This is a genomic window from Janthinobacterium sp. GW456P, assembly GCF_002127655.1.
In the GTDB taxonomy this organism is placed as follows: domain Bacteria; phylum Pseudomonadota; class Gammaproteobacteria; order Burkholderiales; family Burkholderiaceae_D; genus Janthinobacterium.
Window position 1 is genome coordinate 1 of record NZ_NEHB01000018.1, and the last position, 55,402, is coordinate 55,402.

Annotated in this window: 54 protein-coding genes and 1 tRNA gene (1 of these 55 cut by a window edge); 37 read left to right on the top strand and 18 right to left on the bottom strand. The window is 61.9% G+C overall.

The window, feature by feature from the left end; all coding sequences use genetic code 11:
• The 4 genes from CBW66_RS17360 to CBW66_RS17370 all read left to right on the top strand — a co-directional run.
• On the top strand, positions 1 to 1,032 hold a 1,032-nt coding region (locus tag CBW66_RS17360), incomplete at its 5' end, for a 2-oxo acid dehydrogenase subunit E2 (protein ID WP_172402981.1).
• 10 nt (positions 1,033 to 1,042) lie between these two features.
• Positions 1,043 to 2,824, top strand: a complete 1,782-nt coding sequence (gene lpdA, locus CBW66_RS17365) for a dihydrolipoyl dehydrogenase (RefSeq protein ID WP_086140024.1) — start codon at positions 1,043 to 1,045, stop codon at positions 2,822 to 2,824.
• Positions 2,825 to 2,955: 131 nt separating this feature from the next.
• Entirely contained in the window at positions 2,956 to 3,105 is a 150-nt protein-coding gene (locus CBW66_RS29020; protein WP_170933017.1) for a hypothetical protein, read from the top strand.
• 399 nt (positions 3,106 to 3,504) lie between these two features.
• Positions 3,505 to 4,674 (top strand): hypothetical protein, encoded by a 1,170-nt coding sequence (locus CBW66_RS17370; protein ID WP_139841747.1) that lies wholly within the window; start codon positions 3,505 to 3,507, stop codon positions 4,672 to 4,674.
• A 23-nt stretch (positions 4,675 to 4,697) separates the two neighbouring features.
• Here CBW66_RS17370 and CBW66_RS17375 read toward each other — a convergent pair whose 3' ends face one another.
• A complete protein-coding gene (locus tag CBW66_RS17375; protein ID WP_086140022.1) occupies positions 4,698 to 5,414 on the bottom strand; it encodes a TetR/AcrR family transcriptional regulator in 717 nt (238 codons plus the stop codon).
• Between the two features lie 144 nt (positions 5,415 to 5,558).
• Here CBW66_RS17375 and CBW66_RS17380 point away from each other — a divergent pair, with 144 nt between their 5' ends.
• The 3 genes from CBW66_RS17380 to CBW66_RS17390 are packed head-to-tail and all read left to right on the top strand — an operon-like array spanning position 5,559 to position 9,829.
• Positions 5,559 to 6,758 carry an HlyD family secretion protein gene (locus CBW66_RS17380; RefSeq protein ID WP_086140021.1) on the top strand — a complete coding sequence of 400 codons (1,200 nt, stop codon included), beginning with the start codon at positions 5,559 to 5,561 and terminating at the stop codon, positions 6,756 to 6,758.
• Positions 6,759 to 6,764: 6 nt separating this feature from the next.
• The gene (locus CBW66_RS17385; RefSeq protein WP_086140020.1) at positions 6,765 to 8,363 is read left to right on the top strand and encodes a DHA2 family efflux MFS transporter permease subunit; all 1,599 of its coding nucleotides are present in this window, start codon (positions 6,765 to 6,767) and stop codon (positions 8,361 to 8,363) included.
• A gap of 41 nt (positions 8,364 to 8,404) precedes the next feature.
• Positions 8,405 to 9,829 (top strand): efflux transporter outer membrane subunit, encoded by a 1,425-nt coding sequence (locus CBW66_RS17390; protein ID WP_086140029.1) that lies wholly within the window; start codon positions 8,405 to 8,407, stop codon positions 9,827 to 9,829.
• 180 nt (positions 9,830 to 10,009) lie between these two features.
• Here the strand turns inward: CBW66_RS17390 and CBW66_RS17395 are convergent, their stop codons facing one another.
• Entirely contained in the window at positions 10,010 to 10,927 is a 918-nt protein-coding gene (locus CBW66_RS17395; protein WP_086140019.1) for a LysR family transcriptional regulator, read from the bottom strand.
• 112 nt (positions 10,928 to 11,039) lie between these two features.
• On the opposite strand from CBW66_RS17395, the gene CBW66_RS17400 reads away from it, so the two are divergent.
• The 5 genes from CBW66_RS17400 (at position 11,040) to CBW66_RS17420 (ending at position 16,589) form a co-directional block, all read left to right on the top strand.
• Positions 11,040 to 11,639, top strand: coding sequence for a short chain dehydrogenase (locus CBW66_RS17400; protein ID WP_086140018.1), 600 nt, complete (start codon positions 11,040 to 11,042; stop codon positions 11,637 to 11,639).
• 110 nt (positions 11,640 to 11,749) lie between these two features.
• The gene (locus tag CBW66_RS17405; protein WP_086140017.1) at positions 11,750 to 13,471 is read left to right on the top strand and encodes a hypothetical protein; all 1,722 of its coding nucleotides are present in this window, start codon (positions 11,750 to 11,752) and stop codon (positions 13,469 to 13,471) included.
• Between the two features lie 153 nt (positions 13,472 to 13,624).
• Positions 13,625 to 14,305 carry a hypothetical protein gene (locus CBW66_RS17410; protein WP_086140016.1) on the top strand — a complete coding sequence of 227 codons (681 nt, stop codon included), beginning with the start codon at positions 13,625 to 13,627 and terminating at the stop codon, positions 14,303 to 14,305.
• A gap of 105 nt (positions 14,306 to 14,410) precedes the next feature.
• The gene (locus CBW66_RS17415; protein WP_086140015.1) at positions 14,411 to 15,142 is read left to right on the top strand and encodes a BON domain-containing protein; all 732 of its coding nucleotides are present in this window, start codon (positions 14,411 to 14,413) and stop codon (positions 15,140 to 15,142) included.
• A 154-nt stretch (positions 15,143 to 15,296) separates the two neighbouring features.
• Positions 15,297 to 16,589, top strand: a complete 1,293-nt coding sequence (locus tag CBW66_RS17420) for an MFS transporter (RefSeq protein WP_086140014.1) — start codon at positions 15,297 to 15,299, stop codon at positions 16,587 to 16,589.
• Positions 16,590 to 16,650: 61 nt separating this feature from the next.
• Here the strand turns inward: CBW66_RS17420 and CBW66_RS17425 are convergent, their stop codons facing one another.
• Positions 16,651 to 18,804 (bottom strand): S9 family peptidase, encoded by a 2,154-nt coding sequence (locus CBW66_RS17425; RefSeq protein WP_086140013.1) that lies wholly within the window; start codon positions 18,802 to 18,804, stop codon positions 16,651 to 16,653.
• Positions 18,805 to 18,978: 174 nt separating this feature from the next.
• Here CBW66_RS17425 and CBW66_RS29250 point away from each other — a divergent pair, with 174 nt between their 5' ends.
• Positions 18,979 to 20,025: a lysozyme inhibitor LprI family protein gene (locus CBW66_RS29250; RefSeq protein WP_086140012.1), complete on the top strand. Its 1,047-nt coding sequence runs from the start codon at positions 18,979 to 18,981 to the stop codon at positions 20,023 to 20,025.
• A gap of 3 nt (positions 20,026 to 20,028) precedes the next feature.
• Entirely contained in the window at positions 20,029 to 20,532 is a 504-nt protein-coding gene (locus CBW66_RS17435; protein ID WP_086140011.1) for a hypothetical protein, read from the top strand.
• A 1-nt stretch (position 20,533) separates the two neighbouring features.
• Here the strand turns inward: CBW66_RS17435 and CBW66_RS17440 are convergent, their stop codons facing one another.
• From CBW66_RS17440 to CBW66_RS17460, 5 genes are all read right to left on the bottom strand, one after another.
• Entirely contained in the window at positions 20,534 to 20,932 is a 399-nt protein-coding gene (locus CBW66_RS17440) for a hypothetical protein (protein ID WP_086140010.1), read from the bottom strand.
• A 103-nt stretch (positions 20,933 to 21,035) separates the two neighbouring features.
• Positions 21,036 to 21,111 (bottom strand) — tRNA-Lys (locus CBW66_RS17445).
• A 68-nt stretch (positions 21,112 to 21,179) separates the two neighbouring features.
• Positions 21,180 to 22,937 carry a GspE/PulE family protein gene (locus CBW66_RS17450; protein WP_086140009.1) on the bottom strand — a complete coding sequence of 586 codons (1,758 nt, stop codon included), beginning with the start codon at positions 22,935 to 22,937 and terminating at the stop codon, positions 21,180 to 21,182.
• 47 nt (positions 22,938 to 22,984) lie between these two features.
• On the bottom strand, positions 22,985 to 23,773 hold the full coding sequence (locus CBW66_RS17455; RefSeq protein WP_086140008.1) for a spermidine synthase: 789 nt from the start codon (positions 23,771 to 23,773) through the stop codon (positions 22,985 to 22,987).
• 220 nt (positions 23,774 to 23,993) lie between these two features.
• Entirely contained in the window at positions 23,994 to 24,506 is a 513-nt protein-coding gene (locus tag CBW66_RS17460) for a glycine zipper 2TM domain-containing protein (protein WP_070224495.1), read from the bottom strand.
• Positions 24,507 to 24,907: 401 nt separating this feature from the next.
• Between CBW66_RS17460 and CBW66_RS17465 the strand changes: the two genes are divergently transcribed.
• The 5 genes from CBW66_RS17465 (at position 24,908) to CBW66_RS17485 (ending at position 30,238) form a co-directional block, all read left to right on the top strand.
• Positions 24,908 to 25,306: a barstar family protein gene (locus CBW66_RS17465; protein WP_034747450.1), complete on the top strand. Its 399-nt coding sequence runs from the start codon at positions 24,908 to 24,910 to the stop codon at positions 25,304 to 25,306.
• A 156-nt stretch (positions 25,307 to 25,462) separates the two neighbouring features.
• The gene (gene purN / locus CBW66_RS17470) at positions 25,463 to 26,071 is read left to right on the top strand and encodes a phosphoribosylglycinamide formyltransferase (protein WP_086140007.1); all 609 of its coding nucleotides are present in this window, start codon (positions 25,463 to 25,465) and stop codon (positions 26,069 to 26,071) included.
• 21 nt (positions 26,072 to 26,092) lie between these two features.
• Complete coding sequence (locus tag CBW66_RS17475; RefSeq protein WP_086140006.1) at positions 26,093 to 27,412, top strand: RsmB/NOP family class I SAM-dependent RNA methyltransferase; 1,320 nt, start codon at positions 26,093 to 26,095, stop codon at positions 27,410 to 27,412.
• 125 nt (positions 27,413 to 27,537) lie between these two features.
• Positions 27,538 to 28,896 (top strand): mechanosensitive ion channel family protein, encoded by a 1,359-nt coding sequence (locus tag CBW66_RS17480; RefSeq protein WP_086140005.1) that lies wholly within the window; start codon positions 27,538 to 27,540, stop codon positions 28,894 to 28,896.
• Positions 28,897 to 29,029: 133 nt separating this feature from the next.
• Positions 29,030 to 30,238, top strand: a complete 1,209-nt coding sequence (locus tag CBW66_RS17485; protein ID WP_086140004.1) for a fatty acid desaturase — start codon at positions 29,030 to 29,032, stop codon at positions 30,236 to 30,238.
• 148 nt (positions 30,239 to 30,386) lie between these two features.
• On the opposite strand, the gene rpmG is transcribed toward CBW66_RS17485, so the two are convergent.
• The 3 genes from rpmG to radC form a co-directional block, all read right to left on the bottom strand.
• A complete protein-coding gene (rpmG, locus tag CBW66_RS17490; RefSeq protein ID WP_010400929.1) occupies positions 30,387 to 30,554 on the bottom strand; it encodes a 50S ribosomal protein L33 in 168 nt (55 codons plus the stop codon).
• 22 nt (positions 30,555 to 30,576) lie between these two features.
• Positions 30,577 to 30,813, bottom strand: a complete 237-nt coding sequence (rpmB, locus tag CBW66_RS17495; RefSeq protein ID WP_010400928.1) for a 50S ribosomal protein L28 — start codon at positions 30,811 to 30,813, stop codon at positions 30,577 to 30,579.
• 247 nt (positions 30,814 to 31,060) lie between these two features.
• The gene (gene radC, locus CBW66_RS17500) at positions 31,061 to 31,735 is read right to left on the bottom strand and encodes a DNA repair protein RadC (protein WP_086140003.1); all 675 of its coding nucleotides are present in this window, start codon (positions 31,733 to 31,735) and stop codon (positions 31,061 to 31,063) included.
• 120 nt (positions 31,736 to 31,855) lie between these two features.
• On the opposite strand from radC, the gene CBW66_RS17505 reads away from it, so the two are divergent.
• The 6 genes from CBW66_RS17505 (at position 31,856) to CBW66_RS17535 (ending at position 37,252) form a co-directional block, all read left to right on the top strand.
• On the top strand, positions 31,856 to 32,311 hold the full coding sequence (locus tag CBW66_RS17505; protein ID WP_070224501.1) for a peptidylprolyl isomerase: 456 nt from the start codon (positions 31,856 to 31,858) through the stop codon (positions 32,309 to 32,311).
• A gap of 9 nt (positions 32,312 to 32,320) precedes the next feature.
• Complete coding sequence (ispH, locus tag CBW66_RS17510; protein ID WP_086140002.1) at positions 32,321 to 33,268, top strand: 4-hydroxy-3-methylbut-2-enyl diphosphate reductase; 948 nt, start codon at positions 32,321 to 32,323, stop codon at positions 33,266 to 33,268.
• A gap of 300 nt (positions 33,269 to 33,568) precedes the next feature.
• The gene (locus CBW66_RS17520) at positions 33,569 to 34,498 is read left to right on the top strand and encodes a branched-chain amino acid ABC transporter permease (RefSeq protein WP_086140000.1); all 930 of its coding nucleotides are present in this window, start codon (positions 33,569 to 33,571) and stop codon (positions 34,496 to 34,498) included.
• A 31-nt stretch (positions 34,499 to 34,529) separates the two neighbouring features.
• Positions 34,530 to 35,747, top strand: coding sequence for an ABC transporter ATP-binding protein (locus CBW66_RS17525; protein ID WP_086140028.1), 1,218 nt, complete (start codon positions 34,530 to 34,532; stop codon positions 35,745 to 35,747).
• A 12-nt stretch (positions 35,748 to 35,759) separates the two neighbouring features.
• The gene (locus CBW66_RS17530; RefSeq protein WP_086139999.1) at positions 35,760 to 36,533 is read left to right on the top strand and encodes an ABC transporter ATP-binding protein; all 774 of its coding nucleotides are present in this window, start codon (positions 35,760 to 35,762) and stop codon (positions 36,531 to 36,533) included.
• Positions 36,530 to 37,252, top strand: coding sequence for an ABC transporter ATP-binding protein (locus CBW66_RS17535; protein WP_086139998.1), 723 nt, complete (start codon positions 36,530 to 36,532; stop codon positions 37,250 to 37,252). Before CBW66_RS17530 ends, CBW66_RS17535 begins: the two co-directional genes overlap by 4 nt.
• Before the next feature lie 131 nt (positions 37,253 to 37,383).
• Here the strand turns inward: CBW66_RS17535 and CBW66_RS17540 are convergent, their stop codons facing one another.
• Positions 37,384 to 37,950 carry a phasin family protein gene (locus CBW66_RS17540; RefSeq protein WP_070224506.1) on the bottom strand — a complete coding sequence of 189 codons (567 nt, stop codon included), beginning with the start codon at positions 37,948 to 37,950 and terminating at the stop codon, positions 37,384 to 37,386.
• A gap of 352 nt (positions 37,951 to 38,302) precedes the next feature.
• Between CBW66_RS17540 and CBW66_RS17545 the strand changes: the two genes are divergently transcribed.
• The 3 genes from CBW66_RS17545 (at position 38,303) to pbpG (ending at position 41,214) form a co-directional block, all read left to right on the top strand.
• Positions 38,303 to 39,229: a DMT family transporter gene (locus tag CBW66_RS17545; protein ID WP_086139997.1), complete on the top strand. Its 927-nt coding sequence runs from the start codon at positions 38,303 to 38,305 to the stop codon at positions 39,227 to 39,229.
• Between the two features lie 14 nt (positions 39,230 to 39,243).
• Positions 39,244 to 39,963 (top strand): nitroreductase, encoded by a 720-nt coding sequence (locus CBW66_RS17550; protein ID WP_086139996.1) that lies wholly within the window; start codon positions 39,244 to 39,246, stop codon positions 39,961 to 39,963.
• Positions 39,964 to 40,140: 177 nt separating this feature from the next.
• On the top strand, positions 40,141 to 41,214 hold the full coding sequence (gene pbpG / locus CBW66_RS17555; RefSeq protein WP_086139995.1) for a D-alanyl-D-alanine endopeptidase: 1,074 nt from the start codon (positions 40,141 to 40,143) through the stop codon (positions 41,212 to 41,214).
• Positions 41,215 to 41,244: 30 nt separating this feature from the next.
• On the opposite strand, the gene CBW66_RS17560 is transcribed toward pbpG, so the two are convergent.
• Complete coding sequence (locus CBW66_RS17560) at positions 41,245 to 42,024, bottom strand: IclR family transcriptional regulator (protein ID WP_046685991.1); 780 nt, start codon at positions 42,022 to 42,024, stop codon at positions 41,245 to 41,247.
• 154 nt (positions 42,025 to 42,178) lie between these two features.
• On the opposite strand from CBW66_RS17560, the gene CBW66_RS17565 reads away from it, so the two are divergent.
• The 8 genes from CBW66_RS17565 (at position 42,179) to CBW66_RS17600 (ending at position 48,983) form a co-directional block, all read left to right on the top strand.
• Positions 42,179 to 42,562 carry a diacylglycerol kinase gene (locus CBW66_RS17565; protein ID WP_070224509.1) on the top strand — a complete coding sequence of 128 codons (384 nt, stop codon included), beginning with the start codon at positions 42,179 to 42,181 and terminating at the stop codon, positions 42,560 to 42,562.
• A 131-nt stretch (positions 42,563 to 42,693) separates the two neighbouring features.
• Entirely contained in the window at positions 42,694 to 43,698 is a 1,005-nt protein-coding gene (locus tag CBW66_RS17570) for a sulfate ABC transporter substrate-binding protein (protein WP_086139994.1), read from the top strand.
• A 50-nt stretch (positions 43,699 to 43,748) separates the two neighbouring features.
• Positions 43,749 to 44,315, top strand: coding sequence for an alpha/beta hydrolase (locus tag CBW66_RS17575; protein WP_086139993.1), 567 nt, complete (start codon positions 43,749 to 43,751; stop codon positions 44,313 to 44,315).
• 43 nt (positions 44,316 to 44,358) lie between these two features.
• Complete coding sequence (locus CBW66_RS17580) at positions 44,359 to 44,997, top strand: peroxiredoxin (RefSeq protein ID WP_086139992.1); 639 nt, start codon at positions 44,359 to 44,361, stop codon at positions 44,995 to 44,997.
• 236 nt (positions 44,998 to 45,233) lie between these two features.
• Positions 45,234 to 46,043: a sulfate ABC transporter permease subunit CysT gene (cysT, locus tag CBW66_RS17585; RefSeq protein ID WP_070224513.1), complete on the top strand. Its 810-nt coding sequence runs from the start codon at positions 45,234 to 45,236 to the stop codon at positions 46,041 to 46,043.
• Entirely contained in the window at positions 46,040 to 46,966 is a 927-nt protein-coding gene (gene cysW / locus CBW66_RS17590) for a sulfate ABC transporter permease subunit CysW (RefSeq protein ID WP_086140027.1), read from the top strand. Before cysT ends, cysW begins: the two co-directional genes overlap by 4 nt.
• 1 nt (position 46,967) lies before the next feature.
• Positions 46,968 to 48,038, top strand: a complete 1,071-nt coding sequence (locus CBW66_RS17595) for a sulfate/molybdate ABC transporter ATP-binding protein (protein ID WP_086139990.1) — start codon at positions 46,968 to 46,970, stop codon at positions 48,036 to 48,038.
• Between the two features lie 12 nt (positions 48,039 to 48,050).
• Positions 48,051 to 48,983: a CysB family HTH-type transcriptional regulator gene (locus CBW66_RS17600; RefSeq protein WP_070224514.1), complete on the top strand. Its 933-nt coding sequence runs from the start codon at positions 48,051 to 48,053 to the stop codon at positions 48,981 to 48,983.
• Here CBW66_RS17600 and CBW66_RS17605 read toward each other — a convergent pair.
• Both CBW66_RS17605 and CBW66_RS29460 read right to left on the bottom strand, forming a co-directional pair.
• Positions 48,980 to 49,333, bottom strand: a complete 354-nt coding sequence (locus CBW66_RS17605) for an MmcQ/YjbR family DNA-binding protein (RefSeq protein WP_086139989.1) — start codon at positions 49,331 to 49,333, stop codon at positions 48,980 to 48,982. The genes CBW66_RS17600 and CBW66_RS17605 overlap by 4 nt on opposite strands.
• Positions 49,330 to 49,941 (bottom strand): DUF2185 domain-containing protein, encoded by a 612-nt coding sequence (locus tag CBW66_RS29460; RefSeq protein WP_086140026.1) that lies wholly within the window; start codon positions 49,939 to 49,941, stop codon positions 49,330 to 49,332. Before CBW66_RS29460 ends, CBW66_RS17605 begins: the two co-directional genes overlap by 4 nt.
• A gap of 354 nt (positions 49,942 to 50,295) precedes the next feature.
• On the opposite strand from CBW66_RS29460, the gene CBW66_RS29465 reads away from it, so the two are divergent.
• Complete coding sequence (locus CBW66_RS29465; RefSeq protein ID WP_230492056.1) at positions 50,296 to 50,853, top strand: PEP-CTERM sorting domain-containing protein; 558 nt, start codon at positions 50,296 to 50,298, stop codon at positions 50,851 to 50,853.
• A gap of 83 nt (positions 50,854 to 50,936) precedes the next feature.
• On the opposite strand, the gene CBW66_RS17620 is transcribed toward CBW66_RS29465, so the two are convergent.
• The 3 genes from CBW66_RS17620 to CBW66_RS17630 all read right to left on the bottom strand — a co-directional run.
• On the bottom strand, positions 50,937 to 53,357 hold the full coding sequence (locus tag CBW66_RS17620; protein WP_086139988.1) for a TonB-dependent siderophore receptor: 2,421 nt from the start codon (positions 53,355 to 53,357) through the stop codon (positions 50,937 to 50,939).
• A 274-nt stretch (positions 53,358 to 53,631) separates the two neighbouring features.
• Positions 53,632 to 54,678 (bottom strand): aldo/keto reductase, encoded by a 1,047-nt coding sequence (locus CBW66_RS17625; protein WP_086140025.1) that lies wholly within the window; start codon positions 54,676 to 54,678, stop codon positions 53,632 to 53,634.
• Positions 54,678 to 55,402 carry the 3' portion of a quinone-dependent dihydroorotate dehydrogenase gene (locus CBW66_RS17630; RefSeq protein WP_086139987.1) on the bottom strand. Its footprint extends 325 nt past the window's final position, so only the last 725 of its 1,050 coding nucleotides appear in the window; the start codon falls outside the window, past its right edge; it ends in the stop codon at positions 54,678 to 54,680. The genes CBW66_RS17625 and CBW66_RS17630 overlap by 1 nt, the downstream gene beginning before the upstream one ends.

Sequence of the window (55,402 nt, forward strand, 5' to 3'; positions counted from 1 at the left end):
GCGCCAGCCGACGCCGTCGCTTCGGCGCCGGTCGCCGCTGCCGCGCCTGCCGCTGCACCTGCCGCCGCCGCGCCTGCCGTGAACGGCAAGCTGGCGCACGCGTCGCCATCGATCCGCAAGTTCGCGCGCGAACTGGGCGTGGACCTGGCCCGCGTGGGCGGTTCCGGTCCGAAGGGCCGCATCACCCAGGAAGACGTGCAGAACTTCGTCAAGGGCGTGATGTCGGGCGCCGTCGCCGCGCCAGGCGCTGCCAGCGCACCGGCTGCCAAGGGCGGTTCGGGCGTCGGTCTGGACCTGCTGCCATGGCCGTCGCTGGACTTCAGTAAATTCGGCGCGACCGAATTGCTGCCGCTGTCGCGCATCAAGAAAATCTCGGGTCCGAATTTGCACCGCAACTGGGTCATGATCCCGCACGTCACGCAGTTCGACGAAGCGGACGTGACGGACCTGGAAGCGTTCCGCGTCGACACCAACGCGGCCAATGCGAAGAACAAGGATGCGGCCAAGCTGACCATGCTCGCCTTTGTGATCAAGGCCTCCGTCGCCGCGCTGAAGAAATTCCCCGCGTTTAACGCCTCGCTCGACGCCAAGGGCGAAAACCTGATCCTCAAGCAGTACTACAACATCGGCTTCGCGGCCGACACGCCGAATGGCCTGGTGGTACCCGTGATCAAGGGCGCGGACCAGAAGTCGGTCTCGCAGATCGCCCGCGAAATGACGGAACTGTCGCTTCAGGCGCGCGAAGGCAAGCTGAAACCGGCCGACATGCAGGGTGCCAGCTTCACGATTTCGTCGCTGGGCGGCATCGGCGGCACGCACTTCACGCCTATCGTCAATGCGCCGGAAGTGGCGATTTTGGGTCTGTCGAAGGCCTCGATCAAGCCGGTATGGGATGGCAAGGCCTTCCAGCCGCGTTTGATGATGGGCACCTCGCTGTCCTACGACCACCGCGTGGTCGATGGCGCGATGGGCGCGCGATTCTCCGTGTACCTCGGCGAAGTCCTGGCCGACATGCGCAAAATTCTGCTGTAAGGAGCGATTGATGAGCACAGTAGAGGTAAAAGTACCGAATATCGGCGACTTCAAGGAAGTCGAAGTCATCGAACTGATGGTCAAGGTGGGCGACACCATCAAGGTGGACCAGTCCCTGATCACGGTCGAATCGGACAAGGCCAGCATGGAGATCCCGTCGACCCACGCAGGCGTCGTCAAGGAATTGAAAGTCAAGGTCGGCGACAAGATCGCCGAGGGCAGCGCGCTGCTGGTGGTGGAAGCGGCGGAAGGCGCGGCAGCTCCGGCAGCCGCACCGGCGTCCGCTCCTGCGCCTGCCGCAGCCGCTCCGGCAGCGGCGGCACCGGCCGCGGTCGCCGCCATCCCGGCCGGCAATTACAGCGGCCAGGTCGACATCGACGTCGACATGATGGTGCTCGGTGGCGGTCCTGGCGGCTACTCGGCGGCGTTCCGCGCGGCCGACCTGGGCATGTCGACGGTCATCGTCGAGCGCTATGCGACCCTGGGCGGCGTGTGCCTGAACGTGGGCTGCATCCCGTCGAAGGCGCTGCTGCATGTCGCTTCCGTGATCGATGAAACGGCGCACATGTCCAACACGGGCGTGACGTTCGCCAAGCCGACGATCGACATCGACCAGGTACGCAAGTACAAGGAAGGCGTGATCTCGAACATGACGGGTGGCCTGGCCGGCATGGCCAAGGCGCGCAAGACGCAAGTCGTCACCGGCGTGGGCCAGTTCCTCTCGGCGAACCACATCGAAGTGACGGCAGGCGACGGTTCTAAAAAGGTCGTGCAGTTCAAGCAAGCCATCATCGCCGCCGGTTCGTCCGTGGTGAAACTGCCATTCGTGCCGGAAGACCCGCGCATCGTCGATTCGACGGGCGCGCTGGAATTGCGCCAGATCCCGAAACGCATGCTGGTCATCGGCGGCGGCATCATCGGCCTGGAAATGGCGACTGTGTATTCGACCTTCGGCGCGCGCATCGACGTGGTCGAAATGATGGATGGCCTGATGCAGGGCGCGGACCGCGACGCGGTGAAAGTGTGGCAGAAGTTCAATGAGAAGCGCTTCGACAACATCATGACCAAGACCAAGACGGTCGCGGTCGAGGCACTGCCGGAAGGCATCAAGGTCACGTTCGAAGCGGCCGAAGCGGGTGCCACCGCACCGGCGCCGCAAGTCTACGACCTCGTGCTCGTCGCCGTGGGCCGCAGCCCGAACGGCAAGAAGATCGCCGCCGACAAGGCCGGCGTGAACGTCACCGACCGCGGCTTCATCGAAGTCGACAGCCAGATGCGCACCAACGTGCCGAACATCTTCGCCATCGGCGACCTGGTGGGCCAGCCGATGCTGGCGCACAAGGCCGTGCATGAAGCCCACGTGGCCGCGGAAGCGGCTTCCGGCCAGAAATCGCACTTCGACGTCAAGGTGATCCCGTCGGTCGCCTACACGGATCCGGAAGTGGCATGGGCCGGCATCACGGAAGATGAAGCGAAAGCCAAGGGCATCAAGGTCGAGAAAGGCCACTTCCCGTGGGCCGCCTCGGGCCGCGCCGTGGCCAACGGCCGCGCCGAAGGCTTCACCAAGCTGCTGTTCGACGCGGAAACGCACCGCATCATCGGCGGCACCATCGTCGGCACGCATGCGGGCGACATGATTGGAGAGATCGCGCTGGCCATCGAAATGGGCTGCGACGGCACCGACATCGGCAAGACCATCCACCCGCACCCGACCCTGGGCGAGTCGATCGGCATGGCCGCCGAAGTGTACGAAGGCGTGTGCACGGACTTGCCGCCGCCGCGCAAGCGCTGATGTTGTAGCGCTATGTCGTAACACTAAAAACCCCGCAAGCGATTGCGGGGTTTTTTACTATCCAACCATCGCCGGCACGCACGCGGGCGACAGGTGAACGATGAAGCGGCGAGATCGCGCTGGCCATCGAAATGGGCTGCGACGGCACCGACATCGGCAAGACCATCCACCCGCACCCGACCCTGGGCGAGTCGATCGGCAGGTTGGCAAAAGCGCGCCGCAGCATACGAAGGCGTGTGCACGGACTTGCCGCCGCCGCGCAGGCGCTGATAAAAAATTAACTTTCAGTACAAAAAAACGGGACGTGTTCCCGGTTTTTTTTATTTCCCTTGACCTTCAGCAGGGTAAACCGTGGCGCGGCGGCAGCATGTGAAAATTGGTGAGTATTGCCGTATGGAAAAAATGGCAGAATGGCGGTCTGTAACCATGTTTTGCTTCTATGGAAACGTGCGATTTTTCCAGCAATGTTGCCAGCGTGGGAGTCGGTCAAGTTCCGCTGTAGCAGGAGCCTGTCCCGGCAGATGAATACATCCCCTGCTGGCGCCCTCAGAAGCGGGGACTGCGTTGATCGTCGTCGCGTGGCTCGCCATGCATCCTCCTCACGCCTTGTCCGCGCTCCTGATGCACTGCCAGCAGAAGACGCTCCCTACTGGGATAGGCTCTAAGAAAGTTTTGCAACGATGAGAAAATTTACCGCCCTTCATATCGCCGATGTCCGTTTGCGCCGGGCTGATGAGCAAGAGCAAGCCGTGATGCTGCATGCCTTGTACCAGGATGTGGCCGCTATCCTCGCGGCGGGCAAGTGGATCGATGCGATTTTCTTCACAGGCCAGCTGGTGGCGCCGGACGCCTGTGCCGGCACGACGCCCGTGTACGTCTACGAATACTTCTTGCGCCCCTTGCTGCAGGCGGCCAGCTTGCCCGGTGCGCGTTTCTACCTGGTGCCGGGCAGCCGCGCGCAGGGTGTCGCCGCGGCGGCGCTGGGCAATGCCGGCTTCAGCTTTTTCTCTGCCGACGAGCACGCCAGTGCCGAGCAGCGCGCGCACTACAAGAATATCCACGCCGTGTTCCATGGTCACCAGCATACGGGCGATGCCAGTTCGCTGATGAAGTCGCTGGGCATCCTGTTCAAGAGCAATCCAGGCAGCCTGTACGGTGCGAATGGCCAGATGGCGGCATTTTCCGTGCTCGAGTTCGGCACGGGCGAGGCTGATGGCGGCGGGGCAGGCGCGCAGTGGACGGTGTCGCTGCGCGAGTTTGATGACGTGAGCAAGAACTTCGCCCTGTCAGTGTTGTACACGCCGAACGGCCAGGAAACGGGGCAGGTGGATGCCGAGTATGTGTTTGCCACCTTGCTGCCGCAGCTGGCAGGCGATCGCGCCTATCTCGATGGCTTGCTGTGCAAGGCGGGCGCGCAACGGCGCGAGGATGCCGGCGTCGCTGCCGACGCGCGCGAATTCCTCATCGAACTGGCGTTCGTGATGTTCGAGGCCAAGAGCGTGTTCCTCAGCGAGGCGGAGCTCGAGCGTTTTGTCAGTGACTATTGCGGCGTGAAGGGCTGGACCATGGCGGCCGGGGACTGGCTGGCGCCGCTTTATGCGCATGGCTTGCTGCTGTGCGCCGATGGCCAGGTGGCGTTTTCCTTCGATTACTTCCGCACGTATTTCCTGGCGCAACGCTTTGAAACCTCGTTCGACCTGATGCGCTACGGCCCGGACCGCTACGATGGAAGTGAGCCTTCACTCAGCGTTGATGGGGCGTCGGCGGCCCAGCCTTTCCTGCGTGCGCTGGGCTTGAACGATGAACAGGTCGAAGCGGCGCCGCCGGAAGACTGCAGCCGTCCTGGCTGACTTCCGGGGCCATCCGTCCCGCGTCAGGCCGCCAGCGGCTGGCGCAGGGTGCCGTGCAGGAACAGGTCGAGGCTGACCGCCACCTTGGTGCGTAATTGCGCCACGTCGGGCTGGGCCGGCGGCGGAAACAGCAGGCGCGACATCTGGTCGCCCAGCAGGCAATTGAGCAGGTGCAGCGCCAGCACCGATGGCGTCAGCTCCGCGCGAAACAGGGGCGCGATGTCGGGCCGGCTGAAAAACTTGGTCAGCATCTCGCGCGTCTGTCCCGGCCCCACCTTGTAAAACGTTTCCGCCAGTTCCGGGTGCGTGGCCGCTTCCGCCACCACCATGCGATTGAGGCGGATCGCCGCCGGCATGGTAACGAGTTGCACAAACAGCAGGCCGAACTCGCTCAAAATGGCGGGCAGGGGCCGCATATCCGTTTCCAGTGCCGGCATGGTCGAGAAGTAAGCGGCGCGGCGCAGGTCCACCACGGCGTTGAACAAGCCCGACTTGCCGCCAAATTTCACATAAATCGTGCGCACGGCCACATGGGCTTCGCGGGCGATCATTTCCAGGCTGACCTTCCCATACCCTTTTTCCAGAAACAGGCAGCCGGCCGTGTGCAGCAGGTTCTCCATGCGCGCTTCCATGTCGGCCGCGCGCGGCCTGCCGGCTGGCTTGCCGCAGCAGGAAATCTCCTGGGTGTCGGCGGATTCTTTATCGGTAGGCAAGGTGTCGCTGAGGCCGGGATCGGACATGGTCTGGGTCTCTTTATAAGTGGGAAGGTAAGTGATGGCTTACACTGTAGTGCAAATTAAAATGAAATGCAATCGTTTCATTTCTTGACTTTGGCTTTTCTTTGCCCAATAATGAACCTATATCATTTCATTTTCGGAGCGAGTATGTCCAACCAGCCAGGCCAAGCAGAGCACAAGGTGCTGAGCGCCGTCCCACCCGCGGCCCCTGCCGCACCTTCCACGCCCGCCGCTGCCGCCAGCTCCGCACCACCGAACAACCGCGTGAAAATCATCGCCGGCCTGATCGTCCTCGTGGCGCTGGGTGCCGGCGCGCGCATGTGGTACCGCAGCCACTATTTCGTGGAAACGGAAAACGCCTATGTGGCCGGCCACGTGCATCCCGTCTCGGCGCGTATTTCCGGCGTCGTCACCAAGGTTTTTATTGATGACAATCAAATCGTGAAAGAGGGCGACGTGATCGCCGAACTCGATCCCTTCGATCAGCGCGTGAAAACCGAGCAGATCGCCGCGCAGATCGCCAGCGCCGAGCAGCAAGTGCTGCAGGCCGACGCGCAGATCGCCCAAGTGCAGGCGCAAGCGAGCGCCGCCCAGGCGCAAGTGGCGCAAGCCGATGCGCAATTGCTGCGCGCGAAACAGGATGCCGAGCGTTACGGCCAGCTGTACACGAGCCAGATGAAAGCCGTCTCGAAAGCGGAACTCGACGCGGCCAACGCGGCCCGTTCGAGCGCCGTGGCCGACCTGGCCGCCCGCCGCGACAGCGCCTCCGCCGCGAAGTCGCAGATCGGTGCGGCGCAAGCCGCGCGCGACGTGGCCAAGGCGCAAGTGGCCGTGCTGCGCGTGCAATTGAAGGACGCGCAGCAGCAGCTGCAATACAACCGCATCCTGGCCCCCGTCGCCGGCCGCATCGGCAAGCGCAACGTGGAAACGGGCATGCGCGTACAGCCTGGCCAGCAATTGACGGCCATCGTGCAGGACAACGTCTGGGTCACCGCCAACTTCAAGGAAACCCAGCTGGCCGACCTGCACCGCGGCCAGAGCGTGCACGTGAGTATCGACGCCATGCCGGGCAAGAAACTGGTGGGCACCGTGGACAGCTTCGCCCCTGCCTCGGGCGCGCAATTCGCCCTGCTGCCGGCCGATAACGCCACCGGCAACTTCACCAAGATCGTCCAGCGCGTACCGGTGAAAATCGTCTTCCAGCCGGAAGACATCAAGGCCATGAATGGTCGTCTGGTGCCGGGCATGTCGGTGATCGCCGAAGTGGAAGTGAACCAGCCGGAGCCGGCCCAGGACAAGGCCGCGCGCCACGCCGCCGCTCCCGCCGCCCAGACCGCCACCCGCTAAGCTTCCATGAGCAGCTCCTCCACCACGCTGGCGAAGCCGCCAGCGTTTCCCGTGATCAACGAGAAAGTCTCCGGGCGCACCTGGCTGGCGGTCGGCGCCGGCATGCTGGGCGCCTTCATGGCGGTGCTCGACATCCAGATCACGAACTCCTCGCTCAAGGATATCCTTGGCTCGCTGTCGGCCACCCAGGAAGAGGGCTCGTGGATTTCCACGGCCTACCTGGTGGCTGAAATTATCGTCATTCCCCTCACCGCGCTGCTGGCGCGCGTGTTCGGACTGCGCTCCTACATGATCGGCACCACCGCTTTCTTCCTGCTGTTCTCCACGTTGTGCGGGGCGGCCTGGAACCTGGAAAGCATGATCGTCTTCCGCATGCTGCAGGGATTCACGGGCGGCGCGCTGATCCCCATGGCGTTCACCCTGGTGATGCTCAAGCTGCCCGCTTCCAAGCGCGCCGTCGGCATGGCCATTTTCGGCCTGACGGCCACCCTGGCACCAGCCATGGGCCCGACCCTGGGCGGCTATCTGAGCGAGCTGTATGGCTGGCCCTCGATCTTCTACATCAACTGGGTACCGGGCGTGCTGCTGATCGCCGGCATGATCTATGGCCTGGACAAGGAGCCGATGCAGCTCAAATTGTTCTGGAAGGCCGACTGGCTGGGCATCTTCTTCATGGCCCTGGGCCTGGGTTGCCTGACCATCTTCCTGGAAGAGGGCAACTCGAAGGACTGGTTCGACTCCGGCTTCATCATCACCTTCGCCGCACTGGCCCTGACAGGCATCCTGGGCTGGGTCGTCACCAGCGCCACGCGCGCCGAGCCCTTCGTCAACCTGGCTTTGTACGGCCAGCGCAACTTCCTGGTCGCCACCGTGCTGTCGGCGGTGACGGGCATGGGCCTGTATGGCTCGGCCTTTTTGCTGCCCCTGTTCCTGGGCCAGATCGCCGGCTACTCGCCGATGCAGATCGGTGAAGTCATCATGTGGGTGGGCTTGCCGCAGCTGTTCATCATGCCGTTTGTCGCCAAGCTGTCGTCCGTGGTGGACAACCGCATCCTGTGCTCGTTCGGCCTGTTGCTGTTCGGCGGCTCGTGCATGATGAATGCCTACATGGACGCGTCCACCGGCTACGACCAGCTGCTGTGGTCGCAGGTCGTGCGCGCGCTGGGCCAGCCCTTCGTCATGCTGACCCTGTCGAACTTCGCCATGAAGGGCATCGCGCCGAAGGACATGGCGTCCGCTTCTAGCCTGTTCAACATGACGCGCAACCTGGGCGGCTCGATCGGCATCGCCCTGCTGGCAACAGCGCTGAGCACGCGCGAGCATTTCCACTCGCAGCGCCTGGGCGAAGCGATCAACGCGTATTCCAGCGCCACGCAGCTGCGCATCGACCAGCTGACGTCATCGTTCCTGTCCAAGGGCTATGACGCCGTCACGGCCGGCAACCAGGCCTTGCAGGCGATCGACGGCATCGTGCGCCGCGAAGCGTATGTGATGGCCTACAACGACGGCTTCTTCCTCGTCGGCGCCATCCTGCTGGCCTGTATCGTGCCCCTGTGGCTGGCCGACAAACTCAAAGCCCCCGGTGGCGGTGGCGGCGGTCATTGAGCGCCGCACGCAGCCACCTCAAGAACAAGAAGGTACACATTATGCAAACAGTATTGACGAAAATCGCGCTGGCCGCTTCCCTCGCCGTGGCGCTGTCCGCCTGCGGCACCGTGGGCCAGGATTTCACCGCCCCGGCAAACGTGGCCGGCAGCGACACCTTCCGCCACGGCGCGGCCGCCGCGGATGCCGCGCAGTTGCCCAAAGAGTGGTGGAGCATCTACGGCGACGCCACGTTGAACCGCCTGGAGCAAAGCGCGCTGCAGGACAATCCCGGCGTGAAGGCGGCGGGCGAGCGCCTGCTGCAGGCGCTGGCGCAAAGCGGCACGGCGCGCGCCAACCAGGGCCCGAGCGTGAACGTCAGCACGGGCATCTCGAACTCGCGCACCTCGGCCAACACCTCGCAAGGTCTGGCCCTGGGCAACCGCTCGATCAGCGGCAATAACTTCTCCGTGGGCGGCTCGCTGTCGTATGAAGTCGACTTGCTGGGCCGTGTAAAACGCATGGTCGAAGCGGCCGATTCGCAAGCCTTGGCGGCGCAGGCCGACCGCGACGGCGTGCTGCTGATGCTGTCGTCGCAAGTGGCCAGCAATTACTGGCAGCTGCGCGGCCTGGACGCGGAAATGGCCATCCTGAATGGCGCGCTCGACACGCGCCGCGAGTCGGCGCAGCTGGTCGAGGCGCGCTTCAATGCGGGCCTGACGAATGAGCTGGACCTGGCGCGCGCGAAAGTCGAACTGTCGAACGCGCAGGCCGACCTGCATGAAGTCAAGCGCCAGCGCAATCAGCTGGAAAACAGCCTGGCCACCCTGACGGGCAAGCCGCCGTCGGCGTTGCAATTGCCGGTGGCCGCCGATCCGTCCATCTTGCCGCTGCCGCCCGCCATTCCCGTCGGTTTGCCCGCCAGCCTGCTGGCGCACCGTCCGGACCTCGTGTCCAGCGTGGCGGGCCTGCGCGCGGCGAACGCGCAAGTGGGCGTGGCCGAAGGCGCGTTCTATCCGTCGCTGCAATTGACGGGCAATTTCGGCTACGCTTCGGAAAAACTGCGCGACCTGGCGCAGGGCGGTTCGCGCCAGTTCAGCTTTGGCCCGCTGGCCCTGTCCCTGCCGATCTTCGACGGCGGCCGCAATCAGGCGAATCTGGACCTGTCCAAGGCGCGCTATGCGGAAGCCGTGGCGAACCATGAAACGAAGCTGCTGACGGCCTTGCGCGAAGTGGAAGATGCGCTGTCCGACGTGGAGCAGCGCCAGTTGCAGGGCGACGCGCAAGCCCAGTCGCAGGCAGCGGCGGCGCGCGCCTACCTGGTGGCGCGCACGCGCTACGAGCGCGGCATCTCGACCTACCTGGACGTCACCGATGCGCAGCGCAGTTCGCTGGCAGCGGACCGCGCCGCCGCGCAGATCAAGACCCAGCGCCTGCTGGCGACGGTCGCCGTGGCCCGCTCGCTGGGCGCTGGCTGGCAGCATTGAGGGACACCAGATAAAACCTACTGCGCGTCGCGCTTTGCGGCCGGCGATGCTCACCGGCTCGGCGCCCCCGTACTAAAGTACGGTTGCGCTTCTCGGCCACAAATCGCTGCCGCTCGCTACGGTTTTCTCTGGTGTCGCAAGGTCAACCATGAGCAACAAATGACAAGGCTATCCAACTAGTTACGTGAGCGTGGCCGGTGGCGGTGTCGCCGCCGGCCCGTAGCGTTCCAGCAGAAAATCGATGAAGGTCGTCAGCTTCGGCGTGGGCTGGCGGTCGCGCGCATACACGAGGTGCATGGGGCGCGGCGCCGGCACGTAGCCGTCCAGCAGCGGCACCAGCCTGCCGGCGGCGATATCGCCGGCCATCAGGATCTCCGCCTGCATGACGATACCGAAGCCGTGCAGGGCCGCCACGCGCAGCGCCTGGCCATTGTTCGAGCGGAAGCGGCTCTCGCGCACGGGACTGCCATCGTCGTCGCCGCTCCTGGCCAGGCGCCAGCGCACGTGGCGCGTCCATTGCATGAAGTCCAGGCATTCGTGGCGCGCCAGGTCGGCCGGCGTGCGCGGCGTGCCGTGTCTGGCCAGGTAGGCGGGCGCGGCGCAGATCACCATGGCATACGGCCGCAGCACGCGCGCCACCATGCCCGAATCTTCCAGCTTGCCGATGCGGATGGCCGCGTCGAATCCTTCCTCCACCAGGTCCACCGTCCTGTCGTTCAGGTTCAGTTCCAGGCTCACTTCCGGATACGCATCGAGGTAGTCGGCCATCAGCGGCGCGATGCACTCGCTGCCAAACGACACGGGCGCCGTGATTTTCAGCTTGCCGCGCGGCGCCGCGCGCATGGCTTCCGCGCCCCGTTCCGCCGCATGGATGCTGGCCAGGATCTGGCGGCACTGTTCCGCATACTGCTGGCCGATTTCCGTCAGGCTTTGCCGCCGCGTGGTGCGCGCCAGCAGCCGCGCACCCAGCCGCTCTTCCAGGTATTTGATGTGCTTGCCCACCATCACGGGCGAAATCTGGAACGCCTCGGCGGCGGCCGTGAAACTGCCCGCATCGACGACGGCGACAAAAATCTCCATGCTGCGCAATTTATCCATGGCATCCTGATTGCAAACTGTGGGTTGGTAATCTTGTAAATTCTAGCGTATTTATTCCTTTTTGTAAGCGGCGCATACTGGCTCCATCGTTCAACCCACACAAGGAAGCAACATGAAAATCGTCATCATCGGCGCCAGCGGCACCATCGGCACGGCCGTCGCCGCTCAACTGGCGCAACGCCATGAAATCATCGAAGTGGGCAGCCGCAGCGGTACGCACCAGGCCGACATGGGCGACATCGCACAAGTGCGCGCCCTGTTCAAGCGCATCGGCAAGGTCGACGCCGTCGTCGTCACGGCAGGCAAGCTGCATTTCGGCCCCCTGGCTGAATTTACGCCCGAGCAATTCCGCCTGGGCCTGGACAGCAAGCTGATGGGCCAGGTCAATGTGGCGCTGGTGGCGCAGGAATACCTGAACGACGGCGGCTCAATTACCTTGACCAGCGGCATCGTGGCCGAGCAGCCTATCCGCTTCGGCACGGCCGCCAGCATGACGAATGCCGCCGTGGAAGGCTTCGTGCGCGGCGCCGCCATTGAATTGCAGCGCGGCGTGCGCATCAATGTCGTCAGCCCGACGGTGCTGGCCGAATCGCTGGAGTCCTACGGCCCCTTCTTTTACGGCTTCGAGCCGGCCGCCGCCAGCCGCGTCGCCCTGGCCTACAGCCGCAGCGTGGAAGGGGCGCAGACGGGGCAGGTGTACAAGGTCTGGTAGGCCCGCTTGCCATGCCATGGGGGCAGGTGGGACAATCGCAGGCTGAACAAGAAAGCGCTGGCGTGCCATCCGCGCCAGCCGCTCCTGAGAAAAATCCAACCGAGACTTCCATGAAAAAATTCCTGATTCCCCTGCTGATGGCCGCCGCCGTCGGCAGCGCCTGCGCCGCAACGCCAGCCACCCCGGCCAGCGCGCAACAACTGACGGCCATGAGCGCCCGCTATGCGCCCGTCGCGCTGACGGCCGACGTCACCCACCTGTCCGCAGGCGACCGCCAGGCCATCGCCAAGCTGGTCGAGGCGGCCAAGCTGGTCGACGTGCTGCAGCTGCGCCAGCGCTGGTCCGGCAATGAAGCGTTGTGGACCGCCCTGAAGAAGGACAAATCCGCGCTGGGCCAGGCGCGCCTGAATTATTTCTGGATCAACAAGGGACCGTGGTCGGTGCTCGATGCGCACGCCTCGTTCATGCCGGCCAGCTACGCCGGTATCGCCATTCCCGCGCACAAGCCGGAAGCGGGCAATTTCTATCCGCAGGGCGCCACCAAGGCCAGCCTGGAAACGTGGATGAACGGCTTGCCGGCGGACGACAAGCAGCAGGCGCAATGGTTCTTCACGACCATCCGCGCGGGCAAGGATGGCAAATACCAGACCGTCAAATATTCGGACGAATACAAGGTGGAGCTGAAACAGCTGGCCAAATTGCTCGACGAAGCGGCGGCCGCCACGGACAACGCATCGCTGAAGAAATTCCTCACCTTGCGCGCCAAGGCTTTCCTCGACAACGACTATTTACCGTCCGACTTCGCCTGGATGGACCTCGACTCGCCCGTCGACATCACCATCGGCCCGTATGAAACGTATAACGACGAACTGTTCGGCTACAAGGCCGCGTTCGAGGCGTACGTGAACATCCGCGACCAGGCGGAAACGCAAAAGCTCAATTTCTTCGCCAAGCACATGCAGGAACTGGAAGACAACCTGCCGCTCGATGCCCGCTACCGCAACCTGAAAGTGGGCGCGCTGGCGCCGATGGTGGTGGTCAACCAGGTGTATGGCGCCGGCGACGGCAACATGGCCGTGCAGACGGCCGCCTACAACTTGCCCAATGACGAACGCATCATCAGCGCGCGCGGCTCCAAGCGCGTGATGCTGAAGAACGTGCAGGAAGCCAAGTTCAAGGCCACCCTGACGCCGATCTCGAAACTGGTACTGACGCCCGAGGCGCAACAGGATGTCGATTTCAATTCCTTCTTTACGCACATCCTCGCGCATGAAATCATGCACGGCCTGGGTCCGCACGCGACCGTGGTCGATGGTAAGCCATCGACGCCGCGCCAGGACTTGAAGGAAGCGTATTCCACCATCGAGGAAGCCAAGGCCGACATCACGGGCCTGTTCGCGCTGCGCTACATGATGGACAAGGGCCAGCTCAACGATACCTTGGGCCAGGGCGAGGCGGCCGAGCGCAAGCTGTACAACACTTTCCTGGCATCGGGTTTCCGCACCCTGCATTTCGGCCTGACGGATTCGCATGCGCGCGGCATGGCCATCCAGATGAATTACATCCTCGACAAAGGCGGTTTCGTCTCGCTGGGCGACGGCAAATTCGGCGTCGACTTTGCGAAGATCAAACAGGCCGTGATCGACCTGGACCGTGAATTCCTGACCATCGAGGCGACGGGCGACTATGCGCGCGCGCAAGCGATAATGACGAAGTACGTGGTGATCCGCCCTGAGGTACAGGTGGCGCTCGACAAGATGAAGGCCGTGCCCAACGATATCCGCCCGGAATTCGTCACGGCCCGCGCACTGGATCAATCGGCGAAGAAATAAACCTGGCTTGATCGTTATCAGTCTGGAAAGCCGGCGCATCCGCGCCGGTTTTTTTTTCGTCTTTATTTGCGAAAAGTTGCCAGTTTTTCCTTGTGGAAATATTTTCACCGCTTACTCTGCAGTGGTAAATCCTCCTTGCTTCCCGCCGATCCCATGCTGAAACCGATCTTGTTGATGAGCTTGCTCATCGCTTTATTTTCTTTGCCTGCAGTGGCCGCCGCCCAGCTCACCGAACTGGAAATCCATTGGCTGCAGGCGGGAAAACCCGTCATCGATTATGCGCGCACGCAGGGCTTGCCCATCGATATCATCGTGCAGCCCCAGGATGCGCCCGGCGCGGTGCCACTGGCGCTGGGCTATGCAGCAGGGCGCTGCAAGCTGGTGCTGTCCTTGCGCGGCAATGCGCAGGCGGAGGGCGTCTTGCAAGATGTACGGCCCGCGCGCCACGCCCTGATGATCGAAGCGATGACGGCGCATGAAATCGGCCATTGCCGGCGCTATGCGCAGGGCGACTGGCACGTCTTGCCGCGCGGCTTTGTCGAGCCATCGAGCCTGCAGCCGGGCAAGCTGACACCGCTGGCGCAGGAGCTGCGCGAGACGCGCCGCGAAGAAGGGTACGCGGACCTGGTGGCCCTGGCCTGGATGCATGGACGCCACCCCGGGCAGTACAGGGAGGTGTTGGCCTGGATGCGCGGCGTGCGCGCCGCAGGCGGTTCGCACGCCACGCAAGGCTGGCTCGCGCTGGCCGATGGCGCAGGTGTGTTTGATGAGTCCGCTTCGCCATTTGTACAGGCGCAAGTATTGTGGCGGAAGGGCTTGAGCGGCGACAAATGATGCTGCATTTTTAAGATGAATGGCTTGTCAGCGTGTGCTGTCGCACGGAGCTTTGCGTCCGACAGGGGTCTAATCTGGGCATCAACTAACCAGAGAGGAACCATCATGAACAAAATGATCGCACTCATGCTGGCCGCCAGTGCCAGCGCCCTGCTTGCCGCCGCGCCCGCGTATGCGCAGGATGCCTCGTACAAGAGTTTGACGGACAAGGCATCGGCAGACTACAAACAGGCCAAGGCCGCCTGCGACAGCCACAGCGGCAATGCGAAAAAAGTCTGCGTGGAAGAGGCCAGGGTGGCGCGTGCCAAGGCCGATTCGGACGCCGTGGCGGAATATCGCAACACGCCGCGCGAGCTGACCAAGGCCCGCAAGGATGTCGCCAATGCCGAGTATGACCTGGCCAAGGCCAAGTGCGGCGACCGCACGGGCGCCGACAAAACCACGTGCATGAACGATGCCAAGGCGGCGAAAACGGCCGCGCTGGCCGACGCCAATACGGGCGCCAAAGCCGGCACCAACGTGGCGCAGAATCCGCCCGCCACCACGAAGGAGAATTGCGACGCCATGGATGCGCCGGCCAAGGCCGCCTGCGTGACGCGCAACGCGGCCGGCAGCACCAAGACGGCCGTGGCCGACTCCGTCATCACTACCAAGATCAAGGCGGATCTCGTCAAGGACAATGACTTGAAAGCGCTCGACGTGCACGTGGAAACGGTGAATGGCGTCGTCATGCTCAGCGGCTTCGTGCCTTCCCAGGCGCAAGTGAAAAAAGCCGCCGACCTGGCCCGTGGCGTGGAAGGCGTGACGGATGTGAAGAATGGCTTGAAGGTGAAGTAAGCCACATTCTGCGCAGCGTTAAAGTCAGGACTGGAGCGGCACGCAGCAGTGCCGCTCCAGTTTTTTGATTGTATAAATTACGATCATAATATAACATGAGAAAAATCCCGCCGGCTGGTAGTGGCCGGCATCCGTTTTTTCTCATGAGGACAGCATGCTTTCTCTTCCCTTTTCGCAATGGCTGGAGCGGCGCGGCATCCACTTTGCCTGGGTCATCGTCGCCATTACTTTCCTCACGGCACTGACGTCGTCGGCCGCGCTGGGCTTGCCGGGCGCGCTGATGCAGCCGCTAAGCCGCGAATTCGGCTGGGATGCCGAGCAGATTTCCTCGGCCCTGGCCGTGCGCTTCGTGCTGTTCGGTTTGATGGGGCCGTTTGCCGCCATCCTGATGGAGCGCTTCGGCTTGCGCAATATCATTTGCGTGGCCCTGGGCCTGATCGCCACCGGCATGCTGCTGGCCACGCGCATGACGCAGTTCTGGCACCTGGTGGCCCTGTGGGGCATCCTGCTGGGGCTGGGCTCGGGCATGACGGCGCTGGTCTTGAGCGCCGTGGTGGCCAACCGCTGGTTCGAGACGCACCGGGGCCTGGTGGTGGGCGTGCTGACGGCCAGCTCGGCCACGGGGCAGCTGCTGTTCCTGCCCGCGGGCGCCTGGCTGATCGAGCACTACGGCTGGCGCGCGGCCGTCATGCCCGTGTTTGCCGCTAGTGCCATCGTCGCCGTGCTGGCCTTCCTGTGCATGCGCAACCGTCCGCAGGACGTGGCCTTGCGTCCCTACGGCGCCGATCCGGCCGCGCCCCTGACGGCGCCAGTGGCCGCGAAAATGACATTTGCCACGCCGTTCCTGATACTGCGCAGCGTGGCGGCAAACCGCACCTTCTGGATACTCTTCGGCACCTTTTTCATCTGTGGCCTCAGCACCAACGGCCTGATCCAGACGCACTTCATTTCCCTGTGCGGCGACTCGGGCCTGTCCGCCGTGCCGGCCGCTTCCGTGCTGGCCATGATGGGCGCGTTCGACCTGTTCGGCACGATCTTGTCCGGCTGGCTGTCGGACCGCTATGACAACCGCAAACTGCTGTTCTGGTACTACGGCTTGCGGGGGCTGTCGCTGTTCTGGCTGCCGTATTCGGAATTCACCCTGTACGGCCTGTCGCTGTTCGCCATGTTCTATGGCCTCGACTGGATCGCCACCGTGCCGCCGACCGTGAAACTGGTGGGCGCCACGTTCGGCCGGGAGCGGGCGGGCATGGTGTTCGGCTGGATCTTCGCGGGCCACCAGCTGGGCGCCGCCGTGGCCGCGTATGGCGCGGGCCGCATCCGCACCCTGATGCTGACCTACAACCCGGCCCTGTTCGCGGCCGGCGCCGCCTGCCTCGTCGCCGCGCTGATGGTGCTGGCGATCGCCCGCCAGAAGGCGGCCGTGGCCGCTGTCCAGCCGGCATGAAAAAAGCCAGGCCCGCTTATGCGGAGCCCGGCTTTTCATTTTTTCAAGCACGTTTCAGGATTTACTTGAGGTATTTGGCGAGCCATCCTTCGACTTCACTGTAGAAGAAACGGCTGTTCTCGCCCTTCAAAATCCAGTGGTTTTCGTCCGGGAACACCAGCAATTTCGCCGGCACATTCAGGCGCTGTTGCACGGCAAAGTTCATCAAGGCATTGTTGGCCGGCACGCGGTAGTCGAGTTCGCCCACGGTGATCAGGATGGGGGTGGTAAATCCCGTGCCTTTTTCGTGGTTGCCCGCCTGCATGATGGGGCTTTGATCGCGCCATACGGGCAGGTTCGACCAGACGGGGCCGCCCGCATTCGTTTCACGGCCGAAGCCGCCATCGCTGGTGCCCCACTGCATGATCAAATCCATTTCGCCCGCGTGCGAGACGATGGCCTTGTAGCGCGTGGTGGTCGCTTGCAGCCAGTTGGCCAGATGGCCGCCATAGCTGGCGCCGCCAGCGGCCAGCTTGGTGCTGTCGATAAACGGGTATTTCTTGATGGCTGCATCGACGCCCTGGTTGACTTCATCGCCCGGACCTTTCAAGGGGTCGAACTGAATCGAGCGCGAGAATTCCTCGCCATAGCCGGTGGAACCCTTGTAGTCCGTCAGCAGCACGACGTAGCCAGGCTTGGCCAGCAAGTGATAGTTCCAGCGCAGCACGAACTGGTCGCGCCACATGCTGGCGGCGCCGCCGTGGATGACGGTAAACAGCGGATATTTCTTGTTCGGGTCAAAGTTGGCGGGTTTGACGAGCATATTGTGGATCCGGCGGCCGTCTGCCGTGGTGAACCAGAAGTGCTCGGGCGCCTGCCAGTCGATTTTATCTGCCTTGTCCGTATTGAAAGCCGTCAGCCGTTTCGGCTGCTTGCCGTTGAACGCATAGATTTCCGGCGGATTGATGGCCGACTCCCACACGCCGACGAGGGCCTTGCCGCCGCTGCTCAGCGAGTTGATGGTGCCCGTTGGCAAGGATGGCTCTTCGCGCACCTCGCCGCCCCTGGCATCGATCGAGTACAGTTTTTCCAGGCCCGCATGTTCATAGCTGAAGATGACGCGCTGGCCGCCTTCGGGCAGCACGTAGCGTGAAATCGAGCGGTCCAGCTTGGCCGTCAGGATGGCTGGCGCAGGGTTGCTCATCGGCCAGGCAAAGCTGGCCAGGCGTTTCACGTCATACACTTTACCGGGCGTTTGCGCGTCGCTCAAGGCGAACAGGGTCTTGCCGTCGGCCGCGAATTTCAGCGAGCCATAGCTGTGCTTGTCCTGCGTGAGGCGCTGCGCCTCGCCACCCGCCACGGGCAGCAGGTACAACTGCGAATAGACGGCTTCGCGCTGGGCCGCATCGCGGTTGGTGGCCGCGTTGAAGACGACGGCCTTGCCGTCCGGCGTCCAGACGGCATCGAGCGATTGCCCTTCGTCGCCCTGGCCGCCGCCAAAGCCCGGCAGCGCCACCAGTTGTGTGCCCGACAGGATGTCGCGCGGCGTCGCCGCAGCTTGCGCATCGACGATGAACAGCCGCACCTGCTTGTCGGTCAGCCATTTGTCGAAATAGCGCGGTGCCGTCGTTTCATACGAACGGGCGCTGACTTTGCGCTCCTTGCGCTCTTTCGCGCTTTGTTTGACGTCGGCTTCCGTCTTGTTGCCAGGATAGATGTCGCTGATGAACAGCAATTGCTTGCCGTCAGGGCTCCACTTCGGCATGCGCGCGCCCAGGGTGAGCGAGGTCAGGCGTTGCGCTTCGCCGCCGGCGGCCACGTCGAGACGGTAAATCTGGCCCGCTTCATCGCCGTCGCGCTTGGCAACGAAGACCAGCTGGCGGCTGTCCGGCGACCAGGCCACGGCGCTTTCGCCGCCCTTGGAATACGTCAGGCGGCGCGCGGGGCTGTCATCCAGCAGGGACTTGATCCACAGGTCCGACCATTGCTCTTGGCTTGAGTAGGCGCTGTCGACCACGGAAAACACGGCCCATTTGCCATCGGGGCTGGCGACGGGCGCGCCCACGCGTTTCATCAGCCACACGTCTTCATGCGTGATGGCATGTTTGGCATTGGCTTGCGTTTGCGATGCGGCAACTGGCGTGCCGGCCTTGGTATCGGCGGCGTGGGCCAGCGAGGCGCAGGCTGCTGCGATCAGCAGGGAGCCGAGGGAACGGCGAAGACGGGGTGAGGTCATGGGCGTGGTCCGGGTAGTGAAAAAAGTACAGCGGGCAACATTATTGCCCATCGATTCGGCCACTGCCAAGGCCATGAACCGTTACTTACCAGACGGGAGTGGCGCGTATCGGGCGGGCAGCGCGTATCCGATCAGTTAAACTTGCCGCTTTACTCAGGCTGGCGCGGATTGAACATGAAAATTTGTCTACCCTTATTGAAAACGGCCTTGCTGGGCGCAAGCTGCCTGCTGGCGGCCCCGGTTTTTGCCGCTGCGCCCGCTCCCTACCCGAACACCAGCGCCATGGGCGTGGGCCATGCGGAAAGCACGGCCTGGTATGCGGGCTGCCTGAAGGTCAAGGATGCGGCGCCGCCGCCGGCCGACCTGCCGGCGCCGTCCGCCGTGGCGTCCTTGCAGCAATGCCAGGCAACAGACCTGTATTACGATACCAAGAGTATGTCCTCGCCCAAGCCGGCCGACTGGCGTCCTGCGCGCCATTGCGCGATGGCAACGCAGAACAGCGCCGTATTGATGATGCTGTACCAGAATGGGCAGGGCGTGCAGAAAGACCCGCTGCTGGCGCTCAAGTATGCGTGCAGCATCGACGCGGCGCCGGCCGAGATGCAGGGCCGCATTGAACACTTGCAGAAGATCAATGCCAGCGGGCGCGGCATGATCGACTTGTGCGATGACATCACCAGCGGCTACATGATGGGCGTGTGCAGCGCCATCGATGCGCGGCAAAAGCAGCGCGCGCGCACGCAGGCGACAGGCAAGGTCAGCGCAAGCATGCCGGCCGTGGCGCAAGCGTCGCTGCAAAAGCTGCAGGCGGCCGCAAGCAAGTTTGCCGATGCGCGCGCGGCCTATGAAACGGACTTGAGCGGCACGGCGCGCGCCGCCCAGAGCATTGCGGCCCGCACGGCCGAACTCGATCTGCTGGCGCATGAGCTGCGCGAGTATGAAGCGGGCAAGCTGCCGGCCAGCATGACGAAGGAGCAGGCGGCGGCGCTCGACAAGGAACTCAACGCCATCTACGGCAAACTGATGAAAAAGCCGGCGCAGCCCCATGCGGGCGCCGTGGACAAGGACGGCATCCGCGCCACCCAGCGCCTGTGGCTTGCCTACCGCGATGCCTGGATGAATTTTGGCGCCGTGCGCTATCCGTCCGTCACCAGCGAGACCTGGGCCGGCCTGCTGACGTCGCGGCGCAATGCGCAGCTGCACGATTTGCTGGAGGATTGAGGCATGCGCGAAGCGTACTACCACGAAGACGATTTTTGCATGATCGAACTGCTGCCGCTGGATAACTTGCAGCACTGCGTGACGCAGATGGGCGAGCAGCAGGCGTTTGCCGATGCGCACCGCAGCGGCGCCGGCTGGACGGACATGTACGTCATCAAGGCGCCACCGTCGCCACTGCGCGCGCTGGGCCTGACGGCGGAGCAGCTGCGCCTGGCGCTGGCCGATGCCTTGCCGCCGTATGACGCCGTCTACACGGGCTACAGCAGTTACCGGGTGGAATGCAAGAACGTGCTGGCCTTCGGCGGCGACAAGACGGAGACCTTGTTTGCGGGCCTGGACGACCAGGGCATCGTGTGCGACCTGTGGTGCAGCGATGGCATGCCGCAACTGTTGCTGCTGCCCTTGAAAGCGCAGTTGCTGCTGGCCGACTGGGGCGCGGGCTTGGCCTGTCCGCTGGCCGATGGCGACTTGTTCGCCCGTTATTTGCAGGAAAACGAGCTCGGTTGATTCATTCGCAGGCGATGGCGTTTGGCTGCGCCACTTTCACCACGGACGCCAGGCGCGCCATGTCGTTGCCGTCGCCTTGTTCGACGTACGGTTGATATGTGTCAATGACGATGCGCGCACGCGCTTGCCAGCCGCAATTGTCGGCCTGGCGCGCGGGCACGCGCAGCCGCCGGCGCGCCTCGGCGTCGTTGCTGAAACAAAACCACGCATCGTGCGTGGCGGCAGGGCGGGGCAAGCGGCCCCATTGCGCCTTGTCGGGCGCGAAGCAGACGCGGTTGCCGATAATTTCCAGGCTCATCTCGTCCGTGCGGGTGCTGTACTGGCCGTCGAGCACGATGGGCGCTTGCGCCCGGGCGGACAGGCAAGCGGTGGCCAGGAGGAGGGCGGCGGCAAGTTTCATGCGGTTCTTTCGGGGCTGGCGAGACGAAGCGCCAGTATAACCGCGTGGCCGGAAACGCAAAAAGCCCATCCGTGAGGATAGGCTTTTTAGTACTGCGCATTCGTGGTAGGCCGTGCGGGATTCGAACCTGCGACCAACGGATTAAAAGTCCGCTGCTCTACCAGCTGAGCTAACGACCCGAAAGAGGCCGCATTATATATCAGTTGAAAAAGAATGCAAAGCATTCCTGCACGAAAATGACTATGGCTCAATGCAGGGCTGCCGTGAGCTTCAGCACTTCGGCGATGCTGGTCGTGCCATCGATGATCTTGCGCGCGCCGGCAAGGCGCAGCGGCGTCATGCCGTCGAGGATGCTCTGGCGGCGCAAGGCGTGCAGGTCGGCGCCCGCCTTGACCAGCTGGCCGAACGTTTCCGTCACGCTCAGCAGTTCATAAATGCCGGCCCGCCCCAGGTAGCCGCTGTGGCGGCACATGGCGCAGCCGGCGGGGCGGTACATGGCGTGGGGCCGTTCCAGCTGGCCGCCCGTCAGGCGCTGCCATGCAGCGTCGTCCGGGGCGCCGCCCGGCTGTTTGCAGGCCGGGCACAGGCAGCGCAGCAGGCGCTGCGCCAGCACGCCGATCAGGCACGCTTCCAGCAGATAGGCGGGCAAGCCCAGTTCCAGCAGGCGCATGACGGCCGAGGGCGCGTCGTTGGTATGCAGGGTCGACAGCACCAGGTGCCCCGTCAGCGCCGCCTGAATGGCCATCTCGGCCGTGGCCAGGTCGCGGATCTCGCCCACCATGATGATGTCGGGATCTTGCCGCATCAGCGCCCGCACGCCATCGGCAAACGACAGTTCGATGCCGGCCTGGGTTTGCACCTGCATCTGGTTGAAGGCCGGTTCGACCATTTCGATGGGGTCTTCCACCGTGCACACATTGACTTCGCTGCCGGCCAGCGCCTTCAGGGTGCTGTACAGTGTGCTGGTCTTGCCCGAGCCGGTGGGGCCCGTGATCAGCACGATGCCGTGCGTGCGCGCCGTCAGCTGGCGCCAGCGTTCGGCGTCCGCGGGCGGAAAACCCAGCTCCGCCAGGCTCTTGACGGCCACTTCCGGGTCGAAGATGCGCATGACGAGCTTTTCGCCGAAGGCCGTGGGCAAGGTCGACAGCCGCAGCTCGATTTCCTGCCCTTGCGCATTGCGCGTCTTGATGCGGCCATCCTGCGGGCGGCGCTTTTCCACCACATCCATGCGCCCGAGCAACTTGATGCGCGCCGTCATGGCCAGCATGACCACGGGCGGCAGCTGGTAGGCCTGGTGCAGGCGGCCGTCGATGCGCAGGCGCACGAGGCCCGCGTCGCGCTTCGGTTCCAGGTGGATGTCGGAGGCGCGCTGGGCGAACGCGTATTGCCACAGCCAGTCGACGATGCGCACCACGTGCTGGTCGTTGGCGTCGAGGCTGGTCTTGTTGCGCCCCAGCTCCACCAGCTGCTCGAAATTGTGGCGCAGCGCCAGGTCTTGCGTGGACGCTTGCCGGGCCACCTTGACGGAAGTGGCCAGACTGAAAAATTGCGCGATGGCGTCGGCGATGTGCAGCGGGTTGGCGATGACCAGGCTCAGCTTGCGCGGCGCCAGGTTTCCCAGCTGCGCCTGCCAAGCGAGCGCATACGGCTGGGCCGTGGCGATGACGATGCGCTCCACGGTGCTTTCCACGGGCAGGATGTTGAAGCGGGCCGCATAGCCGGCCGTCATGACGTCGGCCACCTGGCTGAAATCGATGTGCAAGGGATCGATGCGCAGATACGGCAGGCTTGCGCGTTGCGCCAGCCACGCGCACAGGGTATCGAGCGTGAGTGCGCCGTGGGCGATGCTGCACAGCGGATGCAAGGCGGGCGCCGGCAGCAGGGCGGCCTGGGTGGCGATGGCGGCCGCTTGCGCGGCGCCAAGCATGCCGTCTTCCTGCAGCCAGGCCAGCAGTTGCGGCAATTCCAGCGGCGTGTCGGGAGGTTGAGGAGGGGAAGCGGGCATGGCCGGCGCCTTTCCGGGCTGCCGGCCTTGCCTGGGACTGCCGGCGTTTACAGGGTGCTGACGATGCCCTTGACCCAGGACTTGGCGGGCAGCTTGGTCTCGGCGACGATTTGCTTGGCGCGCTCGAGCAGGGCGGCCTGTGCCTCGGTATCGAGCGCCACTTTCGTCTTGAAAGCGATCGCCACCACATTCCCATCATGGACTTCCGGCAGGCAGATCACCTGTTCGAACGCAAACTTCATCGCCTTGATGTTCTTTGCATAGCTGGGATGGTCGCCAAACAGGTTGACCGTCATGATGCCGTGCGGCGCCAGGCAGGCGCAGCAGGCGGCATAGAAGTCAGCGCTGTCGAGCACGGGACCGCGCGCCGTGGCGTCGTACAGATCCACCTGCAGGGCGTCCAGGGTACCGTGGTTGGCGTCGTCGTTGACGTAGTCGAGCGCATCCATCTCGCGCACGTGCAGGCGCTCGTCGTTGGGTGGCAGCTTGAACATCGAGGCGCAGATGGTGATGACGGATGGATTCAGTTCGATGGCCTCGACCTGCGCCTGCGGGAACTGGCGGTAGCAGAACTTGGTCAGCGCGGCCGTGCCCAGGCCCAGTTGGGTGATGCGCTGCGCTTGCTCGATCCACAGCATCCACGCCATCATCTGCTGCGCGTATTCGAGCTCCGGCCAGTCCGGCTTGCGGATGCGCATGGCGCCCTGCACCCATTCCGTGCCGAAATGCAGATAGCGCACGCCATCCATTTCAGACAGGGTGACAGGGGCGTAGCGGGGCTTGCGCGCAGGGCGCGAGGATTCGACTTGTTCGATGGATTTTCGTTTGATAAGCATAAGGCGGCCTGAAAGTGTGGCGCATTATAGCCCGTGCCGGGGAGGCATAAAAAATGCCGGCCCCGGAGAGTCGGCATTTTTCTACCCGTAATACTGAGTACCAACGTCTGACAGAAGCGTCGCGAGCGGAAGGCAGAGGTGGCCGAGAAGCGCAACCGTACTGAAGTACGGTGAGCATCGCAGGCCGCCTATGCCGACGCGCAGCAGCTTATGTCAGGCGTTACTGCTGAGCAGGTTCGATGGAGACCCGCAGACGGATGCGCTCGCCCGGATCGTAGGACATGATGCTTGTATAGTTGCGGCCGCGATAGTCGTAGGTGACCTGGTAGCCATTGTTGCGCGATTCCCAGTGGTCGACCTGGCGACATTGCTTGACGGCTTGTTCCTGCATGCCGCCCTGGTAGTTGTTCTGGTTGTCGACACGGTCGCCGACGACGGCGCCGGCGATCGCGCCCGCCGCTGCTGCTGCCGTGCGGCCATTGCCGCCACCGACCTGGCTGCCGAGCAGGGCGCCGGCGATACCGCCGACGATGGAGCCGCCAGCGCTGCGCTGTTGCGGCGGTGCCTGCACTTGCACGTATTCCGTACGGCACTCCTGGCGTGGACGATTGATCTGTTCCACTTGCGGCACGACGCGTACGACCTTGCCGAAATCTTCAAAGTCGGCGGCCTGGGCGAGTGGCAATGTGCCGAGACAAACGGCTGACAACATCAATTTGGCTTGCAAGTTCATTTGTAACCTCGTTATCTAGAGAATCTTTCAGGGTATTTTTTACAACTTGGGACTATAGTAATCCCGCCAGACCGGGGCAAGTGTTTCGCATGGCAACAAAATGTAACAGCCCAAGCCCCTTGCCCCACAGTCTGTAACATGCACTTTCAATCGATACAAGATGTTGAAGTGACTTGAAACCAGCGGTTTGTAACAAATCTTGCGTTTGACATCATATTCGGGTTGATTCATGCAGGACAACACGTTACCCTAATACGCGTATGGCTTATATAAAATCGCACTGAATCGCATAAAAGTTGATACAGATCGAATCACCGCGTGCGCATTGACCCGCGTGCGGGGATGCAATAAGAAGAGCAGCTAGAAAAAATCCATACATAACAGGTCGATTTGAGGGAAAAATGAGTTTGTTACTAACCGTGCCGCCCAACCTTGTCCAGTCCATCCGTGCCTTTCGCGTGACCGAATTACAAGACGAGGCGATCCGTCTCGGGCAGCACTTTTTATATGCGCATTGCAACGCTGGACAGACCAAACAACAAGTCATCGGCATTATTGCGGAAGCTTTCCTGTTTCCGAAAAACCTGGCGAAGAATTTCGATGCCCTGCGCCTGTGCCTGACGGACACCATGTTCAAGGCCGGCACGCAGACGGGCTTTCTGGTGGTGCTTGAGCAATTACCAAATACGCAAAAATTCGACAAGGAAGCGCGCGAGATCCTGCTCGACGTGTTCCGCGACGCGGCCGACTACTGGGCCGAGAAGAAAGTCCCGTTCCGCGTCTTCTATTCGTTTGAGTAAGCACCTACTCACGCTGCGGCGCCGCCAAACGAGCCTTTTTTGCCCCTATTGGGCGGCGTAATCCGGCAGCGGCGGCGGCCTGGCAAGTATGTTGCGTCGCAACAATAATAGCGGCCTTTCTTGGTTCGCTTCGCCATAGCGGGTACAATGCGCGCTATGAAAAATATCGTTATCCTCATTTCCGGACGCGGCAGCAACATGGAAGCGGTCGTGCGCGCGGCGCAAGCCGAGCAATGGCCAGCCCGTATTGCCGCCGTCATCAGTAACCGGGCCGATGCCCAGGGACTGGTTTTTGCCGCGGAACATGGGATAGCGACCGCAGTCGTTGCCAACAAGGATTATGCCAGCCGAGAACAGTTCGATGCGGCGCTGCAAGCCGTGATCGACGGCTTTGCCCCCGACCTGGTCGTGCTGGCCGGTTTCATGCGCATCCTGACGCCGCCCTTCGTCGAGCATTACGCGGGGCGCATGCTCAATATCCACCCGTCGCTGCTGCCGCTGTTCCCGGGCATGGCGACGCACCGCCAGGCGCTCGCGGCGGGCGTGACGGAACACGGCGCGACCGTGCATTTCGTAACTGCCGAGCTCGATCATGGCCCGGCCGTGGCGAGCGCGACCGTCCCCGTCTTGCCGGGCGACACAGAAGAGAGCTTATCGGCGCGCGTGCTGGTACAGGAACATCTGCTTTACCCGCGCGCCATTCGCCTGTTCATTGACGATAAACTGTCAGTCGAGCATGGCCAGGTCCGCGTGGATCCTCAATAAAATATTACAGGAAGAATAACAATGAGATTGCCTCCAGCGATACTTGCCAATGCTGAAGAAGTATTGCGCGAAATTTTACGTTTCACGGCCCCGGCCGACACCACCCTGTCGCGCTATTTCCGCGACCATCCGCGCCTCGGTTCGCGCGAACGCGGCGCCATCGCCGAAGGCATTTATGCCGTCCTGCGCAACAAATCGTTCTTCACGGATTTCGCCGAAGCGGGCAGCGGCCCGACCATGCGCCGCCTGACCATCCTCGGCCTGGCTGAAGCGGTGGGCGCCGACTCCTTGGGCGGCCTGACGGAAGAAGAAGTGGAATGGCTGGAACGCATCACGCAGATCGACCGCAGCCTGATGCCGGCGAACATGCGCGCCAACATGCCGACCTGGCTGTTCGACAAGCTGATCGCCCAGTTCGGCGAAGCGGAAACGATGAAGCTGGCCGATGCGCTGAACGCGCCGGCACCGCTGGACTTGCGCGTCAACTCGCTCAAGGCCACGCGCGACGACGTGATGCTGGCCCTGGCCGAAGCGCCGATTCTCAGCACGCCGACGCCGTATGCGCCGCTGGGCTTGCGCGTGATCAAGAAGCCATCGTTGCAAAACCTGCCGTTGTTCCAGAGCGGCGCCATCGAAGTGCAGGATGAAGGCAGCCAGATCCTGTCGCAGATCGTCGGCGCCAAGCGCGGCGAAATGGTGGTCGATTTCTGTGCCGGCGCGGGCGGCAAGACCCTGGCGCTGGGCGCGCTGATGCGCAACACGGGCCGTTTGTATGCGTTCGACGTGTCGGATAAACGCCTGGCCAAGCTGAAGCCGCGCATGGCCCGCAGCGGCCTGTCGAACGTGCATCCGGTGCTGATCGCGCATGAGCGCGATGCCAAGATCAAGCGCCTGGCCGGCAAGATCGACCGCGTGCTGGTCGATGCGCCGTGCAGCGGCCTGGGCACCCTGCGCCGCAATCCGGACGTGAAATGGCGCCAGCAACCGAACTCCATCGTCGAGCTGCAAGCCAAGCAGGCCGCCATCCTGGCCGGCGCGGCGCGCCTGGTCAAGGGCGGCGGCCGCCTGGTGTACGCCACCTGCAGTTTCCTGAACGAAGAAAACGATGCGATCGCCGAGCAGTTCCTGGCTGCCAACCCCGACTTCACCCTGGTGCCGATGCACAAGGTGCTGGCCGAGCAGAAGATCGAACTGGAAATGGGCGACTACCTGAAATTGTTGCCGCACTTGCATCAGACCGACGGCTTCTTCGCCGCCGTGTTCGAGCGCAAGGTCATGCCGAAAAAAGTCTACGCCGACGAAAAGCCGGCCGACGACGTTGACGCTGACGCAGCCGAATAAGCTGCTCTCGGGCCACCGCCGCGGCATCGCGGCGGTGGCCATGCACTTGCGCCAGCCCGTCTGGCGCAGGTTGCGGGCACCCCGCCCGATTATTTCCCCGCACTATCTTCCAGACCCCATCCGCCATGAATGAAACCCCGCTGCTTAACCTGATCACTGATTTTGTCGACGATTTCCGCCAGCCGGCTATTTTGTGGCAGGCGCTGGCGATCATTGCCTGCCTCGCCTTGAGCTGGCTGCTGGTGCGGCAGTTGCGCGTGTTCCTGCACCATCGGGCGGAAGCGGCCGCCACGCCGGCCGCGCCGGAAACCTTGCAGCGCACGGACAGTTTCATCCGCATTTTGACGCCCGTGCTGGCGGCCATGCTGCTGGGCATTGCGCAGCATTTCCTGGCCAAGTTCCAGTCGGTGAACTTGCTCAGCATCGCCATTCCCCTGTGCACCTCGATGGCGCTGGTGCGTTTCGGCTTCTATGTGCTGCGCCGCATTTTCGCCCGCCACGGCGAGATCAGCCCCACGATGTTGTTGCTGGAAAAAATCTTCACGGTGGTGGTCTGGGCCGGCATGGCCCTGTACATCACGGGCCTGTGGCCCGATTTGCATGCCTTCCTGGAAGGCATCGTCGTGCCGCTGGGACGCAACAAGGTGTCCGTGGCTGCCATCTTGCAAGCCGCTATTTCGGTCGCCGTGCTGCTGGTGCTGGCCATGTGGGCCGGTACCTCGCTCGACGAGCGCCTGATGAAAATGCAGGGCTTGCACACGTCCTTGCGCGTGGTGCTGTCGCGCATGGGCCGCGCCGTGCTGATCCTCGTTTCCGTGCTGGTCAGCCTGTCGCTGGTGGGCATCGACCTGACGGTGCTGTCCGTATTTGGCGGCGCCTTCGGCGTGGCGCTGGGCTTCGGCTTGCAAAAGATCGCCGCGAACTTCGTTTCCGGCTTCATCATCCTGCTCGACCGCAGCCTGACCATCGGCGACATGATCACCGTCGGTCAATTTACAGGCAAGGTCACGCAGATCAATACGCGCTATACTGTGTTACTGGGTGGCGATGGCGTTGAATCCATCGTGCCGAATGAAATGCTGATTTCCGGCGGCGTGCAGAACATGTCGTTGAGCAACCGCATGGTCTGGTTGTCGACGGCCGTATCGGTGGGCTATGAAACGGATCTCGATGTCATCTTCCCCTTGCTGGAAGCGGCGACGGCCAAGGTGCCGCGTGTGTCGCAAAGCAATCCGCCATCGGCGACCCTCGTGCGTTTCGGCGCCGACGGCCTCGACGTGCAGATCGGTTTCTGGATCGCCGATCCGGAAAACGGCACCGGCGGCGTGAAGTCGAATGTGAACCGCGCCATCTGGCGCACCTTGCAGGAACATAAGGTCACTGTACCGTTTCCGCAACGCGAATTGCGTATTGTTGGTACGCCTCCTGCCCCGCTCGCCAGCGCGGCAGACGGTGAGTCCCCGCCATCCGGCACCCAGCCTTAACCTCGCTGCCTGCCTCCGTTTTTGCCTGATAACACCCATTAGGGCGTACAATCACGCCTAAAATTAACTCTGCCGGACCTCCAGAGTCACTGGAGCGACCGTGCGCACGCCCTGTCCACTTGGAGTAGTAGTAATGACATTGAGTTCCGTTTTACACGACGTTTTGCAGTTCATGGCCACGGGGATTACCGATCTGTCCGCATGGCAAGTTTTCCTGTACACCATGGTGGTCACCCACATCACGATCGCCAGCGTCACGATTTACCTGCACCGCCACCAGGCCCACCGCGCGCTGGAATTGCATGCGCTTCCCAGCCATTTCTTCCGTTTCTGGCTGTGGCTGACGACGGGCCAGGTCACCAAGGAGTGGGCCGCCATCCACCGCAAGCACCATGCCAAGTGCGATACGGAAGAAGATCCGCACAGCCCCGTGACGCGCGGCATCAAGAAAGTGTTCTGGGAAGGCGCCGAACTGTACCGCGCTGAATCGAAGAACATGGAAACGATGGCCAAGTACGGCCACGGCACGCCGACGGACTGGATCGAGCGCAACCTGTACACCAAATACAGTTGGCTGGGCGTGGTGATCCTGTTCGTCGTGAATTTCGTCCTGTTCGGCGTGATCGGCATTTCCGTGTGGGCCGTGCAAATGATCTGGATCCCCATCACGGCGGCCGGCATCATCAACGGCATCGGCCACTACTGGGGCTACCGCAACTATGACTGCGCCGACGCGGCCACCAACATCATTCCGTTCGGCATCCTGATCGGCGGCGAAGAGTTGCACAACAATCACCATACGTATGCGACGTCGGCCAAGCTGTCGTCGAAATGGTATGAAATCGATATCGGCTGGGCGTATATCCGCGCGCTGGAAATGCTGGGCCTGGCCAAGGTGAAAAAGCTGGCGCCGGCACCGAAGTTTTCCCATGGCAAGATGGAGGCGGACTTCGAGACCTTGCAGTCCGTCATCGCCAACCGCTACGACGTGATGGCCAAGTATGCGAAATCGATCAAGCATGCCTGGAAGGAAGAGCTGGAACATCTGAAACACAAGGCGGAGCTGGAAAAGCGTTTCCTGAAATCATCGCGCAAGCTGATGCAGCGCGAGCCGGGCAAGCTGGCCGATGCGCACCATGAGCAACTGTCGGAACTGTTCCAGCACAGCAAGGCGCTGGAAACCATGCACCACATGCGCGTGGAGCTGGGCGCCATCTGGGAGCGTTCGCACTTTACGCGCGAGCAACTGCTGCAGAAGCTGCAAGACTGGTGCGCGCGCGCCGAAGCGTCGGGTATCCAGTCGCTGCAGGACTTTTCCTTGCGCCTGCGCAGTTATGCATAAAGTGATGCATAAGTAAGCTGCTGCATATCAAGGCCCTGGTTTCCAGGGCTTTTTTTCGTCCCGGCACAAGGGCGGGAGGAGGGCGTGAAAATCGGGGCGAAAAAAAACCGCTCATCGGAGCGGCTCTTTTTACAGAACACAAGATCAATTACTTGATTTTGGTTTCTTTGTACGTGACGTGCTTGCGTGCTTTAGGATCGAATTTCATGATCTCCATTTTCGCAGGCGTCGTACGCTTGTTTTTGGTGGTCGTGTAGAAGTGACCCGTACCGGCGGTCGATTCTAACTTGATTTTGTCGCGGCCTGATTTTGCCATGATAGCTCCCTTATTCTGCTAATTAGACTTTTTCGCCACGAGCGCGCATATCGACCAATACGGCGTCGATGCCGACTTTATCGATGACGCGCAGACCGGCGTTGGACAAACGCAGGGAGACCCAGCGGTTTTCAGATTCAACAAAAATACGACGATTCTGCAAGTTAGGCAAAAAACGACGTTTGGTTTTGTTGTTTGCATGGGAAACATTGTTGCCGACCATCGGCTTCTTCCCAGTGACTTGGCAAACACGTGCCATGGCGCACTCCTTAAAGATATTCCAAATTGGAAAAACGAGAGTATATCCAAAATAAGCAGATTTATCAATGACTTGCGAAAAACAATTGTGTCATGTTGCATTGGATTTATTTAACAATTTGACTTTTACCCTTCTTCCTAGGGGAAAGCACTGGTAAACAGCGCTGTTTACTGTTAGACAAGCGTCCCGCTGCTGTCACGTATGTCCTTGTTTACACATGGTTAACTGTGAATCGGCTGGCGCCGGCCTAGATCTGGCCATGTTCCGCAAACGAATGCACTTGCCGCCCGGCCACGACGAAATGGTCGAGGATGCGCACGTCCACCAGCGACAACGCTTGCGCCAGCGCGCGCGTCAGCAATAGATCCGATTCGCTCGGTTCCGGCGAGCCGGACGGGTGGTTGTGGGCCAGCATGACGCTGGCCGCGTTGTGCAGCAGCGCCTGTTTCACCACTTCGCGCGGATACACGCTGGTGTGGGTGAGGGTGCCGCGAAACATTTCCTGCGTCGTGATCAGGCGGTTCTTGACGTCCAAAAACAACACGTGAAACGCTTCATGCGCCAGATTGCCCAGGGTTAGGCGCAAATAATCTTTGACGGCGTGCGGCGAATGGAGGGCTTGCCCCGCCTGCAAATCTTCGATGATGGCGCGCCGCGCCAGTTCCAGCACCGCTTGCAGCTGGGCGAACTTGGCGCTGCCCATGCCATGCACGGCGGAAAAACTCACGAGGCTGGCGCCAAACAGGCCACGCAGGGAGCCGAAGTGTTCGACCGTGTCGCGCGCCAGCTCCACGGCGCTCTTGCCGCGCACGCCCGTGCGCAGAAACACGGCCAGCAATTCCGCATCCGACAGCGACTGCGCGCCATCTTCGATCAGGCGTTCGCGCGGCCGTTCGCCGGCCGGCCAATCCTTGATGCCCATGTTGTTCTCCTGTTTGGCACCGGCGCGCGCCCCAGTGCGGCCTTCTTTGACGAAGCCATGGGGCAGGCGCGGCCAGTGTGGCTTACAATATCGTTTTGCACCAGTTACCTGAAAACTACTATGTCCAACGAGCAACCAGCAGTCGTCACCGAAGCCGCTTACCTCACCCTGCATTATCGTCTTGCTACTGTTGACGGTACTGATATTGTCACTACCTTCAGCGGAAATCCCGCGACCTTGATGCTGGGACAGGGCCAGCTGGCGCCATTCCTCGAGCAACGCCTGCTGGGCTTGCCTGAAGGCACGCACCAGACGTTCGAGCTGGCGGCCGGCGAAGGCTTTGGCGAACGCAATCCCGAGCTGGTGCAATCCGTTTCGCGCGCGACGCTGGACGAGAACTCGGTGCCGGGCGCCGACTACAAGATCGGTGACCTGGTCGACTTCGCCGCGCCGGGCGGCGGCCGCTTTGCCGGCGTGCTGCGCGAAATGCGCGAGGATTCTGCCCTGTTCGACTTCAACCATCCGCTGGCCGGCCAGCCGCTGCGTTTTGAAGTCAAGCTCATTTCGGTCCTGTAAGGAATAGCGATGGATAAAGAACTGTTACTGGCCCAGCCCCGCGGTTTCTGCGCTGGCGTCGACCGGGCGATCGAAATCGTCGAGCGCGCCTTGCAGCAATTTGGCGCACCGATCTACGTGCGCCATGAAATCGTCCACAACGCCTATGTGGTGGCCGACTTGCGCAACAAGGGCGCCATCTTTATTGATGACCTCGACGACGTGCCTGCTGGCAATACGCTCGTGTTTTCCGCGCATGGCGTGTCGAAAGCCGTGCGCGCCGAGGCGGAGTCGCGCGGCCTGAGCATTTTTGATGCGACTTGCCCTCTGGTCACCAAGGTTCACATGGAAGTGGGCAAGATGCGCCGCGAAGGCCGCGAGATCATCATGATCGGCCACGACGGCCATCCCGAGGTGGAAGGCACGATGGGCCAGGCCGACATGGGCATGCATCTGGTGGAAACGCTCGACGATGTGGCGGCATTGCAGGTCGCCAATCCGGACAGTCTGGCCTATGTTTCGCAAACAACGTTGTCAGTTGACGACACCAGCGACATTATTGCGGCCTTGAAAGCGAAATATCCGAATATCGCCGAGCCGAAAAAAGGCGACATTTGCTACGCCACCACCAACCGTCAGGAAGCCGTGAAATTCATGGCGCCGCAAGTGGAAGTGGTGATCGTTGTGGGCAGCCCGAACAGTTCGAATTCGAACCGCTTGCGCGAAGTGGCCGAGAAGATGGGCACGCCCGCCTACATGGTCGACAATGCCTCGCAGATCGACCCCGCCTGGCTGGAAGGCAAGCTGCGCGTGGGTGTCACGGCTGGCGCCTCGGCGCCCGAGGTGCTGGTGCAAGCCGTCATCGACCGCTTGAAAGAGTGCGGCGTGAAGAGCGTGCGTCCGCTCGATGGCGTACAGGAAGCCGTCACGTTCCCGATGCCGAAAGGCCTCGATGGCATCAAGCGCGACGTCGCCTGAGCCTGCGGGACGATTGAGTATCGATGAGATAGTTGCTTCAAAACCGAATTTAATTCGGAAATGATCGGTTTATTCCAAGTTTAGTTTTTGCAAAAGATCGTTATGATTGCCTCAAGCTTGAATATGTTGTCGTTATGACTAAGCAAGGTCACGCCCGTTTTGAGTGCGTGCACCATGTTGGTGAGAACGGTCCAGGGATGGCACTGCAGGATTTCTTCCTCCGGTGCCGTTTTTGTATCAGCGACATGTTCCGGCGGAAGTTGTTCCCGAAAAATGTATATTTGATAGGGCAATCTGACCATGGATACATTCATCCAGCAAATCATCAACGGCTTGGTGTTGGGCAGCATGTATGCCTTGATCGCCCTCGGTTACACCATGGTGTACGGCGTGTTGAACCTGATCAACTTCGCCCACGGCGATGTGCTCATGATCGGCGCCATGGTGGGCTTGACCATCCTTAAGCTGCTGGGCATTTATGTGCCGGACTGGCCCGGCTATTTGAAACTGGCCACCGCCATCCTTGGTGCCATTCCCATCTGTATTCTGGTCAACATCTTCATCGAGCGGGTCGCCTACCGCCGCCTGCGCAACGCCCCCCGCCTCGCCCCCCTGATTACCGCCATCGGCGTCTCCATCCTGCTGCAAACCTTCGCCATGATGATCTGGACGCGCAATCCGCTGCCATTTCCCCAGTTGCTGTCGACCGACCCGCTGCACATCGGTGGTGCTGTTATTTCCCAAACGCAGGTATTGCTGCTGGCCCTGGCCGCCATTTCCATGGGATCCCTGGTCTTACTTATTGAGAAAACCAAGATGGGCCGCGCCATGCGGGCCACGGCGGAGAACCCCCGCGTGGCGGGCCTCATGGGGGTCGATTCCGACAAGGTCATCGTCGCCACCTTTGCCATCGGCGCCGCGCTGGCCGCCGTGGCGGGCGTGATGTGGGGCGCCAACTATGCTTCGGTAAAGTTTTCGATGGGAGCGCTTCCCGGGCTGAAGGCATTTTGCGCGGCCGTGCTGGGCGGCATCGGCAATATCTATGGCGCCATGCTGGGCGGCATCCTGCTGGGCCTCATCGAGAGCCTGGGCGCCGGGTATATCGCCTATCTCACCGGTGGTTTCCTCGGCAGCAATTACCAGGATATCTTTGCCTTCATCGTGCTGATCATCGTGCTGACCCTGCGCCCGTCCGGCATCATGGGCGAACGCGTGGCCGACCGCGCCTGACGTCATCCATAAAAACAAGGAGTTGACCATCATGGCACTACTCGATTTTAACGCTAAGAAAAATCCGACCAAAGCCTACGCCGGCATGCTGGGCCTGGCCGCGCTGCTGATGGTATTCCCGTTTTTTGCCGCCCAGTTCGGCAATTCATGGGTGCGCATCGTCGACATGGCCTTGCTGTACATCATGCTGGCCCTGGGCTTGAACATCGTCGTCGGCTTTGCCGGCCTGCTCGACCTCGGCTACATCGCCTTCTACGCCGTGGGTGCCTACCTGACGGCCTTGCTGGCGTCGCCGCAGTTCGCCATCCTGCTTGAATCGGTGGTGAACCAGTATCCGGTGCTGGGCGCATCCCTGGTGCAACTGATGGGGCCGGAAATCCGCGAAAACGGCATCCACCTGTCTATCTGGATCATCGTGCCCCTGGCCGCTGCTGTGGCTGGCCTGTGCGGCGCCTTGCTAGGTGCGCCGACCTTGAAACTGCGCGGCGACTATCTGGCCATCGTGACCCTGGGCTTTGGCGAGATCATCCGTATTTTCATGGGCAACTTGAATGAGCCCATCAATTTTACGAATGGCGTGCAAGGCATCAACATGGTTGACCCGATCCGCATCTTCGGCGTCAACCTGGCGGGCGAGGCGGGTACCAACAGCACCGTCGTGGTCGGCGGCTTTTCCATGCCGTCCGTGAACGCGTATTACTTTTTGTTCCTGTTTCTGTGCATCGCCGTCGTGTTCGTCACCAAGCGCCTGCAGCATTCGCGCCTGGGCCGCGCCTGGGTCGCCATCCGCGAAGACGAGATCGCCGCCAAGGCCATGGGCATCAATACCCGCAACGTCAAATTGCTGGCCTTTTCCATGGGCGCCTCGTTCGGCGGCGTGGCGGGCGCCATGTTTGCCGCCTTCCAGGGCTTTGTCGCGCCGGAATCGTTCTCGCTGACGGAATCGATCGCCGTACTGGCCATGGTAGTGCTGGGCGGCATCGGCCATGTCCCTGGCGTGATCCTGGGCGGCGTGATCCTTGCTTCCATACCCGAAGTGTTGCGCCATGTCGTCGAGCCGGCGCAGAAGGCGCTGTTTGGCGAGATCATCATCGACGCTGAAGTACTGCGCCAGTTGCTGTACGGTCTGGCCATGGTACTTATTATGCTTATACGCCCTGCCGGCCTCTGGCCATCGCCGAAGCACGAAGACCGGCCGGACCACGATGTCGACCAGCCCGACAAATCCACCGGCGTCGTGTCCGCGTAAGGGAGGGATAGCATGAGCGAACAGATCATTCTCAATATCGCCGGCGTAAATAAACGTTTCGGCGGCTTGCAGGCGTTGACGGACGTGGGCATTACCATCAAGCAAGGGCAGATTTATGGCTTGATCGGCCCGAACGGTGCCGGCAAGACGACCTTCTTCAACGTCATTACAGGCCTGTACCAGCCCGACACGGGCACTTTCGAGCTGGCCGGCAAGCCATATTCGCCGTCCGCGCCGCACAAGGTGGCGAAGGCGGGCATCGCGCGCACGTTTCAGAACATCCGTCTGTTTGGCGACATGACGGCGCTGGAAAACGTCATGGTGGGGCGCCACGTGCGCTCGCACCAGGGCGTGTTCGGCGCCATCTTCCGCCACAGGGCGGCGCGCGAGGAAGAAGCGTCCATCCGCCGGCGCGCCATGGAGCTGCTCGATTTCGTCGGCATCGCCCAGTTCGCCAGCCGCACGGCGCGCTTCCTGTCGTACGGCGACCAGCGGCGCCTGGAAATCGCCCGCGCGCTGGCCACCGACCCGCAACTGCTGGCACTCGACGAACCGGCGGCCGGCATGAACGCGACGGAAAAGCTGGCCCTGCGCGAGTTGCTGGTGAAAATCAAGGCCGAAGGCAAGACCGTGCTGTTGATCGAGCACGACGTGAAACTGATGATGGGATTGTGCGACCGCATCACGGTGCTTGAGTATGGCAAGCGCATCGCGGAAGGCTTGCCGGCCGAAATACAACAAAACCCGGCCGTCATCGAGGCTTACCTGGGAGGGTCGCACGCATGAGTAACAGTGTACTGAAGGTATCGGGCTTGCACGTGGCCTACGGCGGCATCAAGGCCGTGAAAGGCATCGACCTGGAAGTCAACCAGGGCGAGCTGATCGCCCTCATCGGCGCGAACGGCGCCGGCAAGACGACGACCTTGAAAGCCATCACGGGCACATTACCTGCATGCAAGATCGAAGGGACGATCAGTTACCTGGGCGAAGCGCTCAAGGGCACGAAATCGTTCCACCTGGTGGAAAGGAAGCTGGCCATGGTGCCGGAAGGACGGGGCGTGTTTACCCGCATGTCGATCCGCGAAAACCTCATGATGGGCGCCTACACGCGCACGGACAAGGCGGGTGTCGAGGATGACATTGCCAAGTGGTTCGACGTGTTTCCGCGCCTCAAGGAGCGGGCGGCGCAGATGGCCGGCACCCTGTCGGGCGGCGAGCAGCAAATGCTGGCCATGGCACGCGCCCTGATGAGCCATCCGAAGCTGTTGCTGCTCGACGAGCCGTCGATGGGCCTGTCGCCCATCATGGTCGAGAAAATCTTCGAGGTGATCCGCAAGGTGTCGTCCGAAGGCATCACGATCTTGCTGGTCGAACAGAATGCCCGTTTGGCCCTGCAGGCGGCGCACCGTGGCTATGTGATGGATTCCGGCCTGGTCACCATGGGCGGCAACGCGGCGGCCATGCTCGACGACCCGCGCGTGAAGGCGGCGTATCTGGGCGAGTAAGCTGCCAGGAAATATTTTGGCATAAAAAATGCCCCAGCTGGGCTGGGGCATAATGGCATCCGTCAGGGAAGTGCGGGATGGATGCCTGGAGGAGCAGGTAACAGCGGACCGCCGTGGCGGTCGCGCGATAATTACTTGGCAGCAGCGCGCGGCACGACTTTTTCAGCCGCTTGCGTGAACTGGTTCACGGCCGAGGTCAGGTTCGCTTCGATCGCTTCAACGGCTTGTTTGCTGGTTTTCGAGAACTGCTCGTAGCCTGCATTGGCGTTGCCGATGGCGCTTTTCAGGATGGCGACGGCGTTTTCCGAACCGGCTGGCGCGTTCTTGGTGACTTCTTCCACCAGGGACAGGACTTTGCGGTTGGTTTCAGCGATTTGCGTTTCAGCAGCTTTGCTGAACTCGGCTTGGGTGCCCGACGTGATGGCAGCCAGATGGCGGCCGTAAGCGATGGCTTTTTCGGCGCTAGGCTGGGCTTGAGCAGCGCTCAGCGAGAAGAATTCTTGTGGATCTTTTGCCGACAGCAATTGCTTGGCGGCGGCGGTCGATTCTTCCAGGGTCGCCTTGGCAGCGGTCAGGTTCAGTTCGACGATCTTTTCGATGCCTTCGAACGCTTTGCCCGTCAGCGACGAGAACAGGGCGAATTGGGCTTCCAGGTTGGCTTTGGTAGCGGACGAAAATTGCTCAGGAATTGAAAACATATAAATCTCCAAAAAATCGAAATCTGGTTAATTTGATGCTGCGTGTACCGTTTGGGAAAGCAGGTGAATCTAAATTTTTCAAGCTGAACAAGAATTGTGCAACGCAACAAACCCTATTCTACGGCGAAAAAAAACGAAGTCAAGCGTTTCTTGTGCGATGCAACAATTGAATAGATTTGCATCAAAAGTCATTGTTTCTAAAGAGAAATATTTGATTTCTACGTGTCAATGGTTTATGTCTAAACCATCATTTCCAGTGGCTGCGGGGGACGATCGCGGCGCAGCATGCTAGACTTTGCCTCCCGCACTGGCGCAGCTCTCCGGTGCCGATCCTGTTTCCCGAGTTGATACCATGTCCAATCTTCCCGCCGCGGCTGGCGCCAGCGGCAAAGCTTCCAAAATCCCTTTCCTGACGACCCTGGTACCGATGGCCTTGCCTGGTTTCTTCGTGTTGTTATGGAGCACAGGTTTTATCGTCGCCAAGTTCGGCCTGCCGTACGCGCCGCCGCTGACTTTTTTGCTGCTGCGCTTCCTGGGCGTGCTGGTGATCCTGCTGCCGCTGGTGCTGCTGTTGCGCGCGCCGTGGCCCGTGGGGCAGTTCCGCCAGATCGCCGTGGCCGGCATCCTGATGCAGGCCGGCTACCTGGCCGGCGTGTGGTGCGCCATCAAACTGGGCATGCCGGCCGGCCTGTCGGCCCTGATCGTGGGCATGCAGCCCGTGCTGACGGCCTGCGCCGCACCGCTGATCGGCGAATCCGTGCGCCCGCGCCAATGGCTGGGCCTGTTCTTCGGCTTGCTGGGCGTGGCCCTGGTCGTCTACGCGAAGATCAACCTCGTGGGCTTGACGGTGGAAAGCGTGCTGCTGTGCGTGTTCGCCCTGCTGTCGATGACGGCCGGCACCATGTATCAAAAACGCCACTGTCCCCAGTTCGATTTGCGCACCGGGACGGTGGTGCAGTTTGCCGCTTCCATCGTCGTGGTCTTGCCATTCGCCTTGTATTACGAAGGCTTGGACCTGCATTTCAGCAACGTCCAATGGACGGCGAATTTTATTGGCGCCTTGCTGTGGTCGGTACTCGTGCTGTCGATCGGCGCCATCTTTCTGCTGTTCGCCCTGATCCGCCGCAGCGACGCGACGAAAGTGACCGGTTTGCTGTACCTGACGCCGCCCACGACGGCCGTGATGGCCTGGCTGATGTTTGGCGAAGCATTTAATATGCTGGGCATCGCCGGCATGCTGGTGGCCGTGATCGGCGTGGTGTTTGTAGTCAAGAAATAGCAGGGAGCAGCGCAGTGAGCAAGCCAGTATCTGAAACACAGGCGGCGCAGCAAGCCGTCGATAGCGTCATCCTGTCGCGCCGTTCGATCCGCGCCTTTTTACCCACGCCGGTGGCGCAGGACGAAATCGCGCGCATCCTGGAAGTGGCGGCGCGCGCGCCCTCGGGCGCCAACATGCAGCCGTGGAAAGTGTATGTGCTGTCGGGCGAAGCGCGCCTGCGCCTGTCACGCCGCATCCTCGAGGCCTATGCCGCGCCGAAAGCGCCCGATGCGCCCGCGCGCACGGCGTCGTACACCTATTACCCGCGCCAGTGGACGGCGCCGTTCATCGAGCGCCGCCGCAAGATCGGCCTGGATCTGTATCAGCTGCTGGGCCTGGAACGGGGCGATACGGCCGGCATGGCGGCCCAGCATGGGCGCAACTTCCAGTTTTTCGATGCGCCCGTGGGCTTGATCTTTACCATCGAACGGGTGCTGGAACAGGGTTCCTGGCTCGATTACGGCATGTTCTTGCAAAATATCATGCTGGCGGCGCGCGCGCGGGGACTCGATACCTGCCCGCAAGCGGCTTTCATCCACTACCATGACATCATCCGCGACGAGCTGGGCATACCGGCCAGCGAAATGGTGGTGTGCGGCATGGCCCTCGGCTATGCCGACCCGGACAAGATCGAGAACCGCCTGAGCACGGAACGCGAGCCGCTGGCCGGCTTTGTTAAATTCATGGACAAATAGACACTGCAAGCGATGGGCAGGCGCAAATGGCCGATCAAGGATGAGCTTGTTTGCTGATCGCCAACGCTTTGTATTTCAGTGCTGCAATAAATACTGTCCCAACTGTTAAATAGGCTTGCGAATACTCTGCATTTCGCTACACTGCAATAAGGCAACAGCTTCACGGGGAATTATCGAATGGCTAAGTTTAAACTTGCGCTGGGTGTCCTGGCTTCCCTGTTGTTTGCACTGGCGCCGGCTGCGGCCGTGCACGCCAGGGACGCGAACGGCAAATCCTCAGCCTCCAAGAAACACAACACCAAGAAAATCAAGGTCGTGCTGCGCAAGGGCGCGACGGCCGCGCCGCGCGAAAAGAGCGTGCGCCGGGTCGTCATGGTGCGCGGCAAACGCAAGGTCATCTATCAAAAAGTCAGCAGCGTGGCCGTGCCCATGGCCGCCCCGATGCCCACCATGGGCGACCTGGCCGGCCTGAACCTCACGCGCGATCCGCTCGACCTCAAGTCGAGCGTGGCACTGGTGCTGGACCAGGCCAATTCGGAAGTGCTGTTTGAAAAGAATTCGAATGTCGCCCTGCCCATCGCCTCCATCACCAAGATGATGACGGGCCTGGTGGTGGTCGAAGCGCACCAGGACATGGATGAATTGCTGACGATTACGGACGAAGACGTCGACCGCGCCAAGTTCAGCAGCTCGCGCCTGAAAGTGGGTTCGCAATTGACGCGCGCGAATATGCTGCACATCGCCCTGATGAGCTCGGAAAACCGCGCCGCCTCGGCGCTGGGCCGCAATTATCCGGGCGGCTTGCCCGCGTTTGTCGACGCCATGAACAGCAAGGCGCGCCAGCTGGGCATGATGGATACGCATTACGTCGATTCCAGCGGCTTGTCGAAAATGAACGTGGCCAGCGCGCGCGACTTGGGCAAGCTGGCCATGGCCGCCTTCCGCCATCCGCTGCTGCGCGAGTACTCGACGGACCCGAAAGCCATCGTCGAAGCCAGCGGCCAGCCTATGCAGTTTGGCAATACGAATCACCTGGTGGCCAATCCCGGCTGGGAAATCGGCTTGCAAAAGACGGGCTTCATCAATGAGGCGGGACGTTGTCTGATGATGCAGGCCGTCATCGAAGGACGGGCCGTGATCATGGTCTTCCTCGATTCCAAGGGGAAACAGTCGCGTACGGCCGATGCGGGACGCATGCGCAAGTGGCTGGAAGCGTTGAAACCGGCCAACATGAGCTTGCCTGGCGGTTAAAAGACAGGGCAGCGTTGCTGCCCTGTTTCTTTAGTCTTGCGGTATAAAACCCAAGGTCACTGAAATCTGGTTCGCCGTTTCCACCAGGTCCACCAGCCACTCATCCTGCAGGCGATCGGCTGGCGCCGAGATCGACAGGCCAGCGATCAGCTTGCCCGAATCGTCGCGGATGCCGGCGGCCATGCAGCGCACGCCCAGCTCCAGCTCTTCATTGTCGCGCGCATAGCCGCGTTCGCGCACCAGGCTCAGCTCGCGCTCGAGCTTTTGCAGATCCGTGATGGAATTCTTGTTGTGCCCGGCCAGGCCCGTGCGCGTGGCGTACGCGCGGATGGCTTTCGGCTCATCGACGGACAGGAACAGCTTGCCGGTCGAGGTCAGGTGCAGCGGGCCGCGGCCGCCGATGGCGCGCACCACCTGCATGCCCGAGCGCTCGGAAAAAGCGCGGTCGATGTAGACGATCTCGTCGCCCTGGCGCACGGATAGGTTGATGGTTTGCTGGGTTTTCTTGTGCAGCTGGCGCATGAAATCGAGCGCCGCTTCGCGCACGCTGAGGCGGCTTTTCACCACATTGCCCAGTTCCAGCAGGCGCATGCCCAGCCGATACGTGCCCGGTTCGATGCGGTCGACAAAGCGCGTGAGCACCATGTCGTTGAGGATGCGGTGCGCCGTCGAAGGGTGCAGGCCGGAAACCTTGGACAATTCCTTCAGGCTGACCGGGTCGGAATATTTGGCCAGGGCATCGAGCAGGGCGACCATGCGTTCGATCACCTGGATCGTCGTCTTTGGGGCTGCGACCGGTTCAATTTTCATGATGGATTTGGTGCAATGCAGTATTCATGCATCTTTATACCATGATGTGAAAAAATAGTGAAATGTTCCGAGATATAAAGCGAATAAATTGTCACAATCCCTATTGTGCCCGTCATAATGCGTGAATAGCATGTGCTTTGAACCATGGAAAACTATGCAACCTGTCAATGAATTCAAGAGCAAAAGCGGCTTGAAACGGATTTTTTCCGCCTTCTTCTACTCGCTCGATGGCTTGAAGGCGGCCTGGCGCCATGAACACGCATTCCGCCAGGAACTGGGCCTGTTCGTCGTCGGCACCGTGATCGCCTTGCTGCTGCGCATCTCCGCGTTTGAAAAACTGGTGCTGATCGGCGTGCTGTTGCTGGTGCTGATCGTCGAACTGATCAATTCGGCAATCGAAGCCGTGGTCGACCGCATTTCGCTCGAGCGCCATCCGCTGTCGAAAAATGCCAAGGACTTCGGCAGCGCCGCCGTGCTGCTCACGTGCATCCTGGCCTTCGCCACGTGGTCCGTGGTGTTGTTCAACCGGTTCTATTAAGCACTAAATCCCCCCTTGTGCGACGTGCATATGCAAAAATCGCATATCAAACGGCGAAACGCTTCGTTCTCTTTGCGGTCGCCGGGCCGTAATCTGGTGGCTCTGCAAGTTCAACCACACGGGGATCTTAGATGCTGTCGAAAAAAATCATCATTGCCGCCGCCCTCAGCGCGTTTGCCGTCCTGCAAACGGCGCAGGCTGCCGATATCACCCTGCTCAACGTGTCGTATGACCCGACGCGCGAGCTGTACCAGGATGTGAATACGGCGTTTGCCAAGGAGTGGAAAGGCAAGACGGGCGACAACGTCAAGATCAAGCAATCGCACGGCGGTTCCGGCAAGCAGGCGCGCGCCGTCATCGACGGCCTGGAAGCGGACGTGGTGACGTTGGCCCTCGCCTATGACATCGATGCGCTGGCCGAGCACAAGCTGCTGGCGGCCGACTGGCAAAAGCGCTTGACGCACAACAGCTCGCCTTACACTTCGACCATCGTGTTCCTGGTGCGCAAAGGCAACCCGAAAGGTATCAAGGATTGGAATGACCTGGTCAAGCCGGGCGTGTCCGTCATCACGCCGAATCCGAAAACCTCGGGCGGCGCCCGCTGGAATCACCTGGCAGCCTGGGGCTACGCGCTGCGCCAGCCGGGCGGCAACGAAGCCAAGGCCAGGGATTTCCTCGGCAAACTGTATAAAAACGTGCCCGTGCTCGATTCCGGCGCGCGCGGTGCCACCACCACCTTCGTCGAACGCGGCATCGGCGACGTGCTGATCGCCTGGGAAAACGAGGCGTATCTTGCCGTCAAGGAACTGGGTCCGACCAAGTTCGACATCATCACGCCGTCCGTCAGCATTCTGGCCGAGCCGCCTGTCGCCGTCGTCGACAAGTTTGCCGACAAGCACGGTACGCGCAAGGTGGCCGAGGCTTACCTGAACTATCTGTACACGGACGAAGCGCAAGACATCATCGCGAAGAATTACTACCGTCCGGCAACGGACAAGGCGGCGAAGAAATACGCGTCGCAGTTCGCCAAGGTCAACCTGTTCACCATCGAGCAGGTGGCGGGCGGCTGGACGGCGGCACAGAAGGCGCACTTTGCCGACGGGGGCATCTTCGACCAGATTTATCAACCGAAATAATCTCCATGGCAGGCGCAAGCCTGCCTGTGCCGATTTTTGAAGGATCCATCATGGCGCTGCGCAGCTTTTCCGATTACCGGGTACTGATCGTGCCGGGCTTGCATAACAGCGGTCCCGAGCACTGGCAGAGCCGCTGGCAGCGTCTGTATCCGCAATTCGAGCGGGTCGAGCAGGATGACTGGAACGCGCCCGACCTGGCTATCTGGTCGGCGCGCCTGGACCAGGTGCGGCGGCAGGATGCGCGCCCGACCCTGATCGTCGCCCACAGCTTCGGCTGCCTGACGACGGCGCACAGCCTGGCGCGCGACCCGCAGGGCGTGGCCGGCGTGCTGCTGGTGGGGCCGGCCGACCCGGACAAGTTTGGCGTGGCGAAGGCATTGCCGCAAAAGCGCCTGCCTTGCCCCGGCATCCTGATCGCCAGCCAGACGGACCCGTGGATGACGGCCGAACACGCGGCGCAGTGGGCGCGGCGCTGGAATTGCAAGTATATTGATGGCGGTACGCTGGGCCATATCAACGCCGAGTCGGGGCTGGGCGACTGGGTCTATGGCCAGGCGCAACTGCAAACGCTGTTTGATCTGGCGCAAAGCGACAAGCGCCACCGTCAGGCAGCCTGATACGACGAACATTGTCGCCACACAACCTCTCAAGGAGATCACGATGACTTTACGCTTGGGCGATGTCGCCCCTGATTTTGAACAAGACAGCTCGATCGGCCCGCTCAAGTTCCACGAGTGGGCGGGCAATTCCTGGGTGGTGCTGTTTTCCCACCCGGCCGACTTTACCCCCATATGCACGACGGAACTGGGCCTGACGGCCAAGCTCAAGCCGGAATTCGACAAGCGCAACGTGAAGGCCATCGCCCTGTCCGTGGACGCGGCCGAGTCGCACAAGAGCTGGATCAAGGATATCGAAGAGACGCAAAACACGGTGGTGGGCTTCCCCATCATCGCCGACGTCGACAAGAAAGTGTCGGTGCTGTACGACATGATCCACCCGGAGCAGTCCGTCACGGCCACCGTGCGCTCCGTTTTCATCATCGACCCGAACAAGAAAGTACGGCTGATCCTCACGTATCCGCTCAGCACGGGCCGCAACTTCAATGAAATCCTGCGCGTCATCGACGCCCTGCAGCTGACGGACGGCTACACGGTGGCCACACCCGGCAACTGGAACGATGGCGACGACGTCATCATTCCCTTGACCGTGCAAGACCCGGACGTGATCAAGCAGAAATATCCGAAGGGCTTTACGGCCGCGAAGCCGTACTTGCGCCTCACGCCGCAGCCAAACAAATAAAAGTTCCTACTTTCATAAAAAACGCACCTCGCCGGTGCGTTTTTTTTCGCCTGTCGAATCTGCCGGCAAGTATGCAAAATCCATCTAAGCAAATGAGAAATGGTTAGTTCTTTTTATAACGTCTGCATGTGATTATTGCGCTCTATAACTCAAAAATGTAATAAGAAGGGGTTTCTATGTCTGCAGCATCAGCATCAGCAGCGCCGCTCAAGGCGCGCGGAGCGCCGTTTCGGGTCATGCCGGGGTTTAAGCTGTCACTGGGCTTCACGCTCTTTTACCTGGCCTTGATCGTCCTCATTCCGTTGTCGTCGGTATTCCTGAAGACCTTCACCATGACATGGGACGCCTTCTTCAGCGCCGTCACATCCGAGCGCGTGATGGCCTCGTACCGCCTGACCTTTGGCGCCTCGCTGATCGCCGCCCTGCTGAACGTGGTGTTTGGCGGCATCCTGGCCTGGGTGCTGGTGCGCTACAAGTTTCCCGGCAAGCGCATCATCGATGCGCTGGTCGACTTGCCGTTCGCCTTGCCGACGGCCGTGGCCGGCATCACCCTGACGGCCCTGTATTCCTCGAACGGCTGGTTCGGCCAGTTCATCGAAGGCGTGCTGGGCATCAAGGTGGCGTTCACGCCGCTGGGCGTGGTGGTGGCGTTGACCTTCATCGGCTTGCCGTTTGTCGTGCGCACCGTGCAACCGGTGCTGGAAGACGCGGAAAAGGAACTGGAAGAGGCGGCCGCCAGCCTGGGCGCCAATTCCCTGCAAACGTTTATCCGTGTCATCTTCCCCACCATCTTGCCATCGTTGTTGACGGGCTTTGCGCTGGCCTTCGCCCGCGCCACGGGCGAGTACGGTTCCGTGATCTTTATCGCCGGCAATATGCCGATGGTGTCGGAAATCACGCCGCTGTTCATTATTACCAAGCTGGAGCAATACGATTATGCGGGCGCCACAGCCATCGCCGTGGTGATGCTGGTCGTGTCCTTTTTGCTGTTGTTGACGATTAACCTGTTGCAAGCATGGACGCGCGGAAAGGCGAAGAAATCATGAGTACGCATACGACTGCCGCCGCTGGCGTGGACACTGCGCGGCCGACGGCGCGCCGCTTCGAACCGAACGTCGGCCCCGTCGTGCTGGAACCCTTGTGGGTGCGCACGGTATTGATCAGCATCGCCTTGCTGTTCCTGACCGCTTTCCTCATCGTGCCCCTGGTGGCCGTGTTTGCGGAAGCGTTCAAGAAGGGCTGGGAAGCGTATGTCGCCGCCATCATCGATCCGGACGCGATTTCCGCCATCAAGTTGACCCTGATCACGGCGGCCATCGCCGTGCCGCTGAACCTGGTGTTCGGCGTGGCCGCTTCCTGGTGCATCGCCAAGTTCGAGTTCCGCGGCAAGAGCATTTTATTGACCCTGATCGACTTGCCGTTTTCCGTCTCGCCCGTGATTTCCGGCCTGATCTATGTGCTGATGTTCGGCGCCCAGGGCTGGTTCGGCCCGTGGCTGCAGGCGCACGACATCAAGATTCTGTTTGCCGTGCCCGGCATCGTGCTGGCCACCATCTTCATTACCTTCCCGTTCGTGGCGCGCGAACTGATCCCGCTGATGCAGTCGCAGGGCAGCGAAGAGGAAGAGGCCGCCATCGTGCTGGGCGCCTCGGGCTGGAATACCTTCCGCCGGGTCACTTTGCCGAACATCAAGTGGGGCTTGCTGTATGGCGTGATCCTGTGTAACGCCCGCGCCATGGGCGAGTTCGGCGCCGTGTCCGTGGTCTCCGGCCATATTCGCGGGGAAACGAACACCATGCCGCTGCAGGTGGAGATTCTGTACAACGAGTACAACTTCGCCGCCGCGTTTGCCGTCGCCTCGCTGCTGGCCTTGCTGGCGCTGGTGACCCTGGCCCTGAAAGCCTTCATTGAGTGGCGTTTGAACGAGAGCGACGCCGACGATTCCGCCTTACGTTCTACGGAGCACTGATATGACCATCGCAGTTAAAAACATCCACAAGCGCTTCGGCGATTTCGTCGCCCTCGACAATATCTCGCTGGACTTTCCCGCCGGCGAACTGACGGCCCTGCTGGGCCCGTCGGGTTGCGGCAAGACCACCTTGCTGCGCATTATTGCTGGCCTGGAACACCCTGACAGCGGCCAGGTGCTGCTCGATGCGGAAGACGCGTCGAACCGCCACGTGCGCGAGCGGCAAGTCGGTTTCGTGTTTCAACACTATGCGCTGTTCAAGCACATGACGGTATTCGAGAACGTGGCGTTTGGCTTGCGTGTGAAGTCGCGCAGCGAGCGCCCGTCGGAAGACCAGATCCGCCGCAAGGTGAAAGATTTGCTGGAGCTGGTGCAACTGGACTGGCTGGCCGACCGCTATCCGCCGCAACTGTCTGGCGGCCAACGCCAGCGCATCGCCCTGGCGCGCGCCCTGGCCGTCGAACCGCGCGTGCTGCTGCTCGACGAACCGTTCGGCGCGCTGGATGCCAAGGTGCGCAAGGAATTGCGCCGCTGGCTGCGCCGCCTGCATGACGACTTGCACGTGACCAGTATTTTCGTCACGCATGACCAGGAAGAGGCGCTGGAAGTGGCCGACCAGGTGGTGTTGATGAACAAGGGCACCGTCGAGCAATTGGGTTCTCCTGAGCAAGTCTACAACCACCCGGCGTCGCCGTTTGTCTACGGCTTCCTCGGCAACGTCAACCTGTTCCATGGCCGCGTGCATGACGGCGTGATGGCGACGGGCGACGCCAGCTTCGAGGTGCCCGATTATGCGGGCGTGAGCGACAGCAAGGGCACGGCCTATGTGCGTCCGCACGACCTGGAAATCGACCGCTACACGCAGGGCGCCGAAGGCATCGTGGTGAAGCTGAGCCGCGCGCATGCGATCGGCCCGCTGGCCCAGCTGGACTTGCAGCGCGTCGACAACAGCGAGCTGATCGAAGCAGTGATGTCGAACGAGCGTTTTACCCATCTGCAGCTGAAGGAAGGCGAGACATTAGTTGTCCGCCCGAAACGCCTCCATGTATTTGTTGAACCCAACCGAACTTGATACAGGATAGCCATGAACTTTCAACAATTGCGTTCGATCCGCGAAGCGGCCCGCCGCGGCTATAACCTGACGGAAGTGGCGAATGCCCTGTTCACGTCGCAACCGGGCGTGAGCCGGCAGATACGCGAACTCGAGGACGAGCTGGGCGTGGTGATTTTCGAACGCAACGGCAAGCGCTTGACGGGCTTGACGGAGCCGGGCAAGGGTATCCTGAAGATCGTCGACCGCCTCCTGATCGAGGCGGAAAATCTGCAGCAGGCCAGCCTCGAATACAGCGGCCAGACCAGCGGAACGTTATCGGTGGCGGCCACGCACACGCAGGCGCGCTATGCGCTGCCGAAAGTGGTGCAGGGCTTTCGCGCCGCCTTCCCCGATGTGCGCATCGCGCTGCAGCAAAGCGCGCCCGAGCATATCGCGGAATGGGTGCTGTCGGGCAAGACCGATATCGGCATCGCCACGGAAGGCTTGAGCCAGTTCCCCGACCTCGTGTCGTTCCCGTGTTACCGCTGGAGCCATCTGATCGTCGTGCCGGACGGCCACCCGCTGCTCGAACACTCGCCGATCCGCCTGGAGGACTTGGCCAAGTATCCCTTGATTACCTACGACAAGGGGTTCACGGGACGGGGCCATATCGACGATGCCTTCGCCAAGGCGGGCGTGACGACCGACATCATCCTCACGGCCATGGATTCCGACGTCATCAAGCAATACGTGGCGCTGGGCCTGGGCGTGGGCATCGTTGCCTCGATGGCCTTCGACCATGGCCGCGACAAAGGGTTGCGCGCCGTGGAAGCGTCGCACCTGTTCGCCACCAACACGACGCGCCTGGCCGTACGCCGCGGCGCCTACCTGCGCGCCTACGCCTACGAGTTCATCCTGCAGCTGGCGCCGGACCTGACGCGTGAAGACATCGACCGCGCCATGGCGGGCGAAGAGGCTCTTTAAGCCAGTGCGGCCCGCTGTGCGCGCGTCAGGCTGGCCACGGCGCGCGCGTAGCTATCCTGCACCAGTTCCGCCAGATAATCTGGAGGGAAGCGCGTCACATCGACGATGGTCACCCAGTGAAAGCGGCCCATGTAGCGGGCCGGTTTTACGCCCGGCATGTCCGTCAGTTCGATGAATCGTTCTGTGCTGACGCGCAGGCTGAAGCGCCACTGCTCCGGTGCGCTGGTCTTGAAATAGGCAAACTTCTTGCCGCTCACTTCATACACGAGGATGTTCGACGGCGCATCGTACAGCGCGGCTTGCGCACCGGGCAGGGCCGCGCAAAATTCCTTCAGTTCATCTGTTGTCATTCGTCCACTGCCATGAATTGTTGTGTGTTGCGGTCGAAGGCATAGGCCGCGCCGGCAGGGGCATCCAGCAGCGCAATAAAACGGTCGTCCACGCTGAGCACGGCGCCCAGCGACACGAGGGCCACGTTGGCGCTGTCGTTGATGTAGTCGTCGCTCTCGTCGTTGGCCGTGAAGCGCCAGCCGCTGTCGTCGTCGTTGTCCGGTTCCTCGCGGTACAGGTAGCCGACGGGCGCGCCGTCTTCCAGCACTCTTTTCGTCACGAAGCACAGGCCCGCGTAGCGGTTGACGAGGTTGTCGTCATCGTCGTGCTGGGTATTGATGATGTGGCGCGCCGCGAAGGCGATGGGGTCTTTGGCGCGCAAATCGGCGATGTAGCCGGGCATGTTGTCGAGCTTGCCCGTAAAGTGCCCATGCGGCCCGACCGTGTCGACCAGCACCCACATGCGCTCGGCGCCCGGCGCCTGCGGATCGTCGCTGTGGAAGGCGAAGATCAGCTTGACCACCTCGCCGGGGCGCACCTGGGCGATGGCTTCGGGCGGCGATTTATAGAACGTATAGGGGTGGCGCGCCGCCAGTTCGGCGGCGTCGGCCAGGTGCCAGCTGGGCATGGTCATCCATTATCAAAAAAAGTAAAACCCATGGTAGCCGATTGCGTGTCAGGATGACCACGCATACCTGCAGGCTTGCCATTGCCGCAGGGCTAAGCCGCCGCTTGGCATGTGCGGATATACAACAAGCCGTTTTCCCGGAGCAGCGCCCGCGCATGGCAAGGAGGGCGGCACGCCCCTTGATAGCCGGACCCGGCAAGAAACTGATGAGATCGATTAAAAATGCCAATGGTAAAATTTGTTTCTTTTATTGCATTTTGATTTCCTGAATGATATCTTTTGCTCAATCGCAAAAAAATATAACAAAAATATAATCAATATTGTTTTTTTTGAAATTTATCAATAGGGGAAATTATGAACACGACTAAACATGCTGTGCTGGGTCTCTGCCTTGCTGTCTCGGCTTGCCTGGCGCCATTGGCCCAGGCGGCGAACTGGGTGGAAATCACCGATCCCGCCATGAGCGGCTTCCTGGTGGGCGGCAAGACCGTCACCTACGGCAGCGTGGCAGCGGATTCGGTCTGGGTCTATGACGGCGCCAACCCGTCTGGCCCGCAAAGCGCGGCCGCCATCCAGAGCTTGGTCAGCAGCAAGTTTGGTCTGCCTTCCAGCGGCACGGGCTCGCTGGTCTTTGCCGCCCAGGGCGACCTGGAAAGCGGTAAGTCCGGTTCGTTCACCGTCAAGTCCAGCTTCGACTACCTGGCCGTGCACTACGGCCGTGGCGAACTGCTGTTCCACTGGGACGCGCCGCTGGCCGCCAATACGCTTATCACCATTAGCAACCTGCCGCGCGGCCTGAGCAATTTCCGCGCCTACAGTTCCGTCTCGGCCGTGCCTGAGCCAGCGACCTACGGCATGCTGCTGCTGGGCCTGGGCCTGGTCGGTTTTGCCGCGCGCCGCCGCCGCGCCTGAGCCTGCAGCGCCCGCGGGCGCAAGACATGAAAAAAGCCCGCGCATCGGAAGATGTGCGGGCTTTTTGCATGGCGGAGCGGTATTTACCAGCTATAGCCAGCCTTGGCGTAGTAATAGCGGCCGTTGAAACCGTTCGGCGCGAAGATGCTGTACGGCTGGGTACCGTTGACGTTCAGGTTGCCCGCGCTCGTCACTTGCGCCGGATAGCGGTTGGTGACGTTGTCGATGCCGGCCACCAGGCGCCAGTTCTTGCCCAGTTTCACGGAACCGGATACGTCCAGCACCCATTGCGGGTCATACGTCTGGTCCAGCTTGACGTCGTTTTGCGGCACGGTGAAGCTGCCATAGCGCGTCACGACGCCGTGCGCATTCCAGATGCCGACGCTGTAGTCGGCGGCCAGGCTGAACTTGTCCTTCGGCGACGCCACCGTGATGCGGTCGATGCTCTGGCGGTCGATCAGTTTCAGGTTGTTGGCCGTCAGGATGGCGGGATTATCGGCGATTTTCCGTACCGTGCTCTTGTTGTGGTTGTAGGCCACGGTGAGGTCCAGGCGGTCCTTGTCCTGCAGGTCGATGCGGTAGGTGCTGACGATGTCCACGCCTTCCGTGCGCGTGTCGACGGCGTTGGTGAAGTAGCGCGCCGCGCCCACGGGCGTGCCTTGCGCCGCCAGCTGGCCCTTGAGTTTGTCGTTCAGTGCCAGGTTGGCCGAGAACAGGATGCGGTTGTCGATGTCGATGCGGTAGGCGTCGACCGACGTCGTGAAGTTGCGGCTGGGCTGGAATTGCAGGCCCAGGCTGTAGTTGCGGGCCTTTTCCGGCTTCAGGTCTTGCGCACCGAGGGCGCGCGCCTGCGGCGTATTGACGGCAAAGGTGCCCGTCTCGATGGCCGTATTGTTGCCGTTGATGACCTGGAAGTTGGTGGTGGTGATGGTGTAGTACTGCTGCGCCAGCGACGGCGCGCGGAAGCCGCTCGACACGGTGCCGCGCAGGGACAGTGCATCCGTGAACGAGTAGCGGGCCGAACCCTTGGCCGAGGTGGTGCTGCCGAAGTCGCTGTAGCGCTCATGGCGCAGGGCTACGCCGCCCGACAGTTTTTTCGTCGCTTCCGCTTCCAGGTTCACATAGACCGACTCGTTGTGGCGCGAGTGGCTGCCCGCGTTGGCGGGACGGAAGCCGGCAAAGCCTTGCGAGCCGCCGCCCGTGTACGACGCTGCGTCGCCGGCGCCGATGCTGTATTTTTCATGGCGCGCTTCGGCGCCGACGGCCACGGTCAGCGGACCCGTGAAGTAAGACACGGGAAATTCGCGCGCCGCATCGAGGTTGAACACCGTCTGTTCATTCTTCAGCGAGCCGGCATAAAAGTGCGTGGGGCTGTTCGCGCCCAGCGACTGGTTGACCGTGTTGTCGAGGTCCAGTTCGAACTTGTTGCTGCCGTAATTGAGGCTGGCATCCCAGCGCCAGCCGGCCGCCTCGCCGCGCAAGCCCGTCACCAGGGACTGGTCGGTCAAGGTGCTGTTTTGCAGCGGCAGGAAGCCTTCCGGGAAGATCGGCGTGCGCTGCGAATATGCCTTGGTCACGGAGTCCTGGATCAAGGCCGTGCGCCAGGTGGCGGCGGCCGACGTGTCGCGCTTGCCGTAGTTGCCGAAGGCATACCAGTCGAGGTTGTCGCTGATGCGGTATTCGCTGTTGAGGAAAAGCGTCGCCGGCTTGCTTTCCGGGTCGCCATAGCGCTGGTTGACCTTGCCGTAGCGCGGTTCCAGCGGATTGCGGAAATCGGCGCCGGCGCGGTTGGTCGGATCGCGTTCGGCCACTTCCGCCGAGACGCGCACCCAGCCGTCGTCGCCCAGGGCGAAGCCGGCCGAACCCTTGATGGATTTTTGCTTGCCGTCGCGTTCCTGTGTCTGGCCATAGCCCACTTCGACGTCGCCGCCGGCCGCGCCTTTTTTCAGGATGATGTTGATCACGCCGGCGATCGCGTCGGAGCCGTACTGGGCCGCCGCGCCATCGCGCAGCACTTCCACGTGGTCGATGGCGGCCAGCGGGATGGCGTTCAGGTCGACGGGCGCCGAGCCGCGGCCCAGCGAACCGTTGACGTTGACCACGGCCGAGGTGTAGCGGCGCTTGCCGTTCACCAGCACCAGGGTCTGGTCGGGCGACAGGCCGCGCAACTGGGCCGGGCGCACGGCGTCGCTGGCGTCGGCGCCCGTGGCGCGGGCGAAGTTCAGCGATGGCAGCAGGCGCGCCAGCACGGTCGCCAGTTCGGCCGAGCCCGTGCTTTGCAGGTCGCGCGAGGTGAGGATGTCGATCGGCGATTCGGAATCGATGGTGCGGCGGTTCTTGGCGAAGGTACCGGTGACTACCACCGATTGCAATTCGCCTTCGGCCGGCAGCTCTTGCTGCGCTTGCGCCTGCATTGGCAGGCTGAAGCAGGCGAGCAGGCTGGCGGCGATCACGGTTTTGACGGGCAGGGCGGGAAGTTGGGAGCGGGCGGTGCTTGAACTCATCGACGATATCTCTTCGGTTGTGGTTGCGCGGACCATGGCGGTCCGGTGATGCAATCAGATTAACAGTGGGCACGCGGCGTGCTTACGAATCGTTCTGTCTATCGATATGCAATAAATATCTGAAAGACGTCAACATGGCGCGCGTAGCGCATATGGCCTCGTTTCCAGCATACGACCGGGCATGGCCAGGCCGCAATGCTGCACAGCAGTAAATTGCCGGCTGTTGTATAAATACGACTATCTGCGATGAGCGTGGGGAGCCTGGCGGCGGGGCCTACTGTCCCGGATTGGGCAGGCTTGCGTGGATGGCGTCGACGGCCGCCACCAGCTCCGGCGACAGGGTGAGGTGATGGGCGTCGATATTTTGCTGCAACTGCGCCACGCTGGTGGCGCCGACGATGGTTGACGCGACGAACCAGCGCGAATAGCACCACGCGAGCGCCAGCTGCGCCGGCGTCAGGCCGTGCGCGCGGGCCAGCGCCGCATACTGGCGCGCCGCCTCGATGGTGGCGGGGCGCACGTAGCGGGGACTCCAGCCGGCCGGAAAGCGCGTCAGGCGGCCCTCGGCCTGCGGATCGTCGAGGTATTTCGCCGTCAGCTGGCCGAACGCCAGCGGGCTGTAAGCCAGCATGCTGACGTTCTCGCGGTGGCAGGTTTCGTCGAGCAGGCTCGTCTCGAAATGGCGCGCCGTCAGGTTGTACAGGTTCTGGATCGACGCGATGCGCGGCAAGCCTTTCAGCTCGGCCTGCTTGATGTATTCGCACACGCCCCACGACGATTCGTTCGATACGCCGATGTGGCCGATCTTGCCCTCTTCAATCAGCTTGCCCAGCACGGCCAGCGTGTCTTCGATGGCGACCGACGCGTGCTCCTTGCGCGGGTTGTACACGCTGGCGCCGAAGATGGGCAGGTTGCGGCTGGGCCAGTGCAGCTGGTACAGGTCGATGTGCTCCGTCTGCAGCCGGCGCAGGCTGTCTTCGACGGCGGCGCGGATGTTGACCGCGTCGTGGTCCGTCTTGCCCTTGCGTATCCAGTGCATGCGCGAGTTCGGCCCGGCCACCTTGCTGGCCAGGACGATATCGCCGCGCTTGCCGCTTTTCTTCAGCCAGCTGCCGATGTAACGCTCGGTGCTGCCCTGCGTCTGCGCGCTGGCCATCACCGGATACATTTCCGCCGTGTCGATGAAGTTGATGCCACGTTCCAGCGCGTAATCGAGCTGGCTGTGCGCTTCGGCTTCGCTGTTCTGCTCGCCGAAGGTCATCGTGCCCAGGCAGATCGTGCTCACTTCCAGGGCGCTGGCGCCCAGCCTGACCTTGGCGATCATTGCGCCTGTTTGCCGCGCAGCGCGCGCGCGCAATCCTTGATCAGGGCGGGACCAGCGTAAATCAGGCCGCTGTACAGCTGCACCAGCTGCGCGCCGGCCTCGAACTTGGCCACGGCGTCGCTACCCTGCATGATGCCGCCCACGCCGATGATGGGCAGCGCGTCGCCCAGTTCCGCTTTCAGCAGCCGGATCACGTTGTTCGACAGTTCGAACACGGGCGCGCCCGACAGGCCGCCCGCTTCGGCACCGTGCGGCATGCCTTCGACGGCGCTGCGCGACAGCGTCGTGTTGGTGGCGATGACGCCGTCGATGCGGTGGCGCGTGAGCGACTCGGCGATGCTTTTCACCTGCTCGCCATCCATGTCCGGCGCGATTTTCAGGGCCAGCGGCACGTAGCGCTTGTGCTTGTCGGCCAGGCGCGCCTGCGCGTCCTTCAGTTGCGACAGCAGGGCGTCGAGTTCCGACGCGCCCTGCAGCTGGCGCAGGTTTTTCGTGTTCGGCGACGAGATGTTCACTGTCACGTAACTGGCATACGGGTAGACTTTTTCCAGGCACAGCAGGTAGTCGTCGGCGGCACGTTCGATGGGCGTGTCGGCGTTCTTGCCGATGTTCAGGCCCAGCACGCCGGCGCGGTTCTGGTAGAACTTCGACGCCTGCACGTTGGCGACAAACGCATCGACGCCGCCATTATTGAAACCCATGCGGTTGATGATGCCCTGCG

What these genes read in the sequence shown, in the direction of transcription:
- CBW66_RS17540 (WP_070224506.1), bottom strand. Translation starts at nt 37,950, where the DNA reads ATGTTTTCAATTCCTGAGCAATTTTCGTCCGCTACCAAAGCCAACCTG.
- CBW66_RS17570 (WP_086139994.1), top strand. Translation starts at nt 42,694, where the DNA reads ATGCTGTCGAAAAAAATCATCATTGCCGCCGCCCTCAGCGCGTTTGCC.
- CBW66_RS17560 (WP_046685991.1), bottom strand. Translation starts at nt 42,024, where the DNA reads ATGAAAATTGAACCGGTCGCAGCCCCAAAGACGACGATCCAGGTGATC.
- CBW66_RS17415 (WP_086140015.1), top strand. Translation starts at nt 14,411, where the DNA reads ATGAACAAAATGATCGCACTCATGCTGGCCGCCAGTGCCAGCGCCCTG.
- rpmB (WP_010400928.1), bottom strand. Translation starts at nt 30,813, where the DNA reads ATGGCACGTGTTTGCCAAGTCACTGGGAAGAAGCCGATGGTCGGCAAC.
- CBW66_RS17535 (WP_086139998.1), top strand. Translation starts at nt 36,530, where the DNA reads ATGAGTAACAGTGTACTGAAGGTATCGGGCTTGCACGTGGCCTACGGC.
- CBW66_RS17385 (WP_086140020.1), top strand. Translation starts at nt 6,765, where the DNA reads ATGAGCAGCTCCTCCACCACGCTGGCGAAGCCGCCAGCGTTTCCCGTG.
- pbpG (WP_086139995.1), top strand. Translation starts at nt 40,141, where the DNA reads ATGGCTAAGTTTAAACTTGCGCTGGGTGTCCTGGCTTCCCTGTTGTTT.
- CBW66_RS17450 (WP_086140009.1), bottom strand. Translation starts at nt 22,937, where the DNA reads ATGCCCGCTTCCCCTCCTCAACCTCCCGACACGCCGCTGGAATTGCCG.
- CBW66_RS17505 (WP_070224501.1), top strand. Translation starts at nt 31,856, where the DNA reads ATGTCCAACGAGCAACCAGCAGTCGTCACCGAAGCCGCTTACCTCACC.
- cysT (WP_070224513.1), top strand. Translation starts at nt 45,234, where the DNA reads ATGCCGGGGTTTAAGCTGTCACTGGGCTTCACGCTCTTTTACCTGGCC.
- CBW66_RS17545 (WP_086139997.1), top strand. Translation starts at nt 38,303, where the DNA reads ATGTCCAATCTTCCCGCCGCGGCTGGCGCCAGCGGCAAAGCTTCCAAA.
- CBW66_RS17425 (WP_086140013.1), bottom strand. Translation starts at nt 18,804, where the DNA reads ATGACCTCACCCCGTCTTCGCCGTTCCCTCGGCTCCCTGCTGATCGCA.
- CBW66_RS17400 (WP_086140018.1), top strand. Translation starts at nt 11,040, where the DNA reads ATGAAAATCGTCATCATCGGCGCCAGCGGCACCATCGGCACGGCCGTC.
- CBW66_RS17565 (WP_070224509.1), top strand. Translation starts at nt 42,179, where the DNA reads ATGCAACCTGTCAATGAATTCAAGAGCAAAAGCGGCTTGAAACGGATT.
- CBW66_RS17480 (WP_086140005.1), top strand. Translation starts at nt 27,538, where the DNA reads ATGAATGAAACCCCGCTGCTTAACCTGATCACTGATTTTGTCGACGAT.
- CBW66_RS17465 (WP_034747450.1), top strand. Translation starts at nt 24,908, where the DNA reads ATGAGTTTGTTACTAACCGTGCCGCCCAACCTTGTCCAGTCCATCCGT.
- CBW66_RS17405 (WP_086140017.1), top strand. Translation starts at nt 11,750, where the DNA reads ATGAAAAAATTCCTGATTCCCCTGCTGATGGCCGCCGCCGTCGGCAGC.
- purN (WP_086140007.1), top strand. Translation starts at nt 25,463, where the DNA reads ATGAAAAATATCGTTATCCTCATTTCCGGACGCGGCAGCAACATGGAA.
- CBW66_RS17530 (WP_086139999.1), top strand. Translation starts at nt 35,760, where the DNA reads ATGAGCGAACAGATCATTCTCAATATCGCCGGCGTAAATAAACGTTTC.
- CBW66_RS17455 (WP_086140008.1), bottom strand. Translation starts at nt 23,773, where the DNA reads ATGCTTATCAAACGAAAATCCATCGAACAAGTCGAATCCTCGCGCCCT.
- CBW66_RS17600 (WP_070224514.1), top strand. Translation starts at nt 48,051, where the DNA reads ATGAACTTTCAACAATTGCGTTCGATCCGCGAAGCGGCCCGCCGCGGC.
- CBW66_RS17380 (WP_086140021.1), top strand. Translation starts at nt 5,559, where the DNA reads ATGTCCAACCAGCCAGGCCAAGCAGAGCACAAGGTGCTGAGCGCCGTC.
- CBW66_RS17605 (WP_086139989.1), bottom strand. Translation starts at nt 49,333, where the DNA reads ATGACAACAGATGAACTGAAGGAATTTTGCGCGGCCCTGCCCGGTGCG.
- CBW66_RS17595 (WP_086139990.1), top strand. Translation starts at nt 46,968, where the DNA reads ATGACCATCGCAGTTAAAAACATCCACAAGCGCTTCGGCGATTTCGTC.
- CBW66_RS29460 (WP_086140026.1), bottom strand. Translation starts at nt 49,941, where the DNA reads ATGCCCAGCTGGCACCTGGCCGACGCCGCCGAACTGGCGGCGCGCCAC.
- CBW66_RS17395 (WP_086140019.1), bottom strand. Translation starts at nt 10,927, where the DNA reads ATGGATAAATTGCGCAGCATGGAGATTTTTGTCGCCGTCGTCGATGCG.
- CBW66_RS17525 (WP_086140028.1), top strand. Translation starts at nt 34,530, where the DNA reads ATGGCACTACTCGATTTTAACGCTAAGAAAAATCCGACCAAAGCCTAC.
- CBW66_RS17485 (WP_086140004.1), top strand. Translation starts at nt 29,030, where the DNA reads ATGACATTGAGTTCCGTTTTACACGACGTTTTGCAGTTCATGGCCACG.
- radC (WP_086140003.1), bottom strand. Translation starts at nt 31,735, where the DNA reads ATGGGCATCAAGGATTGGCCGGCCGGCGAACGGCCGCGCGAACGCCTG.
- CBW66_RS17420 (WP_086140014.1), top strand. Translation starts at nt 15,297, where the DNA reads ATGCTTTCTCTTCCCTTTTCGCAATGGCTGGAGCGGCGCGGCATCCAC.
- CBW66_RS17435 (WP_086140011.1), top strand. Translation starts at nt 20,029, where the DNA reads ATGCGCGAAGCGTACTACCACGAAGACGATTTTTGCATGATCGAACTG.
- CBW66_RS17580 (WP_086139992.1), top strand. Translation starts at nt 44,359, where the DNA reads ATGACTTTACGCTTGGGCGATGTCGCCCCTGATTTTGAACAAGACAGC.
- rpmG (WP_010400929.1), bottom strand. Translation starts at nt 30,554, where the DNA reads ATGGCAAAATCAGGCCGCGACAAAATCAAGTTAGAATCGACCGCCGGT.
- CBW66_RS29465 (WP_230492056.1), top strand. Translation starts at nt 50,296, where the DNA reads ATGAACACGACTAAACATGCTGTGCTGGGTCTCTGCCTTGCTGTCTCG.
- CBW66_RS17375 (WP_086140022.1), bottom strand. Translation starts at nt 5,414, where the DNA reads ATGTCCGATCCCGGCCTCAGCGACACCTTGCCTACCGATAAAGAATCC.
- ispH (WP_086140002.1), top strand. Translation starts at nt 32,321, where the DNA reads ATGGATAAAGAACTGTTACTGGCCCAGCCCCGCGGTTTCTGCGCTGGC.
- CBW66_RS17475 (WP_086140006.1), top strand. Translation starts at nt 26,093, where the DNA reads ATGAGATTGCCTCCAGCGATACTTGCCAATGCTGAAGAAGTATTGCGC.
- lpdA (WP_086140024.1), top strand. Translation starts at nt 1,043, where the DNA reads ATGAGCACAGTAGAGGTAAAAGTACCGAATATCGGCGACTTCAAGGAA.
- CBW66_RS29250 (WP_086140012.1), top strand. Translation starts at nt 18,979, where the DNA reads ATGAAAATTTGTCTACCCTTATTGAAAACGGCCTTGCTGGGCGCAAGC.
- CBW66_RS17370 (WP_139841747.1), top strand. Translation starts at nt 3,505, where the DNA reads ATGAGAAAATTTACCGCCCTTCATATCGCCGATGTCCGTTTGCGCCGG.
- CBW66_RS17520 (WP_086140000.1), top strand. Translation starts at nt 33,569, where the DNA reads ATGGATACATTCATCCAGCAAATCATCAACGGCTTGGTGTTGGGCAGC.
- cysW (WP_086140027.1), top strand. Translation starts at nt 46,040, where the DNA reads ATGAGTACGCATACGACTGCCGCCGCTGGCGTGGACACTGCGCGGCCG.
- CBW66_RS29020 (WP_170933017.1), top strand. Translation starts at nt 2,956, where the DNA reads ATGGGCTGCGACGGCACCGACATCGGCAAGACCATCCACCCGCACCCG.
- CBW66_RS17575 (WP_086139993.1), top strand. Translation starts at nt 43,749, where the DNA reads ATGGCGCTGCGCAGCTTTTCCGATTACCGGGTACTGATCGTGCCGGGC.
- CBW66_RS17440 (WP_086140010.1), bottom strand. Translation starts at nt 20,932, where the DNA reads ATGAAACTTGCCGCCGCCCTCCTCCTGGCCACCGCTTGCCTGTCCGCC.
- CBW66_RS17410 (WP_086140016.1), top strand. Translation starts at nt 13,625, where the DNA reads ATGCTGAAACCGATCTTGTTGATGAGCTTGCTCATCGCTTTATTTTCT.
- CBW66_RS17620 (WP_086139988.1), bottom strand. Translation starts at nt 53,357, where the DNA reads ATGAGTTCAAGCACCGCCCGCTCCCAACTTCCCGCCCTGCCCGTCAAA.
- CBW66_RS17390 (WP_086140029.1), top strand. Translation starts at nt 8,405, where the DNA reads ATGCAAACAGTATTGACGAAAATCGCGCTGGCCGCTTCCCTCGCCGTG.
- CBW66_RS17460 (WP_070224495.1), bottom strand. Translation starts at nt 24,506, where the DNA reads ATGAACTTGCAAGCCAAATTGATGTTGTCAGCCGTTTGTCTCGGCACA.